The organism is Acinetobacter sp. CIP 101966, from assembly GCF_000369725.1.
GTDB lineage: Bacteria > Pseudomonadota > Gammaproteobacteria > Pseudomonadales > Moraxellaceae > Acinetobacter > Acinetobacter lwoffii_Q.
Genome location: NZ_KB850159.1, coordinates 329,935 through 387,605, shown reverse-complemented (window position 1 = coordinate 387,605; position 57,671 = coordinate 329,935). Strand labels below are relative to the sequence as shown.

Here is a 57,671-nt window from a genome sequence, read left to right as displayed (position 1 = left end):
AAAGGCGAACTCAGTTCACGCCGTTTTGGCCGCGCCGTGCGTCTGGAAGTGACAGAAAATTGTCCGCAGCATATTTATGAATATCTACTGAATGAATTTGATCTGGACGACGAGCAGCTTTATAAAGTCGCGGGCCCGGTCAATCTGGCACGTTTGCTATCTAACTTTAAACGTCCGCATTTACGTTATGACTCGCATACTCCCATCATTCCTAAAGTACTGAAAAAATCTGAAAATATTTTTAGTGCAATGCAGAAGCAGGATATTCTGCTGCATCATCCCTTTGAATCTTTTGCGCCGGTGATTTCATTATTACGTGAAGCGGCACGCGATCCGCAAGTGCTGGCGATCAAGCAGACCTTGTACCGCAGTGGACCAGATTCTGAAATTGTCCAGGTGCTGGCTGAAGCTGCCCGCAATGGCAAGGAAGTGACCGCAGTGATTGAATTGCGTGCGCGTTTCGATGAAGAATCCAATATTGCGGTGGCCAATGTCCTGCAAGAAGCGGGAGCAGTCGTGGTCTACGGCATTGTTGGTTACAAGACTCACGCCAAGATGATTCTGGTGGTGCGCCGGGAAAATAACAAACTGGTGCGCTATGTGCATCTGGGTACCGGTAATTATCATGCCGGCAATGCACGAATCTATACCGATTATGGTCTATTAACGACAGATAAAGATCTGTGTGAAGATGTGCATCGTATTTTCCAGGAATTGACCGGTATGGGGAAAATGGCCAAGCTGAAAAAGCTGCTACATGCGCCATTTACCTTGCATGCCCAGTTACTTAACTATATCGATAATGAAATTGCCTATGCTCAAGCAGGGAAACCGGCGCAGATTATTGTCAAAGTCAATGCACTGACCGAAATGCAATTGATTAACAAACTCTATGAGGCTTCTCAGGCCGGGGTACAGATTGACCTGATTATCCGCTCAATTTGCAGTTTGCGTCCGGGGTTGCTGGGTCTGTCGGAAAATATCCGGGTGCGTTCAATTGTCGGGCGTTTCCTGGAACATACCCGCGTGTATTATTTCAGCAATAATGGCAATTCACGTATTTACTGTTCAAGTGCAGACTGGATGGATCGTAACCTGTTTAATCGGGTCGAGGCCTGTTTCCCGGTCGAAGATGAAGCCTTGAAAAAACGCATCTATCAACAAGGTCTGTTGAATTACTTGAAAGACAATCAGCAATCCTGGTTATTGCAAGGTGATGGTACTTGGCTGCGGGCACAGCCCAAAGAAGGTGAAAAACCGCATAATGCACAACGTATTCTGTTAGAGCTGTTTAAATAAGTTTAAGTATTTAAAGAGGCTGAATATTCAGCCTCTTTTTTATTTCGAACATACAATTGAACTGTTCAAGCTGAGTCTGAACAGTTTTCGATAGATGTATTTGACCCGGCTATATATCTGATAGTTCTTCATCTGGAGCTGATCTTGTCGTTCGGTTTGCGATTGATGTTGACTCAATACTTTTAATAACTGCAATTCAGCGAAGTTGAGACAGGTTTTGGCAATGGGCTGGTGCAGGATATAGTCTGCCAATTCAGTATTGACGTAAGCTCCACCGCGCAAGACAGTTTTCAGACTTTCAGCAAACTCGGAAAATGAATTCTGATGCTGCATATAGCTATCTGCTCCGGACAATAAAGCAGAATAGATCAGTGCTGTGGAATGAGTATTGAATATGGCAATAACAGGTGTATCTGGGCTTTGCTGTTTCAGCTGATGAATCAAACTGATCTCTGAAGTTGTTGCTGCATGATAGAGAATCAGGTTGGGTAGATGTTCAGTAATCATGGATTGTGCAGACAGCATATTGTCCGCATACAGCAGCATATCTGGCTGATAGCCCAGTTGCAGCAGCACGGTCTGGATTTTTGACAGGTCGAGTCCAGTCGGTGAACGAATCACTAAAACTGGTGCAGGCAAGAGGCTAGCCAATAAAACACGATCCTGTAGATGCTGATAGAGAGCTATACTGTGAATCAGGCAAATGCAAATGCCTATCCCAAAGAATAGGGATTTAGCTGAAATGTAGAGATTTTAAGTTTCTAGGCGAACTGAATGTATTCAATTCAAGATATAAAAAAGGAGCAACATGTACTCCCTTTTTATTCGGTGAAAATCAAGCAGCGTTGTGCTGAGTGATTTTCTGGAAAATCTGTAATAGCACATCAAACTCGCTTTGCAGCGGTGTGCTTTTACGGGTTACCAATGCCAGGGTACGACTTGGGGCTGAATCGATCGCTTTTACCTGAATCTCAGGATTGCCTTTAATCATATTGGTATGGATCGCAATTTCAGGCAGCAGGGTAAAGCCCAGATTTGCAGACACCATTTCGATTAAAGTCGGCAGTGAGCTGGCTTTTAAACGGTGATCATTTTTACGCTCACCAATCGGGCAGGCACTCAAGGCATGATCACGCAGGCAATGACCTTCTTCAAGTAACATCAGGCGAGACAGATCCAGATCTTCTAAAGAGTTTGCTTGTGCAGCATGCTGATCAGATTTTTGGTAAACCAGATACAGATTCTCTTTGGCAATTTCAGCAACTTTCAGACCACGGGTGTCGAAAGGCAATGCCAAAGCCACCATATCCAGGTTGCCATGTTCCAGCTTTTCTACAATCTTTTCACTTTGCGCTTCATGCAGATGCAACTGGATTTTTGGTAATTGCTTATGCACTTCATCCAGCAGCTGGGACAACAGGAAAGGTGCAATTGTTGGAATGACGCCGAGATGTAGATCACCGGTTAAAGGTTCACTCATCTCACGACTTAAACGCATTAGGTCCTGAGCATCGGCCAGTAGAACACGTGCGCGTGCAACCACTTGTTCACCAAGAGGCGTTAAACGAACATTCTGGCGGTCGCGTTCAACAAGTACGCCACCGAGTAAACGCTCCAGCTCCATGATGCCGCCAGACAAGGTTGACTGGGTGACAAAGGAGCGGCGAGCAGCTTCTGTAAAGTGTAGCGTCTCTGACAGTGTTACGAGGTATGACAGCTGTCTTAGGGATGGTAATGCAGCCATAGTGTCCTAATGTTTATGATTTAAAATGATCAGCAAATAATTCGCTAAGATATGGAATAAAATGCGGTGGGATATCATGCCCCATTCCATCAATTAATTCAAATTTAGCCCCTGAAATTGCTTTCGCAACGGCCTTGCCATGGCTAGGAGGCAGCAATCGATCTCGAGAACCATGGACCACCAGGGTTTCTTGTTTGATTTGCTTGTCCAGTTGCAGCAATGAGCCTGTACATAATATTGCTAAAAACTGTTGAAGTACACCAGCAGGATAGTAACTTCGCTTATATAATTTACGGGCGGTCTGCACCGCTTCCAGATGATTGACATAACCTGGTGAGCCGATGATCTTAAACAGTTTCAAACTATGATCAACAATGCCATCTTCATCTGTTGAAGCCGGTTTGTCAATCAAACTAAAGAGTTGCTTAGGGAAGGGCGGTGGCAACATCGGCTGGTTATTACTGGTAAACAGTAAGCCCAGTTTTTTGACTTTGTCCGGATAACGCGCGGCCAGAATCTGGGCAATCATACCGCCCATCGAAGCGCCCAGTACATAGACCTGTTCCAGCTGCATTTTTTCAATCAGCAGACTGACATCTTCGGCCATATCATACAGATCATAAGGTGCACCCTGATTCCCCAGACCCAGCGCAAAACGGCTCATCATTTTCAGGGTATTCAGGCGTGGGCCTTTGTGATGGACTTTTGAAGACAGGCCAATATCACGATTATCAAAACGGATAATGTGATAACCATTGTCAATCAGTGACTTGCAGAAAAAGTCAGGCCAGTACAGCATTTGTCCACCTAGCCCCATAATCAGCAAAATGGTGGGATGTTGCGGATTTCCGCCAACCTCGACATGTAGCTGGATCCCATTGCCAAGATCGACCTTGGTTTCATGCATGAACGAGGTGTAGGGGGAAAGATTAAACTGTGCTGCGCTGTACATGATCGCTGTCCTAATTAAAGGATATTTCGTTTAAAAAATATCCTTTGTATTAAACCTCTAAACTGCTGCAGGAATCAAGTCAGGAACCTGCTTGGTCAAGGTCAGACGCTGTTTGGCTGCAGTGGCGCCCAAAAGCACAAATCCGCGTAAGGTGCCGTTCGTATCGAACGCTTTGGCCAGCATGCCATCGTCGAACTCTTCAGTTTCCCAAGTGACATCCACATCAACTGGAGCAGGCAGAACAGTTAAAGGGGCAGCAGGCGTTTTGACTGCCACCGGCATTGCCGGATAATGCACGGCAGTATGTTCGCCATTTAAGGTTTTTGCCAAAGCGCGGGCTTGTTGCATGATCGGCATGACATAAGGCAATAAGGTGCCATTGACCTCGGCACAGTCACCTACCGCATAGATATCGGCCTGGTTGGTTTCCAGTTGCGCGGTGGTTAACACTCCGCGACTGGTGTGTACGTCTGCCTGTTTCGCCAAAGAAATATTCGGCTGTAAGCCCACCGCAGATAACACCACATCCGCAACCAAAGACTGGCCATTGGCCAGCGTGACCAGATAATCACCATTGTCCGCACGAGAGACTTTTTCGACTGTTGTGCCCAGGACAAAATGAATGCCGGTTTCTTCAAGATTCTTCTGGAATGCAGTAGCAACATGTTCTGGCAATAAACGGCCAAGCGGCTGCGGCGCCAAATCAATGACTGTGACCTGATGATCGGTATTTTGCAGGTCATTGGCAAATTCACAGCCAATCAGGCCTGCACCTAAAATCACCACACGTTTGTCTTCACTTGCTGCCAGATTGTTACGGAAAGCTTTATAGTCACTTAAATTGTTGACGACATGAATGTCATCGCTGGCATCACCGGCGATCGCCAGACGTACCGGATTGGCACCAATGGCTAATACCAGTTTGCTATAATGTTGTGTACTTTCCTGGCCATCTTTTTCCAGAACCAGTTGATGATCTTCCGGATGAATGGCTTTGACCCAGGTATGCTGTTCAATACGCATATTCAGCTGTGCTGACATTTTAGTGGCATCGCCCAATGGAATTTGTTCAGGTGATTTATTGCCGGCCAGAGCGTTGGAAAGCGTCGGTTTGGCATAATTGACCGCATCATCCGCACAGATCATCAGCAATTCATGTTCTGGATTGAGTTTACGAAATTCACGTGCTACGGCATAACCCGCCATACCTGAACCAATAATGACGATAGGATGCATAGTTGTTTCCATATGGTAGAGCTCCATGCTGTATAAATGATTGAAAGGCATAAAAAAAGACCATATGGATATGGCCTTTAACTGGACGTGATTAGACTTCGATCATTTCGAAATCAATTTTAGACACGCCGCAATCTGGACAGGTCCAGTCATCTGGGATATCTTCCCATTTGGTGCCTGCCACGATCCCGTCTTGAGGCCAACCTTCTGCCTCGTCATAAATCCATCCACATACGATGCATTGAAACTTTCTCATGTAACTCTCCAAAACTGAGCAACTGTAGGCGTCAGCTTAAAATCCATAAAAGGCAAGACTCTAAAAGAATATGACTTTTTAACAGTGAACATATTTGGCTAAATTTTTACGCAGTTCTATTCAGAAAGTAAAGTGAATAAAAGCCTAATCAGCGAAATTAGCAGCAGAATAGACGACACATTCCTCATTTATCTAAAAATCACGCCAATCAGCTTTTCTGGCGTAGGCGGTTAAAGAATAAAAAGCTGACAATGGCAAAAATGAGCGTTTATCTTGTGGGATAGACCAAAGTCGAGCAATTAAAACTTGAGTTTTTAGGTAATTTAAAATTAGTGAAGTCTGGATTAAATTTTTTTAAAATAAATCAATATAATAAAATCAATATCTTATAATTAAATTCCGAGTTTTTATTAGGCAGCTTGGCTTGTCCGTTCTATTCAAATAGGTTTAAAATTCCCATATTCCTTTTCTTTTTTTAAGATCTCCCATGAGCAATTTGTCTACTTCTTTGTGGTCTCACATTCGTACGGTCCAAGATTTTCCAAAACCAGGAATTTGCTTCTTTGATTTGACCCCACTTTTCATGGGCAATATTGGTCCATTGACTGACGCTTTGATTGCCAGCATTCCTGCTGACAAACTGGCAGAAGTAGAAAGCTTTATTGCGGTTGAAGCGCGTGGTTTTGTGTTGGCAAGCTTGTTGGCACAACGTACAGGCAAAGGTTTATTGTTGGTGCGTAAAGCAGGTAAATTGCCGCCTCCAGTGGTCGGTGTGGGTTATAGCCTGGAATATGGTATAGATCGTTTAGAAATGTCTGCGGAAGTTCAGTCCCAGAAAGTAATTATTGTGGATGATGTTCTGGCAAGTGGCGGAACCTTAAAAGCAGTGAATGAACTGGCTCAAAAATGTCAACATGAAGTACTTGGTGCAAGTATCTTCCTTGATCTTCCTGACCTGCATGCTGAATTAGGCCTGGATATCTGGTCAGTGCTGGATGACAAATCTCAGCCTGAAGCGGCAGTTGCTTAAGTCATAATTTTTTGTAAAAAAAGCCCCGAAATTGTGGGGCTTTTTTATTGCCTGATAAAATGATCTTCGATTTCCTGAATCAGCGTATTAATTTGCTCAGGATGTTCCAGACGATGATGGCCGCCATCAACTGCCTGAATTTGCATATAGTCTTCAAGTTGTGTCTGAACCGCATGCATATCCAGAATTTCATCGCCCAGCTCCAGATAGGCAAACTGAGGAATATCATGCTGTAAATCGTGATGCCCAATCGGCGGATAATCATCGCGGAAGTTAGGCTGCAAAATGGGATTGGCCACTACACATGGAATTTGATACGCTTGTGACATTTTCAGTGCCCAATAACCGCCAAGACTGTGGCCGACCAGAATATCCGGTTTGATGGTTTCAATCATCTCATGATAAAACTCGGTGACCGAACTATAACTCAGATTTCGATAATCGACATCGATACAGTATTTATGTACCACATCAATGGCATGGAACTTGGTGGATTCTCTGGAGGAATCTAAGCCATGTAAAAACAAAATCTTAGACATAGTTCATTACTCATTTTTATGGGACATGCCATATTGGTTATTTGTTGATTGGCACATCATCTTCAATCTGAGCGTCATTGTAGAACGTCTGGGTGTACAAGGCAGTTAGCTATTGGTCTAAGCCACAATTTTGCAGTGCAATGATTTTGTATAACCCCTGTCTGATTTAAACTTTAATCCCAACTGAGAGCAGCGGGGTGCTGCAAAAGGTTGAAGAAAGGGAATTTAAAAGAGTGACAGAAGGGCTCAACCGAATGGTGTAAATAGCAGGATAGTGGATTTTTCCAAAGAAAAGCCGGTTCCTGAGAGTCTTTACGCTACGATTTGAGAAGGATTTCTGCTATTCTATGCAACTTCTATTTTTTAACTAATCTTATTCGAGGCAGAGATGACGCAAAATAACGCTCAATCGACTTCTGAACAAATCATTTCCGAAAACGATTTAATTGCACAGCGTCATGCCAAGTTAAAGCAAATCGAAGCTCAGGCACAAGAAACAGGTAAGAGCCCATGGCCGAATACCTTTAAGCGTGAGCATTATGCCCAGGATTTACAAGACCAGTTCGCTGATAAATCTAAAGAAGAAATTGAAGCAGGCGAAAAGGTCTACGTCAAAGTTGCCGGTCGTGTAATGTTGAACCGTGGTTCATTTATCGTGATCCAGGACATGACAGGTCGTATCCAGCTGTATGTGGCGCGTAAAGAACTCGCTGAAGATGTGCTGGCTACCATTAAAGGTCTGGACCTTGGCGATATCATCGCAGTCGAAGGTTATATCGGCCGTTCGGGTAAAGGCGATCTGTATGTACATATCGAGCATTTTGAATTATTGACCAAATCATTGCGTCCACTGCCAGATAAGTTCCATGGTTTGAACGATACTGAAGTAAAGTATCGTAAACGTTATCTTGACCTGATCGTTAACGAAGAAACGCGTAAAACTTTTGAGATTCGTGCCAAAGTTGTAGCGGGTATCCGTGCCTTCCTGACTGAAAAGCGCTATATGGAAGTTGAAACGCCAATGATGCATGTGATTCCAGGTGGCGCATCGGCACGTCCTTTCGAAACACATCACAATGCATTGGATATGTCATTGTTTTTGCGTATTGCGCCAGAGCTTTACTTAAAGCGTTTGGTAGTTGGCGGTTTTGAGCGTGTGTTTGAAATTAACCGTAACTTCCGTAACGAAGGTGTTTCTACCCGTCATAACCCTGAATTCACCATGATTGAATTCTACCAGGCGTATGCAGATTACAAAGATCTGATGGAATTGACCGAGCAAATGCTGGAGCGTCTGGCGATTGATATCTTGGGTACGACTGACGTACCTTATGGTGATGAAGTGTATAGCTTCAAAGGGCCATTCAAGAAAATTTCAATGTTCGATGCGATTTTGGAAAATAACCCGCAATTTACTCCTGAAAATGTCAATGACCGTGAGTTCCTGGCAAAATTCCTTCAGGAAGAATTGAAAGAGCAAGTGAAGCCAGGTTTTGGTCTGGGCAAACTGCAAACTATGGTATTTGAAGAAACCGTAGAAACCAAATTGCGTCAGCCGACGTTCATTACTGAATATCCAGCGGAAACTTCTCCATTGGCACGCCGTAATGATCACAATCCACACATTACCGACCGTTTTGAATTCTTCATCGGTGGCCGTGAGTTGGCAAATGGCTTCTCGGAATTAAATGATCCAATCGATCAGGCTGAACGATTCCAGGCACAGGTTGCTGAAAAAGATGCTGGTGATGATGAAGCTATGCATTACGATGCAGACTTTGTCGAAGCATTGGAATACGGTCTTCCTCCAACAGCAGGTGAGGGTATTGGTATTGACCGTCTGGTGATGATCTTTGCCAATGCAGCAAGTATCCGCGATGTGATCTTGTTCCCGCATATGCGTCATAAAAATGCTTAAATGCTGAATTCAAAATAACCCGCTCTGGCGGGTTTTTTTATACTTGAAATAAAATAGATTCAAAAATTAAAGACAAAAAAAACGCAATGATTGGGGTTGTCATTGCGTAGAAAAAGGAACGTCTTTCAAACTACTTCATTAACTGTGGAGAGAGTTAAATCTGATTCCTTACTGAATATGACCATAATAGGACGCATTCTCATATGACTCATCAGTATTCATGTTAATACATGTTAAATAAGGTTAAAACTATGAAGATTATGTGGGGATATTTGCATCATTTTTGCGCAATTATAGTTTAAATAAAAAAGCCCTTCATCAGAAGAGCTTTTCAAAGCAATTTTATATTTAGAAATGGAATACGCCGAGGCCAGATTTAACTTCATCCAGTGTCGCCTGGGTAATATCGCGACATTTATCCGTACCAGTTTTTAGAATATCCATGATGTAATCCGGATCTTTAGCCAGTTCAATACGACGCTCACGAATTGGACCGATCAATTCTTTTAAAATGCTTTCCAGACGTTTTTTCACTGTACCATCGCCTAAACCACCACGACGATAATGGGCTTTAAGTTCTTCCAGCTCTTCTTTATTTGGATCGAAGGCATCTAGATAGGTGAATACCACGTTGCCTTCGACCTGACCTGGATCTTCAATACGTAAGTGATTCGGATCGGTATACATGGCATTGACGGCTTTCTTAATATCTTTATCTGTTGCATCTAGCACAATGGTATTGCCCAAAGATTTCGACATTTTTGCTTTACCATCAAAACCAGGTAGGCGACCAACATTGGAAAGTAGTGCCTTACATTCTGGTAACAGGTCATGACCAATTTGACGGTTTAAACGACGCACGATTTCGTTGGTCTGTTCGATCATTGGAATCTGATCTTCACCCACAGGAACTACAGTGGCCTTGAATGCTGTAATGTCAGCAGCTTGAGCCACCGGGTAGCACAAGAAACCGGCTGGAATATCACGCTCAAAACCACGCATCTGGATTTCAGATTTAATGGTTGGGTTACGCTCAAGACGTGAAACAGTCACGAAATTGAGGTAAAGCATGGTTAGTTCATTTAGTGCTGGCAGGCATGACTGAACACAAATTGTGGTTTTAGTTGGATCAATACCGACAGCCAGATAATCCGTCGCCACTTCAATAATGTTACGACGTACTTTTTCAAAATTGTCCGCATTATCAGTTAAGGCTTGAGCATCCGCGAGTAACAAATGTTGATGGTGAGAATCTTGCAGACCTACACGAGAGCGTAATGAACCCACAAAGTGGCCGAGGTGGAGTTGTCCGGTAGGACGGTCGCCCGTCAAGATCACTGGACGATTATCTTGATTACTCATTATCTATTCCAAAGGGTAGTCAGTACTACAGCTGTATTTTAGCGAATGGGAACATTGTACGGCATTCTGTTTTTGATTGTCAGCCAGAAAAAAAGCTGTCGTAAAAAAATCTTATAAATTAAACAAGTGAATACAATATTTTTAACAATTTTGATTAAACTAGATGGAAAGAAGCTAAGGATAATAAGTATGGCGAGCAGTTTATTACTATTATTAGATGATATTGCTACAGTCCTGGATGATGTCGCTGTCATGAGCAAAATGGCAGCAAAAAAAACGGCAGGCGTTCTCGGTGATGATCTGGCTTTAAATGCGCAGCAAGTGACAGGTGTGCGGGCTGATCGTGAATTGCCGGTGGTCTGGAAAGTTGCCAAAGGTTCTTTTGTCAATAAACTGATTTTGGTACCGCTGGCATTATTAATCAGCTTTATTGCAGGCTGGCTGATTAATCCCTTGTTGGTACTGGGTGGTTTGTTTTTGTGTTATGAAGGCGTGGAAAAAATTATTCATACCTTGCATACACCGAAGGCCAAGGATGCTGAACAGGCGCGTGAGCAATTGATCCATACGGAAATGGATTTGCACCAGTTTGAGAATGAAAAAGTCAAAGGCGCCATCCGCACTGACTTTATCCTGTCTGCTGAAATTATTGTGATTACCTTGGGAACAGTCGCCGCAGCTTCGATGCTGACCAAAGTGACCGTTTTAAGCCTGATCGCGGTGGTCATGACCATTGGTGTTTATGGTTTTGTCGCGCTGATTGTCAAGCTGGATGATATCGGTCTGCATCTGACTGAACAGCAGTCCGATTTTAAACAAAAAATAGGACGTGGCTTGTTGGCATTTGCTCCGGTCCTGATGAAAATTCTCTCCATTGTTGGAACCGCTGCAATGTTTCTGGTGGGCGGTGGAATTATCAACCATGCTATTCCTTTTATTCATCACTTTACTGAAGACAGTGTGGCCTATGTACAGGATATTCCTAGCATCGGTAACATTGTTGGTGCCGTGACGCCGACCTTAATTAATTTCGCTGTAGGAATTTTAGCGGGTCTGCTGGTCATGCTGGTGATTAGCCTGATTAAGAAAATCTGGCCCAAATCATCAAAAGCTTAAGGTGTCGAAATATCTGGATATTAAGCAGATTAAGAAAAGGAAAAGACTATGCGTTGGAAAGGTCGTCGTGTCAGTAGCAATGTAGAAGACCGTCGTGGTGGTGGTGCCAAAGCTGGCGGAATCAGTATTGTTGGATTGATTGTGGCCTTTGTGGCCTGGAAGTTTTTCGGTGTCGATCCACAACAGGCTTATCAAACCACCAAGCAGGTCACTCAGGGGGTATCGGGTGCGGCAGAAACACGTGGCCTGGAAAATCCCACGCCAGAACAGCAGGAGTCGATTGATTTTGTTGGAACTGTATTGGCAGATACTGAAGATACCTGGAATCAGGTGTTTCAGCAGCAGTTAAATCAGCAGTATGTCCCACCGAAACTGGTGTTGTTTAACGGCATCGTGAATTCTGGTTGTGGTACGGCTCAGGCGGCGATGGGGCCTTTCTACTGCCCGATAGACCAGAAAGTGTATATCGATACGGCATTCTTTAAAGATATGCGCACTCAAATGGGCATTACTGGAGAACAGAATGCCACCGAACTTTCCCGTAATGATCAGGCGGGGGATTTTGCGCTGGCCTATGTCGTGGCCCATGAAGTGGGGCATCATATCCAGACGATTTTAGGTATTTCTTCTCAAGTACAGCAAGCACGTCAGCAAGCAAGTGAAGTGCAAAGTAATCAGCTTTCAGTGCGTCAGGAATTGCAGGCAGACTGTCTGGCCGGCGTCTGGGCTTACCATAATCATGAACGTACCCAATTTCTGGAACAGGGCGATGTTCAGGAAGCGATGGATGCCGCCCATAAAATTGGCGATGATTATTTACAGAAACGTGCTCGCGGGCAGGTGGTGCCGGACAGCTTTACCCATGGCAGCAGCGCGCAGCGGGTACAATGGTTTAACACCGGCTTGAAATCCGGTCAAGTTGCGAATTGTGATACCTTTAATCAAAATATTTAAATGACTTCGATAAAAAAAGGAGCAGATGCTCCACTGCTGTCCCATAGTTTGCTTTAAATAAAAAAACCTGAGTCCTAACAGTTAAAATATGAGTGCAAACAAACACTTTAACGACCAGGATTCAGGTTTTGTCACATCAGAATACCGTATTTCATGAGCTAATTAAACCTGTTGTGCGACAGGATTTTGAACAACTTGCTAAAGTACACCATGTTGGACAGAAATTTAGAGCGGCTTCCCGGTGGGATCAGTTTATTGCCATATTGATGTCTCAATTCTCTTGTAGACAAAGTCTGAGAGATATTCAATCCAATTTGGAGTGCCAACAGGAAAAGCTAAGTCATCTCGGAGCAAAGTCTATTCCCCGAAGCACGCTGGCACGAATCAATGAGCAGCAGCCTGCTGCCTTGTATCAACAGCTATTTCACAAGTTGCTTAAATACTATGAACACTCAAAAGTAGCTCATAAATTTCGCTTTAAGAATCCCTTGTATTCCTTGGATGCCAGTCATATTGACCTGTCGCTTTCCTTATGTGAATGGGCCAAAGTTCACGACTCAAAAGCCAGCATGAAACTCAGCATAGGATTGAATCACAGCAATGATATTCCTGAGTTTGTTGCAGTTGAAAATGGCAAAGAAAATGACATGGTACAAGGCCGCAAATTCCAGTTTCCTGCTGGCAGCATTGTAGTTTTTGATAAAGGCTATGTCGATTACCAATGGTATGCAAATCTGACTGCTCAAAACATTGGATTTGTCACACGTTTTAGGCCTAAATCTGTGTATCAGGTGATCCAGCAACATCCAGTGCTTGAATCCAAAGGTATTCTAAAAGATGAAACCATTCAGCTGAATAGCGCACATGCCCTAAAAAGAAAAGCCCCAGTGTTAAGAAGAATTGAATATAGAGATCAGCAAAGTGGCAAGCACTTTAGCTTTCTCAGCAATAACTTTCATTTAGCCGCCTCCACCATTGCGGCGATTTATAAAGATCGTTGGAAAGTTGAGCTGTTCTTTAAGGCGATTAAGCAGAATCTCAAATTAAAAGCGTTTCTAGGCCGCAGCAGGAACGCAATTCAGACACAAATCTGGATTGCGATGATCGCCTATTTATTGGTGAGTTTCGCTCAACATTTAGGGAAAACAGGTTGGACAGTTCAACGTTTACTCAGAATAATTCAAGTGAATTTGTTTGAAAGAAGAACTTTAAAAGCTTTATTTTCACCCGATAAAATACCCATAAAACAAGAGGAAGCTCAAATGAGCTTCCTCTTGTGAAAAATTGTGGGACAGCAATGGCAGATGCTCCTTTTTTTATTTATGCAGAAAACGCCGGAAGTTTCTTAATATCTTGATACTGACAAATAATGCAGCCAAAGCAAACAGTGCAATTGCAAAGACTGTATATTTGAGGTTGCTAATGTCATTTTGATAAAACTGCTGAATTTCTTGTTTGTTATATTCTAAAGCAGTTGCTTTGCCGGTTCGGCTATCTCTGAACTGGATTTTTTCAATATAGAACAGATTTCCCGCTTTGATTAAGTCAACAGTCTGGATTTGACGGGTATGCGATTGATTGTCTTCATCGCTACATAAAGCGCTGTAATGTTCACAGTTGATTTTGGCCACATAACCATTTCCTGCAATCAGAATAAAAATTGCATTGTCTGGTCGCTGGTTATTGGACACCAATACATACTGTTCGCCGGCTGTACTTTTTAAGGGAATGCTGGTGGCTTGCTGATAATGCTGTTCTGCTTGCAGAATTTCCTGAATTTTAGCAAAGCAGGTAAAACATAAGGACAACGTGATCAGAAAAATCACGCTGGCAAAACAGAGACGAAAAATGGTTTTGACAGTTTGATGCATGGGAGAAAAATTCAAAATAGAATGATGGGAAAGCAAAAGCCGAGTGCTGATCTGTATGTTAAATCATCATTCGAAAATACTGAAAAGAAACTTAACTCAATTCGATAAAAAAGCGGACTAAACTTGTTTTGCCAGAATACCTTGCTATTCAAATCTCTATTTTAACAACGCCTCTCGGCGCATAGTGCTCCATATCGCCCGATTTTAGGAAACCGAATGGGAAATTTCTTTTTTCTTCAGCTACTCACGGTGGTCTTTGCTCTGTCTATTGCCACGACCATGTTTAATAAGCGCGTTTTAGGCTTTCCGCAAGCGATCGGTGTCCCTATTGTCTCTGCAATCTTTGTTTTCATTTTGCAGTGGGGCGCCAGTTTACTGCATGGTAATCCATTCTTTAGCATCAATATTGACAATATCGAGCAGGCTGTTCGTCACGTCGATTTCTATGATTTTCTGATCAATGGTGTGATCTGTTTTATCCTGACTTCATCTGCGCTGAAGTTTAAGGTCTCAGATTTGCGTAACCACTGGCGGCCGATCAGTATTCTGGCCGGTCTGGCTTTAGTATTCTGTGCCGTGTTCTTTGGCGTGGTGTTATATGGTTATCAGTTCCTGATTGGTAAGCATGTTGACTTGCTGGTTTTGCTGTTACTTGGGGCGGCCTTGGGCGCCACAGATCCGATCGGCATCAAAGGTGTATTGAGTTCGGTTCGCGCACCGCATCATTTGATCGTCAAGCTTGAAGGCGAATCACTGTTTAATGATGCAATGTGTATTGCCTTATTTATGACCTTGCTCAATGTCCTGCAAGGTGAAAACTTTACGGTACTGGCAGTGCTGCAAACCTTGCTTTATGAAATTGTCGTGGCGGTGCTGATTGGTCTCGGATTCGGTTTTGCGATCTTGCGGATTTTGCGCGGCAAACATGAAATGGAATCTCTGATTCTGACCACGGCCTTGCTGGCTTGTGGTTCCTATCTGGTGGCTTTGCTGGCACATGCTTCCGCGCCAATTGCCTGTGTGATTGGTGGCTTGATTGTTGGCAATAAATGGAAAGAAATTCTGGCAGATGCCGAAATTGGTGACGTTAATCATTTCTGGCATACGGTTGAGGGAATTATCAATTCATTCCTGTTTACCCTAATCGGTCTGGAATTGTTTATTCTCGACTTGAGCACCAGTCTGGTTCTGGGCGGGATGGTGGCCTTTGTGATTCTGCATTTGGCTCGTTTTGCAGCCAACTATCTGGCCTTTGCCATGTTCCCAAAAGTCAGCAAGAAAAGCTATAACGGTAGTTTGACCATCCTGTCTTGGGGCGGAGTACGTGGCGGGATTTCTTTGGCCTTAATTCTGGCGGTCGCCAATATTCCTCAGCTGGAAGCCTATAGCAGTATTCTGGTGGGCTATACCTTTATTGTGGTGCTATTATCCGGTGTGGTATGTGGCTTGGGTCTGCCTGCGGTGATGAATGCATTTTATTATAATCCCAATGAAGAAACGCAGGGCTTTAAAGGCTGGTATCAACGTATGTGCCACAAGTTGAACCGTAAGGGCTTTCGCTATATTGTCGGGGAAGATGCCAAAGGAAATGAGACCATCACTATCTTTCAGCCAGAGATTCTGATTGATCAGAAAGATGCAGATGGCGTCGCCACGGTGCATCATCCAGATAAGGTTCAGGAAGTAAAACGCTTAGAAAATCCGGATAATTTCTAAAGTTAAAACTTAGAATCTCAATATGCTATGGATTTGTTGTTAGTGAGCTGAGATCGCTTGGGTTAGCGTATTTCATCAGGCTTGATTATTTTCATCTAGCTTTTTGTGGATAGGTTGAGGTGTGATCTTTTATTTAAATGAGCTATTAATGAGATGAAAATGACCCAGACAAGTTCAGCCAATCAGGAAATGACAGAAATGATTTTGGTTGTGGTCAATCAGATTCCATATGCCAAAGTCGCCACCTACGGACAGATTGCCAGACTGGCAGGTTTACCCAAACATGCGCGATTGGTCGGGCGAGTATTAAGTCATCTAGAATCGGACACTAATATTCCCTGGTATCGGGTGATCAATGCCCAAGCGAAAATCAGTCTGAAGCAACTGGACGAACATGGCCAGAATATTCAGCAGCAAAAACTCATGCAGGAAGGAATTTGTTTTAGAGGTGATCGAGTGGATTTAAAACGCTATCAATGGGATGGTCGAGTAGAGATATAAAAATCCCCACTTGGTGAAAAGTGGGGATTTTAAAGATGATTTAGTTGCGAATCACCATTACTGGAATATCCGCTTGGCCGAGAATGCTTTGCGCTACGCTGCCAAGGAACAGTTTTTTGAAGCCAGTACGGCCATGAGAACCAATCACGATCAGGTCAGAATTTAAATCTTTAGCTGCTTTGACAATCTCGCTATAAATTACCTGACCCTCAAGGAGCTGTGTATCCACTTCAACACCGGCACCAGAGAATTTTGCTTTGGCTTCATCCAGCGTTTTTAGGATGGAAGTGCGGGCACGTTCAATCAGGTCATTGGTTTGTGCCGCAGAGATATATTCCGCAGCGATATAAGGGTCCAGCGCCAGCACCTGAACCACTGTGACTTTACTGTTAAATGCTTTGGCAATTTCTACAGCTTTATCCACTGCAGCATACGATGTTTCTGAACCGTCAACAGGTACTAAAATATGTTCAAAAGGCATTAGAATTCTCCTAAGGGGAATTTAGAGTTATAAAATTATGACGCGTTAAACCGGGTACGAATAGTTGTTTATACTTTGATCATAGCCTGTATTGTATAAAAATAAAACCAAGTAAATACATAGGTATAATGTCTAATAGATTAAAGAATCAAGCACCTGTTTAGAGCTATTGAACTGGGTGATTTATTTAGCCTAAGTTAATAATTTATATGTAATTAATGTGATAGCCTAAGACAGTGATTAATCACATCGAATAGAGGTCGGGTCTAATTTTATTTGCGGTGACAGCTGTTCATAGCGATTTAAAATTGTTTGAGTTTCACCTGCATAAATTTTTTGCTGTAGCTGCTGGATTTTATGTTCTGTCACATGTAAACGCACACAATGTAATGCAATCTGATTTTCCCGGGTTACCGCCAGTCGTTGGGTCTGATCATATTCCGGATAGCGCTCGATTTTCTGCTGTGCTCTGCTGAGTTGTGCCAAGGACCGTTTTTGCTGCATGCTCATCAGTTGTTGCTGATTAATCCACTGTGCCACATCACGTCTGACACCATTATAATCTACGAAAATAGGCGAGATGATCTGGCAGGCACTCAGGCTTGAAAGGCTAATGAGTAAAATAAGTATTTTGATTTTATACATTTGGTGAATCCTCGAAGAATTAAAGGGTGCTAGGAATGCGTGAATTACATACTAAAAAAAGCTTTTTTGTTTAAACTTTAAAAGTTTATTCTGTATTTGCATAAAGACTGAACATTTGTGTTTTAAAATGCTTGACGATAGAGGCTGAAATTACGATAATGCGCACACAGTTTACGGCTATGTAGCTCAGTTGGTTAGAGCACCGCACTCATAATGCGGGGGTCACAAGTTCAAGTCTCGTCATAGCCACCATTTTAAAAGACCAAGCTCTCAGCTTGGTCTCTTTTTTTGTCTTTTAAAAAGTACTGAAAACCATAAAAAATATTTGAAGCATCCACTAATTTTTGCAGTTTCAGCAAAACATCATTTTTCCTTCTTAATGTTGGGGCTATTCTTCATTTTACTGCCGCATAAAAAAAAATCGCCCAAGCATTCACTTGGACGATTCTGATTTACATCACTGAAAACAGAATTCAGCTACCTGCTTTCCAGCCATTGACGATTGGATAACGACGCTCACGGCCATAAGAACGTGAACTGATACGTGGCCCAATGGCACCTTGGCGGCGCTTGTACTCATTGATATCAACCAGACGAATCACTTTCTTCACGACTTCAGCATCAAAGCCTTTGGTAATGATATCGTCTTGGCTCATGTCTTCTTCAATATAAGAGTACAAGATCGCATCCAGAATGTCATAGGCCGGCAAAGAGTCTTGATCGACCTGATCTGGACGCAGTTCTGCTGAAGGCGGACGGGTAATTACACGTTCCGGAATCACCGGAGTTTCTGAAATGCTGTTACGATATTTCGCCAGTTCAAACACAATGGTTTTATACACATCTTTCAGAACCGCATAACCACCAACCATGTCGCCATACAGGGTGCAATAACCAACAGCTAGTTCAGATTTATTACCGGTTGCCAGCACCAGATTACCGAATTTATTAGATAAGGCCATCAATAAGGTGCCACGTGAACGTGCTTGCAGGTTTTCCTCGGTGGCATCGACTGGAGCATTACCAAAGAATGGGAACAGCACCTGCATAAAGCCGCTTACTACTGGATTGATTTCGGCAATACCGAAAGTCACGCCCATATTTTTGGCTTGAGCCGCTGCATCTTCGACACTGATTTGTGCAGTATAAGTATACGGCATCATCACGGCTTGAACTTTATCTGCACCAAGCGCATCTACAGCAATCGCCAAGGTCAGGGCAGAGTCAATCCCGCCAGACAGGCCCAGAATCACACCTGGGAAGCCAGAGCGTTGTACATAATCACGTGTGGCCATGACCAGGCTTTGATAAATCTCAGCCATGGTGTCTAAAGCAGGTGCAATTGCGCCTTTGCTGAATTGCAGCTGTTCAGCATTAAACTCTGCAATTGCCAGATTTTCCTGGAAAGTTGGTGCCTGTAAAGCCACCTCGCCAGATTTGTTGAGCACAAAGCTGGTGCCGTCAAAGATCAGATCATCCTGGCCACCGACCTGGTTACAGTACACCAGATTGATATTTAGCTGTTTGACCAAGGCCGCCATGGTTTCAATGCGATGTTGTGGTTTACCCACTTCATATGGCGATGCATTCAGTACCAAAGCTGTGTCGATATTCAATTTTGCCAGTTGCTGAACAGTGGCTAAAGACCAGACATCTTCACAGATCAGTACGCCAAATTTATGTCCAAGATACTCAAAAACCAGATGCTGATGACCTTCGCCAAAATAACGCTTTTCATCAAATACGCCATAGTTTGGCAACACTTGCTTGTTATAAACACCCAGTACTTCGCCATCTTTCATGACAGCAGCCGAGTTATAACGCTGACCATCTTCAGTTTGATTAACAAAACCAAAGACCATGACAATATCTTTTACTTCAGTCAGTTTTTCAAAAGCCGCTTTGGTGCGTTTCACCAGGCTCGGGCGAATTAATAAGTCTTCTGCAGGGTAGCCCAGCGTTGAAAGTTCAGGAAAGATAATCAGATCCGCTTTATCTTTTTTAGCCTGATTGGCCAGATCAATCATTTTTTGCGTATTTGCATCCAGATTGCCCACATGTGGAGAGAATTGAGCAATCGCAATTTTAAAACTTTTCATTCCAAGTAAATCCTATTCCTATAGGTTGATACACTAAATTACTGATTTTTATAGTTCTAATTATTCAGTTGAGTGCACTTCGATATTCATAAAATGCCAAATGGCTTAAATAAAAAAACTTTTTATCGCATGATCATTGAATCTTAATGTGCGATGCAAAATAATCATACCGGCCTATTTTATCGAAATTTTATCGATAAGCTAGAGTTGATTTAGCAGAACAGGCATTGAGTGAAAAAAGTTATTATATAAAATTAGAAAATATGCTGATTTTTTATGCATCTAGGCTTATGTAGATTTAAAGACTGAAATCTAAATTTTGGCTTTTAAAATATGCCTTAGCTATATTGTTTGGAATTAAACTGATTAAATATCATCTGTTTATTTTTGGATTTAAAATAATATTCGGAATTTTTTTTAGAAAAATATCCCGGGCAATATCGCCTTGTTGTTCAATATTGTAGGTTGAAAATGATTTGTTGGGATTAAATTGATATTTGTACGGATTATATTTTCCCAAGCTGAGAAAATAAGCACTTTGTAAAAATGCCCCTTTTAAAAGCACATTGATCTGACATTGGTGTTGATAAATATGCGCCATCTCATGAATAAATAGTGCCTGATAAGATAAACTCTCGCGCGAATAATCTTCCCGATAATTTAAATTGCGTACATGGATGTAGCCACTGGGCGCCATAATGACATGTTTGGATTGCCAAGGCAGGTAGGGGTGATTCATGATTTTAACGCGAGAATAATCGATCAGGTTGCCAAATACTTGTTGGGAAATTTTGATTTCACCAGACGTTAAACTGCGGCACTTAAACTGTTCAAAATGAACCAATCTCAAAATAAAGGGCAGAAAATACAACAGCATTCAATATACGTCCTGTTTTTAGGTGACTTAATCCGTGAATATGATTTTGATATATTCATTTTAAAACGTTTCAGGTCAATTTTTTGTAGGCTTTTGTCAGTGCTAAAAAAACCACCCGGGTGGGTGGTTTTCTTGAGTCTTTCGACGCGGTTCGAATTAACGAACGATATCGCGTTGAACTTCGCCAGTATAAAGCTGACGAGGACGACCGATCTTGTAAGGACCGCTGTGCATTTCTAACCAGTGGCTGATCCAGCCAACAGTACGTGCAAGCGCGAAGATCACAGTAAACATTTCTGTCGGGATACCAATCGCTTTAAGGATGATACCTGAGTAGAAGTCTACGTTAGGGTATAGGTTACGCTTGATGAAGTATTCGTCAGAAAGCGCGATACGTTCAAGTTCCATAGCCAATGCAAGCTGTGGATCATTGATGCCAAGTGCACCAAGAACTTCGTCGCAAGTTTCTTTCATTACTTTCGCACGTGGATCGAAGTTTTTGTAAACTCGGTGACCGAAGCCCATCAGTTTAACTTCTTTAGTTTTCACTTTTTCCATGAAGCCAGCAACGTTTTCTACAGTGCCGATTTCGTCAAGCATCTTAAGAACAGCTTCGTTCGCGCCGCCATGAGCAGGACCCCAAAGTGCAGAGATACCAGCAGCGATACATGCATATGGATTCGCACCAGTAGAACCAGCTAAACGTACGGTAGACGTAGACGCATTTTGTTCGTGGTCAGCATGAAGCGTGAAGATACGGTCCATTGCTTTTGCAAGGATCGGATCAACTTTGTAATCACGATCTGCAGGCGTAGCAAACATCATGTGCAGGAAGTTTTCTGCATAACCAAGGTCGTTACGTGGGTAAACGAATGGTTGGCCGATGGTGTACTTGTAGCTCCAAGCCGCCAGCGTAGGAATCTTCGCGATTAAACGAATCGCAGTGATTTCACGGTGGTTCACATCTTCGATGTCAAGGTTGTTGTGATAGAACGCAGACAACGCACCAACCACACCTACCATGATCGCCATAGGATGCGCATCACGACGGAAACCATTGTAGAAACGGCTAACTTGATCGTGAACCATCGTGTGGTTACGTACTTTAGCGTCAAATTCTTCTTTTTGCTCAGCAGTTGGAAGTTCGCCATTTAACAATAAATAGCAAGTTTCCAGGTAATCAGCTTTAGTCGCCAATTGATCGATTGGGTAGCCGCGGTGTAAGAGTACACCTTTGTTACCATCGATGAACGTGATTTTAGACTCGCACGCAGCTGTCGCCATAAAACCAGGATCAAAAGTAAAGTGACCTGCAGCCAACACATCTTTAACGTCGATTACATCTGGGCCCAATGTGCCGCTGTAAATTGGTAGTTCAATTTCTTTGCCATCAAGCTGTAAAACGGCTTTCTTGCCAGTTGCTTCAGACATTCAATAGATCTCCTGTCCTGGTGAATGTATATCCGCTTTGTCTATCAATCTTTTAATGCACAAAACGGACGGATCAAAAATTTGCTATAAGATTAGTGAGTACTGAAATTTTGTCAATTATACTTATGGATGAAAAATGACGGCCGCACAGCAGTTTAGTCACATTCGCTCAGTATAAAAAGTTCAGTAAAATCACAGCATCAAACCTCTATAATAAGTCAAATTGATGCAGAGGTGCAGAAAAAAATAGACTGCTTGGGGCATTTGTAAGCGTTTTTTCCTAGCAAGAAATGCGGGCGAAAATAGTGAAAGATTAAGGTGAGCATGCTTAAAACTATATAAATCTCATAACTTACATCGTTTTTGCCAAGCTGAATTTAACAGGTAGAATTATAAATAAAAGCAATTAATTGAATTTTGAATATGGTTCAATTGATTAAAAAGTAGCTTAATAAATGGCCAGTTTTGCAGCAAAGGTAAGCAATATAAAAATAAATGAATGATTTTTTGAATCTAAATGCTTCAAATCGATTGAAAAACCCATCATGTGGTGTACTAAGTCGCTATTTAACATCAGGTTATCTGAATCACTGCGCTGCTGATGAATTGGGGCAATTGGTCTGTTAAATCTAGACACTTGATTTAAATCTGAATTAAAAAGAGATTTAAATAATATTTGTGATGGAACTGTGCATCTTTAGTCTAAAACTCAAACATGATCCTGTAGGCTGAAAACCGAGTAAATTAATCATCTTAATTATTTAAAAACAATCATATAGATAGGAATTGAAAGGGTGGAATAATATATAAAGTCTGACTTATTGTTGTTAATGAGTCTTATTTAATGGTTTTTTATCCAAAAAGCCAAATTCAGCCGTTTGTATTTTAATAGTTCACGTTTTATAATTCAGTGTCGTTTTGATTTTAGGCATGTATTTGCCTGAGAATGCCAGCTTTCCTTCGAATTAATTCCAACAAACTCCGGATGGAGTTTTTACTTACAGGATGCCCGCTGTGAAAAGCAACAGACCTGTCAATTTGTCCATGGGTCAAGTTTTAGAAGTAAACTTAAAATCCCCCGTGGCTATTGCATCAATTCTACACCGTCTTTCAGGTGTTATCGTATTCTTACTCGTACCGGTCCTTCTATGGATTTTAGACAAGTCATTGTCTTCGCCTGAAGGTTTTGCGCAAGTTCAAGAAATCTTTAACGGTTTCATTGTTCGCTTTATTGTATGGGTATTTGTCGCCGGCATGATTTTTCACTTTATTGCGGGTGTTAAGCATTTACTTGCTGACATTGGCGTTGCTGAAGAACTAGAAAGTGGCCGTGTTGCATCTACTATCGCATTAATCTTGTCTGCAATCGGTATTGTTGCAGCATTTGTATGGATCGTACTCTAATGAAAAGCGCTACTGGTTTAACAGGTTCAGGTTCTCGCGATTGGTTTCTCCAACGTGTCAGTGCTGTAGTTCTAGCTGTTTATACCGTTGTTGTACTGGGTTGGATTCTACTGAATGGTGGTTTCAACTTTGAACAGTGGTACGGCTTTATGATGACAGTTCCAATGAAGATTATGTCTTTATTGGCGGTCTTATCTCTTGTTGCACACGCATGGATCGGGATGTGGCAGGTATTCACGGATTATGTGACTACTCGTCAAATGGGTCCTTCAGCTTCAGGTTTACGCCTTGTACTGACTTCAGCAGTGATCATTGCTGTACTTGCATATGCAATCTGGGCGATCCAGATTTTTTGGGCGAATTGATAGGAAACAATCATGGGCGCTATAAACCCTAAAGAAGATTACACAAATATTCCGCACGAAACTTTCGATGCTGTCATCGTTGGTGGTGGTGGTTCAGGTATGCGTGCGTCTTACCAACTTGCTCAAGCTGGTTTGAAAGTTGCGGTTCTGACTAAAGTATTCCCAACTCGTTCGCACACTGTTGCAGCGCAGGGTGGTATTGGTGCATCTCTTGGTAACATGCAAGAAGATAACTGGCACTACCACTTCTACGACACAGTTAAAGGTTCGGACTGGTTAGGTGACCAAGACGCAATCGAGTTCATGACTCGTGAAGCGCCTCAAGTGGTTTATGAACTTGAACACCTGGGTATGCCATTTGACCGTAATGCTGACGGTACAATTTACCAACGTCCATTCGGTGGTCACTCAGCAAACTACGGTGAAAAAGCTGTGCCACGTGCATGTGCTGCTGCCGACCGTACCGGTCACGCACTTCTTCACACGCTTTATCAAAGCAACGTGAAAATGGGTACTCAGTTCTTCGTTGAATGGATTGCGCTTGACCTGATCCGTAACGAAAAAGGCGACGTTTTAGGTGTTACAGCAATTGATCAGGAAACTGGTAAAATTGCGGTATTCCAAGCAAAAGCGACTTTGTTTGCTACTGGTGGTGCTGGTCGTGTTTACCGTGCATCTACAAATGCTTATATCAACACTGGTGACGGTCTTGGTATGGCAGCTCGTGCAGGTATTCCATTACAAGATATGGAATTCTGGCAATTCCACCCAACGGGTGTTGCGGGCGCAGGCGTATTGTTAACTGAAGGTTGTCGTGGTGAAGGTGCAATCCTTCGTAACAAAGACGGCGAACCGTTCATGGAACGTTATGCACCAACTTTGAAAGACTTGGCGCCACGTGACTTCGTATCACGTTCTATGGATCAAGAGATCAAAGAAGGTCGTGGTTGTGGTCCTAAAGGCGATTACATCCTGCTTGATATGACGCACCTAGGTGCGGATACGATCATGAAACGTCTTCCATCTGTATTCGAGATTGGCAAGAAATTCGCGAACGTTGACATCACTAAAGAGCCAATTCCTGTAGTACCAACAATCCATTACCAAATGGGTGGTATTCCAACGAATATTCATGGTCAGGTGGTTGTTCCTGAGTCTCCTGAAACTGAAGCGCTTGTTGCTAACTACAACAAAGACACCGACGTTTACTCTACCAATGCTGAAGGTCGTGACTTTGCTAAGCCAGTAAAAGGCTTCTATGCAATCGGTGAATGTTCATGTGTATCTGTACACGGTGCAAACCGTCTAGGTACGAACTCATTGCTTGACTTGGTTGTATTTGGTAAGGCCGCTGGTCAACATATCATTGAATATGTTACTAAACAGCACGATGGTGAATATGAGCCACTTCCAACAACTGTGCTTCAAGAAACTGTTGAACGTATTCGTAAACTTGACGAATCGACTACAGGTGAGAATGCTCAAGACGTTGCTGATGCAATCCGTGACATCGTTCAAGACCACGCTGGTGTATTCCGTACATCTGCGCTTCTAGACGAAGGTGTGAAGCAGATTCTTGCAATTGAACCGCGCGTACGCAATATTCACTTGAAAGACAAATCTAAAGTATTCAACACTGCACGTATTGAAGCACTTGAAGTTGAAAACTTGTATGAAGTTGCGAAAGCAACGCTTATTTCAGCTGCTGCTCGTAAAGAATGCCGTGGTGCACATACGGTTGTAGACTTTGAAGAGTCTCCAGACCATGCTGAATACCCATATGGTCGTCGTGATGATGAGTGGATGAAGCACACTTTATGGTTCTCTGCGGATAACCGTCTAGAGTACAAGCCAGTTCGTTACCGTCCATTGTCGGTTGACGCGATTCCACCTAAACCACGTACATTCTAATCAGGAGAATTCAGATGAGTAGAGGTACTCGTACATTTCATATCTACCGCTACGATCCTGACAAGGATAAAGCACCGTACATGCAAACTTTCAAACTTGAACTGACTGACAAGCACCGTATGTTGCTTGATGCACTTCTTGCATTGAAAGTACAGGACGAAACTTTAACGTTCCGTCGTTCATGTCGTGAAGGTATTTGTGGTTCTGATGGCGTAAACATCAATGGTAAAAACGGTTTGGCGTGTCTTTGGAACCTGAACGACTTACCAAATGAAATTACTGTTCGTCCATTGCCTGGTCTTCCTGTAGTGAAAGACCTAGTGGTTGACATGAACCAGTTCTATGATCAGTACAACAAGATCCATCCATTCTTGATCAACAACCAGCCTGCGCCTCCTAAGGAACGTTTACAGTCTCCTGAAGAGCGTGAGCATCTTGATGGTCTGTATGAGTGTATTCTTTGTGCATGCTGTTCAACTTCATGCCCGTCATTCTGGTGGAACCCGGACAAGTTCTTGGGCCCTTCAGCATTGTTGAACGCTTACCGCTTCATCATTGACTCGCGTGATACTGGAACGCAAGAGCGTTTGGCTCGTCTAGACGACCCGTTCTCATTGTTCCGTTGTAAAGGCATCATGAACTGTGTATCTGTATGTCCTAAAGGCTTGAATCCAACTAAAGCAATCGGTCATATCCGTAATATGCTTTTAGATATGGCAGGCTAATAGGCTGCTCTTTGCAGTTTAGAAAAAAGCACACCTTCAGGTGTGCTTTTTTTATGCAAACTATTGGAAAAATTAGAAAATCATAAGATAAAAATAAAGATATTATACTTAAAATGTATAAAGTTGAGTGAAACAGTCAGGAAAAGGGTAAGGGCTTTGAGCGCCATATAAGAAGAACATGTGATTATTTTGGGTATTTATGATTTTTAGATGTAAAACTGACCTGAAAAATAGCAAGAACGATGTTATTATATAACGGAAATTTAAGGAGGGAGTGGATTGAAAGGTTTGCTCTCTTTTTATTTATCGGAAATGCTTAGGACTTAAGTCTACATTGAATCTATTTTTGAGATAAAGCACCATATATTAGAGTAAAATATCTGAACTGTATTTAGCCAATTTATGGGAGGTATGTGTCAAAAAAATCAATTGAAAAGTTGAGATCATGTTAGCATTTAGCCCATGACTATGTTTAAAAAATGCCACGCCAGGTACATTTTTTAAACACTGCATAATCAGGGACTGGTATATAAAGGTAGACCCGAGTCGCTTTAGAAAAAATCTTTGTTAATGCTTGGTTTTTTCTAAGTCGATTTGCAAAAAATTGCCCGGTTTCGATCGGGTATTCAATGAGTGATGATGCCGCTGAGGGGCGTTATTGTTCATTAAACATATCAAGATTTTCTTGGTGTGGTGATAACGCCTCATGGCTTATGCCTTATGGGGGACTAGTATCATATTACCAATTTGATGCTAATAATCCTGGGTTTTGCTTAAAAAGCATCCTGAAAATGTTTTTGCAATAGGAAATGGGTCCACAAATGCAAGAAGTTGCTGACGCTCTGCGTCTTGACACTGAACTTTCCGCTGATAGTGCAGCGTATATTGAAGAACTTTATGAGCAGTATCTGACTGCTCCAGACTCAGTGGGTGCTGACTGGAGAGCGTACTTCGATAAATTCCCAAAAGGTGATCAACCACACAGTAATGTACGTGAGCAATTCCTACTTTTAGGTCGCAATTCAAGCCGTATTCAGCCTATTGTTCAGTCGACAGTCAGCTCAGAGCATGAACGTCGTCAAATTGGCGTGCTACAGCTGATTGCTGCGTACCGTAACCGTGGCCACCAGAAAGCAAAACTGGATCCATTAGGTTTGGCGAAGCGTGAAGTTGTGCCTGATCTAGATCTTGCTGCGCATGGTTTGACTCAGTCTGACTTAGACACAGTATTCAATACTGGTAACCTGGCGATCGGTAAAGAAGAAGCGACTTTGGCTGAAATGGTTCAGTCAATGGAAGCCACTTACTGTGGTTCAATCGGTGCTGAATACATGCACATCGTGGACACCAAAGAAAAACGTTGGATTCAACAACGTCTAGAAAGTGCACGCGGTCAATATGGCTTCAATGCTGATCAAAAGAAACATGTCCTTGAGCGTTTAACTGCGGCTGAAGGCCTAGAAAAATATCTTGGTAATAAATTCGTTGGTGCCAAACGTTTCGGCGTTGAAGGTGGTGAAGCATTCATCCCGATGGTCAACGAAATTATTCAGCGTGCAGGTTCTGTAGGCTGTAAAGAAGTTGTGATCGGTATGCCTCACCGCGGCCGTTTAAACCTTCTTGTTAACATCATGGGTAAGAACCCGGCTGACCTGTTTGGTGAGTTCGAAGGTAAATCTATTCACAAGAAAGGTTCTGGTGACGTTAAGTATCACCAAGGCTTCTCTTCAAACGTGATGACTCCAGGTGGCGAAGTTCACTTGGCATTGGCGTTTAACCCGTCACACCTTGAAATCGTTGGCCCTGTGGTTGAAGGTTCAGTACGTGCACGTCAAGTACGTCGTAAAGACATTGGCGGCGATGACGTATTGCCACTAATCGTACACGGTGATGCTGCATTTGCAGGTCAGGGCGTTAACCAGGAAACTTTCCAGATGTCACAAACTCGCGGTTATACCGTGGGTGGTACAGTGCACATTGTAATTAACAACCAGGTTGGTTTCACGACGTCTGATCCACGTGACGCACGTTCTACAGAATACTGTACTGACATCGCAAAAATGATTCAGGCACCGATCTTCCATGTGAATGGTGATGATCCTGAAGCTGTGGTGTTCATTTCACAATTGGCACATGACTTCCGTCATACCTTCCGTAAAGACGTTGTGATTGACATGTTCTGCTACCGTCGTCGTGGTCATAACGAAGCGGATGAGCCAGCTGCAACTCAACCAATGATGTATCAAGTGATTAACAAGAAAGCGACTACGCGTACGCTTTATGCGGATCAACTGGTACAACAGGGTGTTCTTGATCGCGCAAGTGCAGATCAAATGGTTGAAAACTACCGTGCAGACCTGGAAGCGGGTAATCACGTTGCCAATGCACTGGTACTTGAACCGAACAAAAAAATGTTTGTGGACTGGACGCCTTACCTAGGTCATGAGTACACAGACGACTGGGATACAACTTTCCCAATCGAACGTTTGAAAGAGCTTGGCACGAAAATGCGTGAGCTTCCTGAAGGCTTCGTGATGCAGCGTCAAGTTGCAAAAGTGATCGACGATCGTCTGAAAATGCAAACGGGCGAAATGCCACTGAACTGGGGTGCTGCTGAAACTCTGGCGTATGCAACTGTACTAGATGATGGTTACTTGCTTCGTTTAACGGGTGAAGACGTAGGTCGTGGTACTTTCTCACACCGTCATGCAAAACTGCATAACCAGGTAGATGGCTCAACTTATCTTCCGCTGTGTAACCTGAAAGAAAACCAGCCGCGTACTGCAATCTATGACTCTTTATTGTCAGAGATGGCTGTATTGGCATTTGAATATGGTTATGCGACGACTCTTCCTAAGAGTTTGATCATCTGGGAAGCGCAATTCGGTGACTTCGCAAACTGTGCACAGGTTGTCATTGACCAGTTCATCTCATCTGGTGAAACCAAATGGGAGCGTGTATGTGGCTTAACTATGCTTCTTCCACACGGTTTTGAAGGTCAAGGTCCAGAGCATTCATCTGCACGTTTGGAACGTTTCTTGCAGCTATGTGCTGAAGACAACATGCAAGTCATCACACCGACCACGCCTGCGCAGATTTTCCACGCATTACGTCGTCAAGCGATTCGTCCAATCCGTAAGCCATTGATTGTTACTTCGCCGAAATCTTTACTTCGTCACAAGCTTGCTGTATCTAGCCTTGAAGAGCTTGCAAACGGTACATTCCAAACCGTGATTGATGAAGTAGACAACATCAACAAGTCAGATGTAACCCGTCTGGTACTGTGTGGTGGTAAGGTGTATTACGACCTAGTTGAAAAACGTCGTGAAAAAGAATTGAACAACACTGCAATTGTACGTATTGAACAATTATATCCATACCCAGAAAAACGCCTGGCAGAAGTGCTTGCGCAATATCCAAACGTTAAAGAACTTGTTTGGGCGCAAGAAGAACCGAAGAACCAAGGCGCTTGGTTGTTCATCGCACCGCGTCTATATGACGACGTGATGAAAGCGGGTAAACAAGTACGTATTAGCTATGCAGGCCGTGAAGCTTCTGCTGCACCGGCATGTGGTTCACCATATTTGCATGCAAAACAACAAGCTCAGCTCATCAACGACGCGCTTGCGATCGACGCTGAATAATCCAGGAGATTCTAAGTAATGGCAACCGAAATTAAAGCACCGGTATTCCCAGAGTCAGTTGCGGACGGTACGATCGCAACTTGGCACAAACAACCAGGTGAAGCAGTGTCACGTGATGAAGTGATCTGCGATATTGAGACTGATAAAGTTGTTTTAGAAGTTGTTGCTCCTGCAGACGGTACACTTGCATCTATTATTAAAGGTGAAGGCGATACTGTTCTTTCAGCTGAAGTCATTGCACAGTTTGAAGAAGGTGCTGTTTCTGGCGCTACGCAAACTCAAGCAGTTCAGTCTGAAGAGAAAGTTGAACAAGCTGCTGCGCAAACTGAAGCTGGTAATGCACCGATCGTTGAACGTCAACAAGTACAGGATCAGGCTCCAGCAGTGCGTAAAGCATTGACTGAATCTGGTGTTGCAGCTGCTGACGTTGCAGGTACAGGCCGTGGCGGTCGCATCACGAAAGAAGATGTGGCAAATCATCAGGCGAAACCGGCAGCACCTGCAGCGCAACCATTAAGCGTTGCAGTGGGCGAGCGTATCGAAAAACGTGTTCCTATGACTCGTCTTCGTAAGCGTGTTGCTGAACGTTTACTTGCAGCGACTCAAGAAACTGCAATGTTGACGACGTTCAACGAAGTGAACATGAAACCAATCATGGAAATGCGTGCTCAATACAAAGATGCATTCGAGAAGCGTCACGGTGCGCGTCTTGGCTTCATGTCATTCTTCGTTAAAGCAGCAACTGAAGCACTTAAACGCTATCCAGCGGTAAATGCTTCAATTGATGGCGATGACATCGTGTATCACGGTTACTACGACATTGGTGTTGCAGTTTCATCTGAACGTGGTCTAGTGGTTCCTGTACTTCGTGATACAGACCGCATGAACTATGCTGAAGTTGAAAATGGCATCCGTGCATATGCTGGCAAGGCACGTGACGGTAAGCTGGGCATCGAAGACATGACTGGCGGTACATTCACTATTACTAATGGTGGTACTTTTGGTTCATTGCTTTCTACACCAATTCTAAATACGCCACAAACTGCGATTCTGGGTATGCATAAAATCCAGGAACGTCCGATGGCGGTGAATGGTCAAGTAGAAATCTTGCCAATGATGTACCTTGCACTGTCTTATGACCACCGTTTAATCGATGGTAAAGAAGCAGTCGGTTTCCTTGTAACAATCAAAGAATTGTTAGAAGAGCCAGCGCGTCTGATCCTTGATCTGTAATTTATTCATTAAAAATCTCCCCTAACCCCTCTTTAAAAAGAGGGGAAGATCCCCCTTTGGAAAAGGGGGATTAATAAGGGGGATTAGTTGGAGATAAACATGTCTCAATTCGATTTAGTCGTAATTGGTGGTGGCCCGGGCGGCTACGAAGCAGCAATTCGTGCAGCTCAACTTGGTTTTAAAGTTGCGTGTATCGAAAAACGTATTCATAAAGGTAAACCATCTTTAGGTGGTACTTGCTTAAACGTCGGTTGTATCCCGTCTAAAGCTTTACTTGATTCTTCACATCGTTATGAAGATACAGTTCAACATCTAGATGACCATGGTATTACGACTGGTGAAGTTAAATTCGATCTTTCTAAAATGCTGGCTCGTAAAGACAAAGTTGTAGATCAATTGACTGGCGGTATCGATCAGTTACTTAAAGGTAATGGCATCGAGTGGTTAAAAGGTACGGGTAAACTGCTTGCAGGTAAAAAAGTAGAATTTGTTTCTCACGAAGGTGAAACTCAAGTTTTAGAGCCTAAATATGTGATTCTTGCGACGGGTTCTGTACCAGTAAATATTCCAGTGGCTCCTGTAGATCAAGACTTAATTGTTGATTCTACTGGCGCGCTTGAATTCCCAGAAGTACCTAAGCGTTTAGGTGTAATTGGTGCGGGCGTGATCGGTCTTGAGCTTGGTTCTGTATGGCGTCGTCTTGGTGCTGAAGTTGTTGTATTTGAAGCAATGGATGCATTCTTACCAATGGCTGATAAAGCATTGGCAAAAGACTTCCAAAAACTGTTGACTAAGCAAGGTATGGATATCCGTATCGGTGCAAAAGTTGCAGGTACTGAAATCAATGGTCGTGAAGTAACGGTTAAATATAACCAAGCTGGTGAAGACAAAACTGAAACTTTCGATAAATTGATCGTTTGTGTCGGTCGTCGCGCATATGCTGAAGGTTTATTGGCTGATGATTCAGGCATTAAATTGACTGAACGCGGTTTGGTTGAAGTCAACGATTGGTGTGCAACTTCAGTTGAAGGCGTATACGCAATTGGTGACTTGGTACGTGGTCCAATGCTTGCGCATAAAGCAATGGAAGAAGGCGTAATGGCGGTTGAGCGTATTCACGGTCATGCTGCACAAGTGAACTATGACACCATTGTTTCTGTAATTTACACACATCCGGAAGCGGCGTGGGTAGGTTTAACAGAACAGCAAGCGACTGAAAAAGGTCACGAAGTTAAAACGGGTCAATTCGGTTTTGCTGTGAACGGTCGTGCTTTAGCTGCGGGTGAAGGTGCCGGTTTCGTGAAGTTTGTTGCTGATGCAAAAACGGATCGTTTACTCGGTATGCACGTGATTGGACCTGCTGCGTCTGATATCGTTCACCAAGGTATGATCGCGCTTGAGTTTGTATCTTCAGTTGAAGATCTTCAGTTGATGACTTTCGGTCACCCGACATTCTCTGAAGTGGTACATGAAGCTGCACTTGCAGTTGATGGTCGTGCGATTCACGCGATCCAACGTAAGCGTAAGTAATTTGAAAAAAGAGCGACTTAGGTCGCTCTTTTTACATTTCATGGTTGTTTTTATTGGAACAATCATCTAAAAATAAAGATAACGATTTTAAGAAATGCTGGTACTGCTTTGACGGACGTCTGGGTGCTAGTGGGTTATAACAAGGCAAAGAAGTAATAAAAGGTTATTCAATGAATTTACATGAGTATCAAGCAAAAGCGCTATTAAAAAAATATGGTATGCCTGTGCAGGAAGGAATACTTGCCACCAATGCCGATGAAACGGTGCATGCTTTCGAGCAGCTGGGTGGAAAGTTCGCAGTATTGAAAGCACAGGTGCATGCGGGTGGCCGGGGTAAGGCTGGTGGGGTAAAAGTGGTGAAATCGGCTGCCGAGGCTGCTGAATATGCCAATCAGATTATTGGTTCACGCTTGGTGACTTATCAGACTGATGTCAATGGTCAGCCGGTCAATAGCATTTTAGTTTCTGAGGATGTTTATCCGGTTGAGCGCGAGTTGTACTTGGGCGCTGTGGTAGATCGCTCGACTCGCCGCATCACTTTTATGGCATCGACTGAAGGCGGTGTTGAAATTGAGAAAGTGGCCGAAGAAACCCCTGAAAAAATTATTAAAGTTGAGGTTGATCCTTTAGTTGGTCTAATGCCATTTCAGGCGCGTGAAGTTGCTTTTGCACTTAAACTCAAAGATGGACAAATCAATCAATTTGTTAAAGTCATGACGGCTGCCTATCAGGCATTTGTAGACAATGATTTTGCACTTTTCGAAATCAATCCGCTGTCTGTGCGTGAAAACGGCGACATTCTGTGTGTCGATGCCAAAATCGGAATTGATTCGAATGCACTGTACCGTTTGCCTGAAGTGGCTGCTTTGCGTGATAAGTCTCAAGAAAATGAACGTGAGTTAAAAGCCTCTGAGTTTGATCTAAACTATGTGGCACTTGAGGGTAACATTGGTTGTATGGTCAATGGTGCCGGTCTTGCCATGGCAACCATGGATATTATTAAGCTGTATGGCGGTCAACCAGCCAACTTCCTGGATGTGGGTGGTGGTGCGACCAAGGAGCGTGTGATTGAAGCCTTTAAAATTATCTTGGCAGATCACTCTGTCCAGGGTGTATTGATTAATATTTTTGGTGGAATTGTACGTTGTGACATGATTGCTGAAGCAATTATTGCATCGGTTCAGGAAGTAAATGTGACAGTTCCTGTGGTTGTTCGCCTCGAAGGCAACAATGCGGAACTGGGTGCAAAATTACTGGATGAATCAGGTTTGAAATTGATTTCTGCACATGGTCTTGCTGACGCTGCAGAAAAAATCGTTGCTGCTGTAAAAGCTTAAGGAGTATCTAACATGAGCGTATTAGTTAATAAAGACACTAAAGTATTGGTACAGGGCTTTACAGGCAAAAACGGCACATTCCATTCTGAACAGGCTTTAGCCTACGGCACTAAAGTCGTGGGTGGTGTAACCCCGGGTAAAGGTGGTCAAACCCATCTGGAATTGCCTGTATTTAATACCATGCGTGAAGCGGTGAAAGAAACTGATGCAGATGCTTCGGTGATTTATGTTCCGGCACCCTTTGTACTGGATTCTATTGTTGAGGCGGTTGATTCTGGCATTGAGTTAATTGTGGTGATTACTGAAGGTGTACCGACCATCGACATGCTCAAAGCCAAGCGTTATCTGGAAACCAATGGTAATGGCACACGTCTGATCGGACCAAACTGTCCGGGTATTATTACGCCGGGTGAATGTAAAATCGGGATCATGCCGGGACATATTCATCAGCCGGGTAAAATCGGGATCATTTCGCGCTCAGGCACACTGACTTATGAGGCTGTGGCGCAAACTACAAAACTCGGTTTAGGTCAGTCGACCTGTATTGGTATTGGTGGGGATCCAATTCCAGGCATGAACCAGATTGACTGCTTGAAACTGTTCCAGGAAGATCCGCAGACTGAAGCCATCATCATGATTGGTGAAATTGGTGGTACGGCGGAAGAAGAAGCCGCAGAATATATTCAATCGAATGTGACCAAGCCAGTTGTTGGTTATATTGCGGGCGTAACTGCACCTAAAGGTAAACGTATGGGCCATGCAGGTGCGATCATTTCAGGTGGTAAGGGCACAGCAGAAGAAAAGTTTGCTGCCTTTGAGCGTGCGGGTATGGCCTATACGCGCAGTCCTGCCGAACTCGGTTCAACTATGCTGCAAGTGTTAAAAGATAAAGGTTTGGCCTGATATCCAAAGTAAACCTGTAATAAAAAGCTCCCAGATGGGAGCTTTTTATATCGCATTCTATTTTTAAGTTTTAGCTTTAAGGCTCTGAGTCATGCCGTTGATATCACCACCTTGAATACCAAGCTCACTCATCAGACTGTCAATGAGCGGTGCTTGGCTACGATAACGTAGGGCGCTATTCACCACCTGATCTGACAGGGCAACATTACCATTCTCATGATGGGCATCTGCCTGACAGGCACCGGCATGACCGCCATGTAGGCCATTCACCTGGAGAATCTTGATATCATCAATATTTTCCATTGGTTTGACGCTTTCCCGGATAATTTCAGGCAAGTATTTCAGCATGGCCAGACGGATCTGCATTTCGACCTGTTCAGGTGACAGGACGTTATTGGCTTCATTGACCGCACGCGTACCTTCAGCATCCACCTGATACTGTTTCTCCATTGCCTGAGCCAATAGAATTTTCGCATCCGCTTCGCCCTTGGCTTTAAGGCGGACTTTTTCTGCTTCCGCCTCAGCCGCAATCCGCACTGCTTCTGCATCATCTGCTGCCGCTTGTTTGCCAGCTTCAGCGGCAACTGTAATGGCAATTGCATCTTTTTCAGCATGTTCTTTGGCTGCGACCAGCTCAACTGCCTTTTGACGCTCTGCTTGCTGGATTTGACGTACGGTGATGACTTCTTCTTCCGCTTTTACCGCTTGTGCACGCGCCTGATCGGCTTGGGCTTTAGCTTCAGATTCAGCACGTGATTTTTCCGCAATGGCAATGGCGCGGTCCTGTTCAGCGAGTTCAATGGTTTTCTTTTGCTCGACCTGTGCTTTTTGAATCAGCTGAGCCTTTTGAATATTTTCATTTTCGACATCACGGGCGGCCAAAATACGCTTGAGTTCGACTTCTCGTTCAGCGGCAATTTGTGCTTCTTCTGCTTCACGTTTTTTGCCGGCTTCCTGAGCGGCAATTTCAGCCAGCTGTTCAGCACGGCGAATGGCAATTTCACGTTCTTGTTGCAGCTTGGCATATTCTTCTTCACGAATAATTTGCAGGCGCGCCTGTTCAGCTTCCAGATTTTTGGTTTTGATCGCCAGATCGGTATCCTGTTCGATGTGGTTACGCTTGCGGCGACGATCTTCAATGGTTTCAGTGAGCTTGGTCAGACCTTCAGCATCAAATGCATTTTGCGGGTTGAAGTATTTAAATCCGGTCTGATCCAGTCCGGTTAGGGAAACCGTTTCAAGCTCCAGACCGTTTTTGTGCAAATCTTCTGAAACCACTTGTTGGACTTTTTGTACAAAATCGACCCGTTTTTCATGCAATTCTTCCATGGCCATTTCTGCAGCCACTGCACGCAGTGAATCAACAAATTTGCCTTCCACCAGATTTTTTAATTCATTGGGTGACATGGTTTTTTGACCAAGGGTTTGTGCTGCGGTGGCAATTGAATCTGCTGTAGGTTTGACTCGGACATAGAATTCGGCCATGACATCGACCCGCATCCGGTCACGGGTAATCAGTGCCTGATCATCAGCACGGCGGACTTCAAGGCGTAGGGTGTTCATATTTACTGGAATAATTTCATGTAACACCGGAAGCACGATTGCGCCTCCACCTAAAATCACTTTTTCTCCACCCCAACCGGTACGCACAAAGGAAATTTCTTTGCTTGAACGACGGTATAAGCGTGCAATGATGAGACCGAAAGTCACCAGTGCCACAAAAATAATTCCCGAAATAATTAAAATATTATATAAATCAAATGTTAACATTGTTATAAAGTCTCAATTGAGTGCTAGCTAAATAAAATTAAAGTGCAATGGCTTGAAAGCCGTTCTTGGTTTTGTGGGTTAGAACTACATTCTGACCTTGATTTAAAATTTGATTGTTTTCTGGTTCAACCAGAACATAATGAGTCTGGCCATGTTGATCTCGGACTTTGGCTTGTGCGGGAGAATTCACTTTGGCATCTCCCAGAATAATGGTCGCGGTACGTCCGATGAGTTCATCACTGTAAATCGCGGAAGTTTCATCTTGGGGCAGGAGCTTACTGGCGGCCATGGCAAGAAAGCGCACCACAGGCATACACAGAAACAGGCAGGCCGGAGAAATCAACCAAACATTAAACAGCTGGCTGGTCAGGCGCTCAAATATGCCCTGAATCAATAAACCGCTTAACCCATAACTGGTCAGAAAAATGATTAGCCAGATAAATAAAGGCAGACGCCCCAGATATAACCAGTCAAATACTTTGCTGAAAACACCCGGAGACTGATCCGGGCTTATTTCTGGTTGCAGGGGATCTTCAGGTAAAAACTGTTCGAAGATATGCTGAGAGCCGCCGCCGAGCAGCAATAGAATACATTCTAGTGCAGCAAACATCAGCATTAGGCTCAGGCTAATACTAAATACGATATTTGATGGATGCGTAAACAGTTCCCACATTTCTTTATCTCTATAATTATGTTTTTAGGAAAAGTGTCTGAAAGTTTTTATTGATATAACGATAACAGTAATTACTGATTTTGTATGCAAAAAAATAACAAAAAACCCGATAAACAAGGATTGAATATATTGATTATTTAATAATTATTGAACTATTAAAATTAATAATAAACTCTCTGTACACGACAAATTTCACAGAACCCTTATCCTATCAGGGTTCTGCCTTCTTAAAATTGCCAAAATTTCCTTAAACTCTTCTTTTTTCCCAAAACCAATTAAACGCTGAATCGCCATTTGAACATAGTCTAAACCATAGCGAAATAAACTCATTGAGAGTCGTCCATGCTTCTTTATTTTTATCGCTTTTTTTTGATCATGTTGCCATTCACCCGTTAAGTAACACCAACAGAAGCTTATAGCTAACACCGCAATCAATTTTTTCACTCGTCTAGGGTCTGTCAAGCGCGTATTTTCAAGATTAAACCCGCGTCCTTTGAGACAACTGAATAAGGTTTCAATTTCCCAGCGTAATGCATAATCCTGAATAGCATTGGCATTAAACTGAGGAGAAACGACGAGTAAAAGCTCTCCATTTTCTAACTGTAGTGCACTTATATATAGTTTCACCCGACCAACCAAAATCCGTCGTTTACGACATTCAATTTGACCAACTTTAAGATGGCGAAATAAATCACTAATTTTATGATTCTTTCCTAAATGATTGGTGACAATGAAGTTTTTTTAACACGAATGCAGAAGTTGATGTCTTGTTCAATTAACCATGTAAACCACTGCTCACCGATAAACTCTCTGTCTGCGAACACATTCACAATACGGTCTTTACCAAAAATGGCTATAAAGCGTTGAATCAAAGCAATACGCTCTTTCGTATCTGAATTTCCACGTTTATTAAGCAATGTCCAAAGGATAGGTATCGCTATTCCACGATAAACGATTGCGAGCATCAGGATATTAATATTTCGTTTTCCCCATTTCCAATTGGTTCTATCTAAAGTCAGTTGCACTTGGTCGAATGAAAACATATTGAAAATCAACTGAGAAATTTGACGATAATCAAAATACTGACCTGCAAAGAAGCGCTGCATACGTCGATAAAATGATTGTGGTAAGCACTTGATGGGCAAGGCTTTAGATGCAGAAGAAAGATTACATGTTTGCTTTAAAATAATCACAAGCATGATGAGCGCAAAGCACTTTAAATGTGACTTGTTCCATTTTAGATATTTGTTTAAGATAAGATATAACTCATTGAGATGTGTCATAGTATTCGTCGTTAGAAAACAATTATTATGACATTATTTCAATGAGTTATCTATTTTTGTCGTGTACAGAGTAATAAACTATAAGAAGCTAACTGGATGTTTGAGCAAGTGATGCCATAGTGGCAATAGGAATTCTGAATAGCATGGCATTCTGTGTGTGCTTGCCTGAGAAAGTATAGAGATACATCGACCTGAGTATCTCCAAATTTTTCTGTTCAAGTTTAAAGTAGGGCAGTCTGAATCCGGACTTTCATATCTAGAGTCTGTTGCAGAATATAGTGTTGCATCCATTTGACCTGTTCGCCCATAGGATTGACCTTGACTGCAGTATTCAGGAAGTCGAGATCAGGCTGCTTGAAAAGCTGTTGTTGCAAGGTTTGCTCCAAAATCTGACTGTTGGTTGTCAAAGGTAATGCCACTAGATAGAACGCTTTAGGATAATTATAAAAGGCATATAATAAATTAAAGGCTTTTTGATCACCTTTTAGGTTGCCAGCACCAATTTCGTAAGCTGCGTTCTGGTTGCTATAAGTAACGCCGATTAGGAATTCCCAATGACCTTCTTGCAAACGCAGACCAAACAGTAATCCGATTTGATCCGCGGTCAGCTCGTGTTGCAGATAGATATTTAAAGGCTTGCCATCATCACTGAAAGGTTCTTGCAAGACTAGAATATGTTGCTGATGCTGATAAATATAACCAGCAAGCTGGGCCTGTTCCAGACGGGTTTTTACAGTGGTGAGATCAAAAGCGCTATAGGGCATAAACGAAGTATATCAATAGGGAGAATTGGGTCTTACTCTAGTAATTTTTTAACTATTTGAGAACCACTACTTTAGATTATTTTCCTAGGATTTTATTGGTTTAGCGACAGGGTAATATATACCTATATCACACAATACCCTCGCTTGAATTGTGCAAATCATTGATTCATAAAAACTGATATTCATTATTGATGAATTTTTATATGAGCTTTTGATATATCAATATCATAAAACAAGCAATGGATAGGATAAGTAAATCACTATAATGAATATAAATTTTCAAAAGTGTCATAAGTACACGTTTTTCTAAGCTGGTGTTGTCCATGTCGTTAAATGAGGAAAGACTTACTCATCTCAAACAGCTTGAAGCTGAGAGTATTCATATCATCCGCGAAGTTGCTGCCGAGTTTGAAAATCCGGTCATGCTGTATTCGATTGGTAAAGATTCGGCGGTCATGCTGCATCTTGCGCTAAAAGCGTTCTACCCAGCAAAACTTCCATTTCCATTATTACATGTCGATACAGGCTGGAAGTTTAAAGACATGATCACTTTCCGGGACAATATGGCGAAAACCCATGGTTTCGATTTGATCGTGCATCAGAATAAAGAAGGGGTTGAGGCAGGTATTAACCCGTTCGACCACGGTAGTTCTAAATATACCGACATCATGAAAACTCAGGGCTTAAAACAGGCTCTGGATAAATACGGTTTTGATGCTGCTTTTGGTGGCGCGCGCCGTGATGAAGAAAAATCACGTGCGAAAGAACGTGTTTATTCATTCCGTGATTCGAAACATCGTTGGGATCCGAAAAACCAGCGCCCAGAACTTTGGAATCTTTATAACGGTAAAGTGAACAAGGGCGAAAGTATTCGTGTATTCCCGTTATCTAACTGGACTGAGCTGGATATCTGGCAATACATTTATTTGGAAAGTATTCCATTAGTACCACTTTATTTGGCTGCAGAACGTCCTGTGGTTGAACGTAGTGGCACACTTATTATGGTTGATGATGAACGTATGCCTTTAAAAGAAGGTGAAGTTCCACAAATGAAATCGGTACGTTTCCGTACTTTGGGTTGTTATCCATTAACAGGTGCTGTGGAATCTACAGCCAATACCTTGCCGGAAATTATTCAGGAAATGTTGCTGGCAACCAGTTCTGAGCGTCAAGGTCGTATGATTGACCATGATGAAGCAGGCTCGATGGAGAAGAAGAAGCAGGAAGGCTACTTCTAATTTAATCTCCCCCCTTGCGCAGCAATGCTGCTCACCTCTTTAAAAAGAGGGGGAACTCCTAAATCAGAACGGAGATAAAGTCCCTCTTTATTAAAGAGGGATTTAGGGAGATTAAAAAGAGATTCAAAACAACCGATTTCTAAAGAATATGTGGAGCTTTGAGCGATGTCTCATCAATCTGATTTAATCAGCCAAGATATCTTGGGCTATTTAAAACAACATGAAAATAAAGACCTGTTGCGTTTCCTGACTTGCGGTAATGTGGACGATGGTAAATCAACGTTAATTGGTCGTCTGCTGTACGATTCAAAATTGATTTATGAAGATCAATTACAGGCTGTGACCCGTGACTCGAAAAAAGTCGGTACGACAGGTGATGCACCTGACTTGGCACTTCTGGTCGATGGTTTACAAGCAGAGCGTGAGCAAGGCATTACCATTGATGTGGCATATCGTTATTTCTCGACAGAAAAACGTAAATTCATCATCGCGGACACGCCGGGACACGAACAGTACACCCGTAACATGGCAACCGGTGCGTCGACTTGTGACCTTGCGATCATTTTGATTGATGCGCGTTATGGCGTGCAAACCCAGACGCGTCGTCATACCTTTATTGCGAGTTTGCTCGGGATCAAGAACATCATTGTTGCAATCAATAAGATGGACTTGGTGGAATTCTCTGAAACGCGTTTCAATGAAATCCAGGCTGAATATGCGGCATTCGTTGCACAATTGGGCGACCGTAAACCAAGCAATATCATCTTTACGCCTATTTCTGCATTGAATGGCGATAACGTGGTGAACAAGTCAGCCAATACGCCATGGTACACTGGTGAAACGCTGATGGGTACACTTGAATCGGTGGAAATTAACCGTAGTTCAGCGAAGCAGGATTTCCGTTTCCCTGTGCAATACGTGAACCGTCCAAACCTCGACTTCCGTGGTTTCTGCGGTACGATCGCACTTGGCGATATCAATGTTGGCGATACCGTAACAGCATTACCTTCTGGTAAATCATCGACTGTCAAAGAAATTGTCACTTTTGATGGCAATCTTGAGCATGCAGTTGCAGGTCAGGCAGTGACTTTAACGCTTAACGATGAAATTGATATTTCACGTGGTAACGTGTTAATTCGTGCGGATCAAGCTGTTCCAAATATTTCCCGTTCAGTTCAAGCGACTGTTGTGTGGATGGCAGATCAACCACTTGTACTGGGTAAGCTGTACAACATCAAGATTGGTACGCAAACCGTTCCGGCAAAAGTAACGGCAATTCATTACCGTACCAACGTTAACACATTGGAAAAAGTTCAGGTGGATAAACTTGAGCTAAATGCAATCGCCAATGTGACTGTTGAATTTGATGCACCAGTGGTCTTTGACCGTTATCAAGACAGCCGTTTCACCGGTTCGTTTATCTTCATCGATCGTTTGAATAACGTGACGATTGGTGCTGGTATGGTGGAAGAATCAGTTGAATGGTCTGCACACGATGAGCCTGTCACTGCAGAAGCACGTGCGGCACGTTTGGGTCAAAAACCTGCTGCGGTGACTGTATCTGGTAAAGCTTTGGAAAATGCTCAGGCGCTAGAAAGCTTGCTGATTCAGCAAGGGATCGTTGCTATTGCTAAAGCATGTTTGAATGCGGAGCAGGTTGCACTGGTTCGTGAAACTGGTGTGGTTGTGATTACCGATGCTGCTGAAGGTACAGACACGACTTTAACCGTAGATACAGTTGAAGAACTTGCTGAGAAGATTGTGGAATTGGTTCGTCTTTAAGACTGGACTGATTTGAAGAAACCCGCTGAAAAGCGGGTTTTTTATTGCCTAAATTTTGATTGCATGAAAATCATTCGATTAGTCAAAATGTGATCTTTCAATTTACTAGTCAATTAATACAATACTCCCTAGATTTGGGGAATATATGAAAAAATTAATATTGCTGGCTGGCTTGTGTGTGGCTTTTGGAGCTGAAGCCAAACAGAGCAGCCAAAGCGTTGAAGCAATCAAGCAAAAAATAATCCAGCAGTCGATTCAGAATTATCCGGGAAATTGTCCGTGTCCTTACAATACTGCAAGTAATGGTAGTCGTTGTGGTAAGCGTAGTGCTTATAATCGTGCAGGCGGATATGCGCCGCTGTGTTATCCGGAAGATGTGAGTGATCGAATGGTAAAGGAATATAAAGGGCGTAGTTAATTAAAGGCTCCGTATTTAGATAGTGAGCTAAAAGAAATATTTTTGTTAGATTTGGCTTCACATGGGTAATTATTCATAAGAATCATTGAGGACTAAGGCCAGAATTGCTTTCATTTCGGTTAAACTTTTCACGCCTGCAATCCTTTTAATAATTTCTCCATTTCTAAAAATAAGCGTAGAAGGCAAACCATAGGCATTATAGCGCAAGGTTAAAATCGGAGACTGATCCACATTGATCTTGCCAAATTTAACTTCAGGATTTACCTCAGCATAGTATGTCGCCAGTTCGGCAAAGATCGGAAAATTCTGAACACAGGGCTTGCACCAGTCTGCATAAAAGCGAATCACGGCAAAACCTTCAAACCACTCAAAATCACTGTAATTGTTTTCGTTATATTCGATCACTTGGATCATGGTTGGCCTATTATCAATTTCCTGAATAGTCCCCCGATTATACATAAGTCCGATGTAGCTTCATTCCTCATGCTAACTATGTTCAAATAAGTCCAAGATATATGAAATGCATAGATTAGGGAAAGAAATCATGTCGCAACAAACCATGCAGCAAGTCATTATTACAGAACCAGGTGGTGTCGATAAACTCGCTTATGAAACGGTGACTGTACCTGAACCTAAAGCAGATGAAGTTCTGGTGAAAGTTCATGCCTTTGGTATTAACCGTCCAGATATCCTGCAGCGTCAAGGCTTATATCCGATGCCGAAAGGGGTAACGCCAGTTCCTGGCCTGGAAGTGGCAGGTGAGGTGGTTGCGATTGGTAGTGATGTAAGTCAGTTTAAAGTTGGTGACAAGGTTTGTGGTTTGACCAATGGTGGCGGTTATGCTGAATATTGCGTAGTGCCAGAAAGCCAGACCTTGAATATTCCTGAAGGCGTAAGTTTTGTCCAGGCAGCGGCCATTCCTGAAACTTTCTTTACCGTGTGGGCTAATGTGTTCCAGATGGGTCAGGCTAAAGCAGGGGAAACGGTACTGGTGCATGGTGGAACCAGTGGGATTGGTACGACTGCTTTGATGCTGTGTAAATCACTTGGTATTAAAACTTTTGCAACTGTGGGTTCAGATGAAAAAGTTGCAGCGATTTCTGATTTAACCACGGCTATTAATTATAAAACTCAGGACTTTGAGCAAGTTATTAATGAAGCTACCGACAATGGTGGTGTCGATGTTATTTTAGATATGGTCGGTGCACCTTATTTAGAGCGTAATTTAAATTTGTTGCGCCGTGATGGACGTCTGGTCTATATCGCCTTCTTGGGTGGTGCTAAGGCCAAAGAAGTTAAACTCGGACAAATCATGATGAAACGTCTGACCATTACCGGTTCGACCATGCGTGCACGCAGCACGGCTGAAAAAGCGGAAATTGCACAAGGCCTGAAAGAGCAGATTGCACCATTGTGGGCAAAAGGCGAATGTCTCCCGATGATCTATAAAACGTTTAAGTTCGATCAGATTCAGGATGCCCATGCCACAATGGATACTGGAGAGCATGTGGGTAAAGTTGTAGTTGAAATTATTTAATACGAGATAAGTGATTCAAAAAAAGCCAGTAATTTTACTGGCTTTTTTTAATTTTAAGTAAAATATTATTACAAATAAATATATAAAATCTTGAATAAAAATTAAAAAATGTTAACTGTTCGACACAACCTGTCAATTATGACACGTAAATTGCATGTATAGATAATTCCGACCAAATGGTTAAACATTCACATGAATGTGAGAGGGAAAATAAGATGAAAATTATTTCAACAGCATATAGTTCAAAACATAGTTTAAGCGCATTACGACGTATTCATAAAATGATTATTCGCGGAACCATCAGCTGGGTAGAGTTACATAAAATGTATCGGGCGATGCTGCATCTGGAGCGTTATATAGAAAGATTAACAATACAAAATCGTCATTCAAGCAAGAAAGCATCCAGAAAATCCAAATAAGATCTTGTATTTTTAGGGTGAATAAAGGGTCAAGATCTGATGCAAAAAAATATCTTAGACTTTGTCCTAATATTATTCATTGATCGGCATTCAGTATAATCATTCAACATCTAGCGATAAATAAGTACATGAGAATGTATTAAGTGGGGATTTATGAAGCGCCCAGCTTCAACACATGAGCGTCTTGCAGAGCGTTTAGCCAGAATTTTGACCAAATTAAACGTCGGATATCAACTCCGGGCTGCAGAGCTAGCTGCAGAATTTCAAGTCAGCACCCGTACCATTGAGCGTGATTTTGATCGTCTAGGCTCTTACTTACCCTTACTTCAAGATGAACAGAAACGATATTATCTGGAACTCTCTTATTTAGGGCGCTTTAAATTGCAGGATATCCAGACCTTTGCCCAGCTTTCGGGGATCAGTGAGCTGTATCCGGCGCTGGATATGTCTTTTATGCGTGAATTGCTGGATGAGCGGGCAAATCAGGTATTTTCGGCAAAAGGCTATTATTTTGAAGATGCCAAACAGTTTGCCGAGCATTTCAAGTTGCTTGCAAGCGCAATCTATAAACGTCAGCAGGTTGAGTTGCAATATTCAGATCAATTGCGAATCATTAAGCCTTATCGCTTGATTCACCATCATGGTATCTGGTATCTGGTAGGTGTAGATCAGGACAAGTTGCGCACCTATCGCTTAAGTCAGGTGCAACAACTCAAGCTGGTTTCTGAGGTGGAGAGCTTTGCGCATGATCCTGAAATACTGAAAATGCTGGTAGATGAAGACAGCATCTGGTTTGGGCAGCAAAAGCAGCAAGTCTTAATCAAGGTACAACCTGAAGTCGCGGTCTTTTTTAAAGAGCGCCGTTTATTTCCAGAACAGCAGATCGAGCAGGAAACTGGGACTGGAGAGTTAGTGATTAGTTGCCAGATTCGTCACGAAATGCAGTTATTGCCTTTGGTGCGTTACTGGTTACCTTATGTGAAAATTATTGAGCCGATTCATTTCCAGCAAAAACTGGAACAGGATTTGCAAGGATATTTACGTTCTGCTGGATGATATTGAGAAAGCAGAGCAGGAGGGCCTGATTAATGATGACACTTTAAATGGGAATTTAATTTACTTATTTTTTGACTAACTAAATTACAGACATAAAAAAACCAGCTTTCGCTGGGTTCTTTATTTGCACCATCTTTCTATAGTAGAAGAATGGTGCCCGAGGCCAGACTCGAACTGGCACGCTTTGTGGGCGGGGGATTTTAAATCCCCTGTGTCTACCGATTTCACCACTCGGGCTTTAACAAGATGGAGGCGGAGGTCGGAATCGAACCGGCGTCCACGGAGTTGCAGTCCGCTGCATGACCACTCTGCCACCCCGCCGCGTCTTGTTGATGCGTATATTAGCAAGCCCAGAAAAAAAAACAATAGTGTATTCATCTGTATGCGCATAAAAACATCATCTGGCGGAAAATATTTAAATTATTCATGTAGAATGTGCAAAATTGATTCATATCAACACTTGGGAGAAGTGCCGTGGCATTAGTTCTAGACGGTCGTGCATTGGCGAAGCAAATTGAAGCTGACTTGTTTACTCGCGTAGAAGCGCTGAAAGCAAAATCAGGTCGTACTCCAATTCTTGCGACGATTTTGGTAGGTGACGATGGTGCATCTGCAACTTATGTTCGCATGAAAGGCAATGCCTGCCGCCGTGTTGGTATGGATTCACTCAAAGTGGAACTTCCTAAAGAAACCACAACTGAAGAATTATTGGCTGAAATTGAAAAATTAAATGCAAATCCTGATGTGCACGGTATTCTGCTTCAGCACCCGGTTCCTGCGCAAATTGATGAGCGTGCCTGTTTCGATGCAATCTCGCTTGAAAAAGACGTAGATGGTGTCACTTGCCTGGGCTATGGTCGTATGGCAATGGGTGAGGCAGCCTATGGTTCAGCGACGCCTGCGGGTATTATGACTATCCTGAAAGAGAACAACATTGAAATCGCTGGTAAACATGCGGTAGTTGTAGGTCGTTCTGCAATTTTGGGTAAACCAATGGCTGCGATGCTGCTAGAAGCGAATGCAACCGTAACCATTTGCCATTCACGTACTCAAGATCTTGCAAGCTTTGTTAAGCAAGCAGATATCATTGTCGGTGCGGTAGGTAAAGCAGAATTAATTCAAAAAGACTGGATCAAACAAGGTGCAGTGGTTGTTGATGCTGGTTTCCATCCACGTGATGGCGGTGGTGTTGGTGATATCCAACTTGTTGGCATTGAAGAAATTGCTTCTGCTTATACCCCAGTTCCGGGTGGCGTAGGTCCAATGACGATTACCACTTTAATCCGTCAAACGGTTGAAGCTGCTGAAAAAGCTTTAGGTTAATCAAATCCTCCCTAACCCTCCTTTTTCAAAGGAGGGAACTCTGATCACTATTTTTGGATGGAGTTTCCCCCTCTTTTTTAAAGAGGGGCTAGGGGAGATTCTTCAAAGACATTAATACTAATTAAAAGAAATCTAATGAGCTGCACCTTCCGACTCCCTCAAGCCCCAGAACATCTACTAAAAGCCTTGCATGATGTGATTCCACACTGTGAGCTACATGCACAGCAATTGCCGGATACACCCATTTCCCTGTGGCTGATTCCGCCAGTATTCCCAACAGATAAGCTGGATGATGAGGTGATTCGTCGCATTTGGAATGATACACCATACTGGATCTTTTGCTGGGCCTCAGGCTTGGCGATGGCGCAGTGGCTATTGGCAGAGCCGCATCATGTTAAAGACAAAGTAGTTTTGGATTTTGGGGCGGGATCGGGCGTAGTTGCCATTGCGGCGAAAATGGCAGGTGCAAAACGTGTGATCTGCTGTGATATCGATCAAGTTAGTCTAGATGCCTGTCGTGCCAATGCAGAGCTAAATGATGTCGAGCTTGAATATCTGGATGACCTATATAAGGCAGAGAAAGTGGATATTTTATTAGCCGCAGATGTGCTTTATGATCAATGTAACCGTTTCTTCCTGGATGAGTTTTTAAGATTTGCACCTGAGGTCTGGGTTGCAGATAGTCGAGTAAAAAACTTTAGTCATCCTCAATATGAAAAACTGGATGAGCGCAGTGCAACGACTTGGCCAGATCTGGATGAATCACCAGAATTTCGTAATGTCAGTTTCTATAAAACACTTTAAAGTTGAAAAATCAAAAAGGGCAGTTAGCCCTTTTTGATTGTCTTGATTTCTATAAGTATCAGATATTAAGAACAAGTATAACGAATAACGCGCATGGTCGTTGGGCGGGCTTCTAAAGCTTCGCGTGCACCCGGGTTCTCGCTATTATGTAAATCGGGCGTGTTGCTTAAGCTGATTTGCGTGCGGCTATTACCCAGTTGGCGGCCATAGTTTTCCTGTTCCGCAGTTGGATTGGAAATTTCATTGGTGCTTAAAATCTGGATATTGTAAGTTTTGGAATTTCCTAACACGTGTCTGCAAGCGGCTTGCAAGCGATTTTCATCCTGGCTTGGTCGTCCTGAGAGGGTGTAGCTCAGGGTTGCTGTATTGCCTGAACGTTCCAGAATCTCATAGCCACTTTGTCCATTGAATTGATGGGGTGTGGTCTGACATGCACTCAGTACAAAACTGCTTGCAGCCACAGCCAAAATTACTGTTGTTCTTTTCATATTTATAGTTCCTGAAGTCTTGGTTTAAGTATGCCATATTTTGCTTAAGCAGCTGCTCTGGTCAATTGTGATCAATTGTTTAAACAGCCAATAAAAAAGGCCGCTTACGCGACCTTTTTTAAATTAAATCAGCAATTAAGCAGATTTAACCGCAGCAATAAGTTCTGCTTGACGAGTTTTTAACGCTTCCGGTAAACGCTCACCTAGCTTGTCGAACAATTCAGTATGGCTTTCAAGTTCTTTGATCCATTGATCTTTATCTTGAGAAGTTACTAGGTCAAACTGTTCTTTAGTGAAGTCAGAACCAGTCCAGTTCAACTGTTCATAAGTAGGAACTAGGCCAATTGGTGTTTCAACAGCCTCAGCACGACCTTCACAACGGTCAATGATCCACTCAAGAACACGCATGTTTTGACCGAAACCAGGCCATACGAAGTTGCCTTCAGCATCACGACGGAACCAGTTCACGTTGTAGATACCTGGAAGTTTGTTGCCAGCAGCGGCAGCTTTCGCGCCCACTTGCTCGCCCATTTCTAACCAGTGCGTGAAGTAATCCGCCATGTTGTAGCCAGCGAATGGCAGCATCGCGAACGGGTCACGACGAACGATACCTTGTTGGCCAACAGCAGCAGCAGTGGTTTCAGATCCCATAGTCGCAGCTTTGTAAACACCGTCAACCCAGTCAAATGCTTCTGAAATTAGAGGCACTGTGTCTGCACGACGACCACCGAAGATGAACGCAGAGATTGGAACACCTGCTGGATTTTCCCAGTCAGCATCAATAGAAGGGCACTGGCCAGCAGATACTGTGAAACGTGCGTTTGGATGCGCTGCTTTTTCTTCGCCAGTGTGTGGTTGACCTTTCCAGTTAGTCAAGTTAGCAGGCGCTTCTTTAGTCAGACCTTCCCACCAAACTTCACCGTTGTCAGTCACAGCAACGTTGGTATAAATCACGTCTTTGTGCATGGTTGCCATACAGTTCGGGTTGGTTTTGGTATTGGTACCAGGCGCTACACCGAAGAAGCCAGCTTCAGGGTTGATTGCATATAAGCGACCGTCTTCACCTGGTTTGATCCAGGCAATATCGTCACCTACAGTTTCAATCTTCCAGCCTTCATAGCCTGCTGGTGGAATCAGCATTGCGAAGTTTGTTTTACCACATGCAGATGGGAATGCAGCTGCGATGTAGTGTTTTTCGCCTTGTGGATTGGTCACGCCAAGGATCAGCATGTGTTCAGCTAACCAGCCTTGTTGACGACCCATAAATGATGCAATACGTAATGCCAGGCATTTTTTACCCAATAATGCGTTACCGCCATAACCAGAACCATAAGACCAGATCTCACGAGTTTCTGGGTAATGCACGATGTATTTTTCTTTGTTGCAAGGCCATGCAACATCTTTTTCGCCGTTCGCAAGCGGAGCACCTACAGTGTGTACGCAAGGAACGTATTCACCGTCAGTACCAAGAACGTCATAAACAGCTTTACCCATACGAGCCATTTTAGACATGCTTACTGCAACGTAAGGAGAGTCAGTTAACTCGATACCGATATGAGCGATATGAGAACCCAATGGACCCATAGAGAATGGAACCACATAAAGTGTACGACCTGCCATTGAACCGTCAAATAAACCGTTCAATTTTTCGCGCATGACAGCAGGTGCTTCCCAGTTGTTGGTCGCGCCAGCATCGTCTTTGTTTTCAGAGCAGATGTAAGTACGATCTTCAACACGTGCTACGTCAGAAGGATCAGAATTTGCAAGATAAGAACCAGGATGAGTTTCTTGATTCAGCGCTTGCATTGTGCCGTTAGCGATCATCAAGTCGATATAACGTTGATATTCTTCTGCGCTACCGTCACACCATTCAATTTTTGCTGGTTTTGTTAATTTAGCAATCTCTTCCACCCAAGCAATAAGCTTAGGGTGACGAACGAATTCTGGTGCGTTCACTTGGGTCATGGTGAGGCCTATCTCAAATGTGTACAAATTAGATGTACAAAGTACAATCCGAGCAATAAAAAATATCGCCCAGATGAAGTATGAAAAAAAGTGGCTGTATTAAAGCATAAAATGATAAAAAAAATAAGACCAAAGAAGTGCTAGATTTCTTTTGGAATATAATGCTATTTTATTTATAAATATAAGTAAAACAACAAGATAAAACTAAATGTTTGAATTATTAATATTATTTATTTAAATTATGGATAGTATTTATTTTAAAAATTAATATTAAAATCATTATCTTAATTTTATAAGACCTTTAATATTCATTATTGATTAAATAAATGGTTGCCATTTGAATTTTACATAAAGCCACTGTTAATTGTCTATGAATTGGACAAAATGCCAATAGGCTTCAATGAAATTGCGCGAAAAATGTCTAATCAATCTAAACCCTTATCGCTAATTTTTAATCATAAAGCTGGTTTTCGCATACAGGGGCCAGAAGGCATTTATGAGCAGCTGATCGATATATTTTCAGCCCAGGGTTATCAAACTAAAGCTTATGAAATCAATGATTCACAGCAATTTGATAAAATTATGGCTGAGGTGCTTGAACAGCATTTGGCATCTAGCGAGTCAGGAATTATCGTTGCGGCAGGCGGAGATGGAACTTTAAATACAGTCGCCAAACATGTGTTGAATACGCAAATTCCTGTCGGTATTTTGCCTTTAGGGACTTTTAACTATGTAGCCAGATTATTGGGGATTCCGCTAGATTTACTTGAAGCGGCAAAAGTGATTGCGACAGGACAGCCACAACGTATGAATGTTGCTCGGATCAATCAGGAAATTTATCTGAATAATGCCAGTTTGGGTCTATATCCTTTATTTATTAAAAAACGTGAAGACTATAATCGTATTTTTGGTCGCTTACCGCTACATGCCTATACTTCTGCACTGGATGTTTTAATTCGCGACCGTAAAGAATTAAAACTAAAAATCTGGGTGGATCAAAAGAAATATCCGGTAAAAACACCACTGATCTTTTTTGGCAATAATCCCTTGCAACTGGCGGATATGAAAATGCGCATTGCAGAAGCGGCTGAAAAAGGCAAAGTGGCGGGAGTGATAGTTTCTAAAAGTGATAAGCTTACTTTATTTAAGCTAGTGTATCAGCTGATTCGAGGCAAGATTGACCAAGCATCAGATGTCTATAGTTTTGCAGCCGATCAAGTCAGAATCGAATCCAGAGCCAAGAAATTGATGGTGGCGATTGACGGGGAAATTGTGGAAATGGCCCCGCCACTCAATATTTCTGTATTAAAAGATAGCCTAAGCGTAATGGTGCCACATGATCCTGCATCTGTCTGATCTGCATTTTGGAACAGAGAAGCCGGAGTGTTTAGACGCGATTCGACATTTCTGTCAGACCCATCCACTTGAAGCTGTCGTCATCAGTGGTGATCTGACTCAGCGCGCACGATTGGGCCAGTTTTTTGCCTGTAAAAAATTTTTAGATCAGCTCAATACGCCTTATATGGTGATCCCGGGGAATCATGATATTCCGCTCTATCATTTGTGGAATCGGCTTTTCAATCCATTTACCCGTTACCAGATTTTTTTTGGTGAATTGGAGCCAATATTTGAAACTGAAAATTTTTATCTGATTGGGGTGAATTCGATCCGACGTCGATATCATACCAAAGGGCATTTATCCCTTGAGCAGATTCAGCGTATTGACCTGACGCTGGCGCAGGCGCCTGCGTCCAAATTAAAAATCATTGTCAGCCATCAGCCTTTTTATGTACCCTTTCAAAATAAGCGCGGTTTCAAGGACAGTCCACTGATGGCCAAAATTGCTTTAGAGGCCTGGGCAGAGCATGGTCTGTTTGCGCTGTTACATGGGCATCTGCATCAACCCGCGATTTATGATTTGAATCAGATGTTCGGACTAGGGGTGGATCATCCTGTATATGATGTGCATGCGGGGACTTCTGCGTCAAATCGTCTACATAAAGATGAACCTAACAGTTTTAATCTGATTGATGCCACAGGAAAAATTTCTCAATATTTGTTCGACGAAGCGGCGCAAGCCTTTTTGTTGAAAGCCGATCTGCTGAATAAATAGACGAAAACCTATGATTCGTTAAAAAAAACCAATTTTTTTTCATTTTTGCCCTTGAAGCGTTTTATTCCATCTCCATAAAAGTGACATCAAAAATTTTTGATGATGACCCATGGAATAATTAAGTCGTCATCAGTGACCTAAAAAAGACTTAGTCTGATGGAGTTATTTATGAGCAACATTCGTCCATTACATGACCGCGTTGTTATTCGTCGTGTTGAAGAAGAAACTAAAACAGCTGGAGGCATTTTACTTCCAGGTTCGGCTGCTGAGAAACCTGCTCAAGGTGAAATCATTGCAGTTGGTAATGGTCAAATCACTGATAATGGCGTACGCGCGTTAGACGTAAAAGTTGGCGACAAAGTATTGTTCGGTACTTATGCAGGCACTACTGTAAAAGTAAACGGCGAAGAGCTTTTAATCATGAAAGAATCTGACATTTTAGCGGTATTAGAAGCTTAATCTGCGCTAAAAAAGTTTTATTCATTCCAAATCAGATTTTGTAAAGATACAACAATATTCGGAGTCAAATATGTCAGCTAAAGACGTAAAATTTGGTGATTCAGCTCGTTCAAAAATGATTGCTGGTGTAAACACCCTTGCAGATGCAGTAAAGGTTACTTTGGGTCCTAAGGGCCGTAACGTTGTTATCGACCGTTCTTTTGGTGCACCGCACATCACTAAAGATGGTGTCACTGTTGCCAAAGAAATTACGCTGAAAGACAAGTTCGAGAACATGGGTGCTCAACTGGTTCGTGAAGTTTCTTCAAAAACCAATGACATCGCAGGTGATGGTACAACGACTGCAACTGTATTGGCACAAGCAATTTTGAATGAAGGCATCAAGTCAGTAACAGCGGGTATGAACCCAATGGACTTGAAACGCGGTATCGATATTGCGGTACGTTCTGTAGTTGAAAACATCAAGGCCACTGCAAAACCAGCATCAGACTCTAAAGCGATTGAACAAGTAGGTTCGATCTCTGCTAACTCTGATACGACTGTAGGTCAGCTGATTGCGCAAGCAATGGAAAAAGTGGGCAAAGAAGGTGTGATCACGGTTGAAGAAGGTTCAGGCTTCGAAGATTCGCTTGACGTAGTTGAAGGCATGCAGTTCGACCGCGGTTATATTTCTCCGTACTTCGCGAACAAGCAAGATACTTTAACAGCTGAACTTGAAAATCCATTCATTCTTCTTGTTGATAAGAAAATCAGCAATATTCGTGAATTGATTACAGTACTTGAAGCTGTTGCTAAAACTGGCAAACCGCTTTTAATCATTTCTGAAGATGTTGAAGGCGAAGCGCTTGCGACGCTTGTTGTCAACAACATGCGCGGTATTATCAAAGTATGTGCGGTGAAAGCACCTGGTTTTGGTGATCGTCGTAAAGCTATGCTTCAAGACATCGCGATCTTGACTGGCGGTACTGTGATTTCTGAAGAAATCGGCATGCAGCTGGATCAAACGACGCTTGATCACTTGGGTACAGCACATAAAGTAACTGTATCTAAAGAAAATACTGTAATTGTAGATGGTGCTGGTAATGCTGGCCAAATCGCTGACCGTGTACAGCAAATCCGTGCACAGATCGAAGAATCTACTTCAGAATATGACAAAGAAAAACTTCAAGAGCGTGTAGCGAAACTTGCTGGCGGTGTTGCCGTCATCAAAATCGGTGCTGCAACTGAAGTTGCAATGAAAGAGAAAAAAGACCGTGTAGATGACGCGCTTCATGCGACTCGCGCTGCAGTTGAAGAAGGTGTCGTTGCGGGTGGTGGTGTTGCACTAGTACGTGCTGCATCTGCACTTGAAGGCGTAACAGGCGCGAATGATGACCAAAACGTAGGTATCAACATTCTTCGTCGTGCGATTGAAGCACCGCTTCGTCAAATCGTATCTAACGCAGGTGATGAGCCTTCTGTAGTGATCAACGCTGTGAAGAATGGCGAAGGTAACTTCGGTTATAACGCTGCAACTGGCGAATATGGCGATATGCTAGAAATGGGTATTCTTGACCCTGCTAAAGTAACGCGTTCTGCACTTGAGCACGCCGCTTCTGTTGCTGGCTTGATGCTGACCACTGAATGCATGATCACTGAAATCCCAGAAGACAAACCTGCAATGCCTGATATGGGTGGCATGGGTGGTATGGGCGGCATGATGTAATTCATCATCCGAGCATTTCATAAAAAAATCCCCGCCATAGCGGGGATTTTTTTATGCGTTTACAGAATTATGATGCGGACTTTTTAACTAATTTATAATTTAAATTACTGTCAATTTTTTTACCTGATTTCATCTCGCGTGCTTCAATAAAATTTTCACCGACAAAGAATTTACGGTTTTCAGCTTTGTTATCTAATGTGATGATTGAAGGATCTTGAGGGTCAAAACTGAAACTGCCTTTAGTTTCGGTCTCATTATTTCCAGCTTTACCTAAATATTCCTCATTTAGCTCATAGGTTTTATCCGGATTGAGATCTAGCTCGACCTTAATCCCTTCACAGTCAGCACAAGGAAAAACACCTTCATATTCACCTGCCCAATCTAGTGAGGTTTCTGCGCTATCAGCACGGTTCATACTGGTATCCGCGTTATTTTGCTCCATCATGGCTGGGCTGGATTGAGCATTATTATTCATCGGCTCATTATCATTGGGCTTTGAACAGGCGGTTAAGGCTCCTGCAATAACGACTGCTAGCGCAGCAGTAAGCGTTAATTTTTTCATTGTTTTGACCCTATTAAATTATTTGTTATGAATTACATTAAAAGTAGTCAGTACAGATAAATAGGGCAATCTTGTTAAAGTTTGATTCATTAGGTGAATCAGACCGGAGTTATTGATAAGTGAGCAGGATTTAAGAATTTTTAGTCAAGTTTAAAGTCACTTTATGCTGTTTCGTTAACTAATTCTGAACGCTATGATTAGAAAATAATGATAATGCGGAGGGGATAATGAAATTAGAACAAGAAAATAATCTGATTGCAAAAATTGGTGGTGTTTCAAAAAGTATGCTGGCATTAAACGAATCCATTATTGATATAAAAGAACACTAAATCAAAGGCTTTGAAATGATTTTCAAGCTTTTTGGAGAAGTTGCAGCTTCTCCTAAAGCCTCGCCTGATTCGATGCCGTAATCGACAATTATTGCCTTCTATACCCACAGTGAAAAATTTACCAATCAACTGTTTGCATTCTTTAAAGGTCGTAACAAAGCTATCCCAATGGTCACTTGATATACATGTATAGCTTACACCTAACTGCTTCAATTTTAATTTAAGTCGTTTTGCAGTGGCTAAATCTCGGTTACCCCATACATAAGCAACAATTTCACCTGTTTCTCGATGATAGGCATAAATTAGCCATTGTTTATTTTGCTTATGACCAACAAAAGTCCAAAACTCATCTACTTCAAGGGTTTCATAATGACTTTGCTGTGCTCGAAGTTGATATTTTGATTGGCTAAGTGTCCGTAGAACTTTACCGATACTTACTCTTTCAATTTCTGCTATATCCCTGACACCACTGGCTCGCACCATGAGGTGTAATATTTTGGTTTTGATACCTGAGTGACAGCCTTGATAACTGAGAGCATGATCACCAATAAATTGACGTCTGCATATTTTACATTGGTAATTTTGCTTACCATCTACTTTTGTGCCATTTTTCTTTATACTGTCACTTAGGCAGGCTGGACACTTGATTTCTAGAGTTATTCGCATTTCTCTATTTTATCAAAATCCAACCTGCTTTTTTTCAGCATACTTTTTGAAACACCACCCAAAAATTTATGATGCTGCTGTATTGCCATCTTTGTGGCTGGACGTGATCAAAGATATCGTGAGCTATACTAAAAGTAAGAGTGCAATTTTTACCGGTCTGGATCAGCTTAATCCAGGCTATGATTTTGTCTATACGCACAATATCCCGAATGAAAGTCTGGCTGCTTATCAGGACGAACGTATCAGAGTGATTGATATGAAACTGCATATGCCCTTATGGAATGCGATCGAGATGGGCGATGCTTTAAGTCATAACTGTCAGCACTATGCAGAACAGCCGGGTACGGATCACTATGTGTTCTATGAGAAGTGTTTAAAGCCTGGCGGTGTATCTTATCTGGCGGGAGTATTGCTGGATCGGGGGAATTATCGTTGGGCGGTACTGGGTATTCATCGTGCACCTGAAGTACAGCCTTTTGAACAGCCTGAGCTGGATTTTCTAAGACGTATCAGTATTCATTTACGCCGGGCTTTGCAAATTCACCGGCAAATCAACTTGATTCAGCAAGATAATTTAAGCCTGTATACCGTATTGGATAGTTTAAAAACGGGGATTGTACTGCTCGATCAAAACCTGTGTTTAAGTTATTCCAATCCTGTTGCGCAAAAGATGCTTGATCAAAGTTCATGTCTGGATCTGGATATACATAACCGTCTAAAAACCAATTATGCTCAGCAGATACGTTTTGATCAGCTATTAGAAAGTGCTTTGCTGGAAGATACGACCATTCAGACTGAAGTGGGTGGAGTCCTGGCGTTGAGTGATGGGGCAGGCTCACAATTCATGCTGACGGTGGTGCCATTTAAAAAATTAAGAAATATGCAACATTTACAGTCTGCTCAGCATCAGATTGCCTTATTTATGACAGATAAAAACCAGCATTATTCCCTGTCAAGAGCTTACCTACAACAGTGTTACCAGCTTTCCAAACGAGAGTTTGATTTATGCGAGTTGTTAATTAATGGTTATAAAATAGAAGATATTGCAGAACAGTGTGGCATTACGTTGAGTTCGGTACGGACGTATTTTAAAAATATTTATGAAAAAACCCAATGTTGTTCGCAAATCGAACTGATGCATTTAGAGGTGGATCAGGAAATTTGAACAACACCTATAAGTGATATTTTGCTCCCCAAATGATGTTATAAACATCAATATATGGAGTATTTTATGACAC

Annotated in this window: 52 protein-coding genes and 3 tRNA genes (1 of these 55 running past the window's edge); 31 read left to right on the top strand and 24 right to left on the bottom strand. The window is 42.5% G+C overall.

The genetic code is table 11. The annotated features are described in order from the left end of the window. Positions 1–1,299 carry the 3' portion of a polyphosphate kinase 1 gene (ppk1, locus tag F891_RS04775; protein WP_005262368.1) on the top strand. The gene continues 783 nt to the left of window position 1, outside the view, so the window shows 1,299 of its 2,082 coding nt (coding positions 784–2,082); its start codon lies off the left edge, out of view; it ends in the stop codon at positions 1,297–1,299. A gap of 39 nt (positions 1,300–1,338) precedes the next feature. On the opposite strand, the gene F891_RS04770 is transcribed toward ppk1, so the two are convergent. The 5 genes from F891_RS04770 to rubA all read right to left on the bottom strand — a co-directional run bounded on the left by F891_RS04770 (position 1,339) and on the right by rubA (position 5,487). Continuing rightward, positions 1,339–1,950 carry a response regulator transcription factor gene (locus F891_RS04770; RefSeq protein ID WP_005262366.1) on the bottom strand — a complete coding sequence of 204 codons (612 nt, stop codon included), beginning with the start codon at positions 1,948–1,950 and terminating at the stop codon, positions 1,339–1,341. A 184-nt stretch (positions 1,951–2,134) separates the two neighbouring features. Further along, positions 2,135–3,043: a LysR family transcriptional regulator OxyR gene (gene oxyR / locus F891_RS04765; RefSeq protein WP_005262365.1), complete on the bottom strand. Its 909-nt coding sequence runs from the start codon at positions 3,041–3,043 to the stop codon at positions 2,135–2,137. Between the two features lie 13 nt (positions 3,044–3,056). Further along, a complete protein-coding gene (gene estB, locus F891_RS04760; RefSeq protein ID WP_005262363.1) occupies positions 3,057–3,995 on the bottom strand; it encodes an esterase EstB in 939 nt (312 codons plus the stop codon). Positions 3,996–4,052: 57 nt separating this feature from the next. Beyond that, positions 4,053–5,231 (bottom strand): rubredoxin reductase RubB, encoded by a 1,179-nt coding sequence (gene rubB, locus F891_RS04755; RefSeq protein WP_034439193.1) that lies wholly within the window; start codon positions 5,229–5,231, stop codon positions 4,053–4,055. Positions 5,232–5,322: 91 nt separating this feature from the next. Continuing rightward, positions 5,323–5,487 carry a rubredoxin RubA gene (gene rubA / locus F891_RS04750; protein WP_004646274.1) on the bottom strand — a complete coding sequence of 55 codons (165 nt, stop codon included), beginning with the start codon at positions 5,485–5,487 and terminating at the stop codon, positions 5,323–5,325. Between the two features lie 487 nt (positions 5,488–5,974). Between rubA and F891_RS04745 the strand changes: the two genes are divergently transcribed. Continuing rightward, positions 5,975–6,517: an adenine phosphoribosyltransferase gene (locus F891_RS04745; protein ID WP_005262359.1), complete on the top strand. Its 543-nt coding sequence runs from the start codon at positions 5,975–5,977 to the stop codon at positions 6,515–6,517. Positions 6,518–6,561: 44 nt separating this feature from the next. On the opposite strand, the gene F891_RS04740 is transcribed toward F891_RS04745, so the two are convergent. Next, entirely contained in the window at positions 6,562–7,056 is a 495-nt protein-coding gene (locus F891_RS04740) for a YqiA/YcfP family alpha/beta fold hydrolase (protein WP_004279417.1), read from the bottom strand. Between the two features lie 388 nt (positions 7,057–7,444). Between F891_RS04740 and lysS the strand changes: the two genes are divergently transcribed. Next, positions 7,445–8,974 carry a lysine--tRNA ligase gene (gene lysS, locus F891_RS04735; protein WP_004730285.1) on the top strand — a complete coding sequence of 510 codons (1,530 nt, stop codon included), beginning with the start codon at positions 7,445–7,447 and terminating at the stop codon, positions 8,972–8,974. Between the two features lie 348 nt (positions 8,975–9,322). On the opposite strand, the gene trpS is transcribed toward lysS, so the two are convergent. After that, entirely contained in the window at positions 9,323–10,336 is a 1,014-nt protein-coding gene (gene trpS / locus F891_RS04730) for a tryptophan--tRNA ligase (protein WP_004279419.1), read from the bottom strand. 189 nt (positions 10,337–10,525) lie between these two features. Between trpS and F891_RS04725 the strand changes: the two genes are divergently transcribed. The 3 genes from F891_RS04725 to F891_RS04715 all read left to right on the top strand — a co-directional run bounded on the left by F891_RS04725 (position 10,526) and on the right by F891_RS04715 (position 13,686). After that, positions 10,526–11,452 carry a DUF808 domain-containing protein gene (locus F891_RS04725; protein ID WP_004279420.1) on the top strand — a complete coding sequence of 309 codons (927 nt, stop codon included), beginning with the start codon at positions 10,526–10,528 and terminating at the stop codon, positions 11,450–11,452. A 48-nt stretch (positions 11,453–11,500) separates the two neighbouring features. After that, positions 11,501–12,406, top strand: coding sequence for a KPN_02809 family neutral zinc metallopeptidase (locus tag F891_RS04720; protein WP_005262358.1), 906 nt, complete (start codon positions 11,501–11,503; stop codon positions 12,404–12,406). 128 nt (positions 12,407–12,534) lie between these two features. After that, complete coding sequence (locus F891_RS04715; protein ID WP_004645517.1) at positions 12,535–13,686, top strand: IS4-like element ISAbe18 family transposase; 1,152 nt, start codon at positions 12,535–12,537, stop codon at positions 13,684–13,686. A 36-nt stretch (positions 13,687–13,722) separates the two neighbouring features. On the opposite strand, the gene F891_RS04710 is transcribed toward F891_RS04715, so the two are convergent. Further along, positions 13,723–14,277: a hypothetical protein gene (locus tag F891_RS04710; protein WP_005246964.1), complete on the bottom strand. Its 555-nt coding sequence runs from the start codon at positions 14,275–14,277 to the stop codon at positions 13,723–13,725. Positions 14,278–14,493: 216 nt separating this feature from the next. On the opposite strand from F891_RS04710, the gene F891_RS04705 reads away from it, so the two are divergent. Both F891_RS04705 and F891_RS04700 read left to right on the top strand, forming a co-directional pair. Further along, on the top strand, positions 14,494–15,993 hold the full coding sequence (locus F891_RS04705; protein ID WP_004279423.1) for a cation:proton antiporter: 1,500 nt from the start codon (positions 14,494–14,496) through the stop codon (positions 15,991–15,993). Between the two features lie 159 nt (positions 15,994–16,152). Then, positions 16,153–16,494, top strand: a complete 342-nt coding sequence (locus tag F891_RS04700; RefSeq protein WP_004279424.1) for an MGMT family protein — start codon at positions 16,153–16,155, stop codon at positions 16,492–16,494. A 40-nt stretch (positions 16,495–16,534) separates the two neighbouring features. On the opposite strand, the gene F891_RS04695 is transcribed toward F891_RS04700, so the two are convergent. Both F891_RS04695 and F891_RS04690 read right to left on the bottom strand, forming a co-directional pair. After that, entirely contained in the window at positions 16,535–16,975 is a 441-nt protein-coding gene (locus tag F891_RS04695) for a universal stress protein (protein ID WP_004279425.1), read from the bottom strand. Positions 16,976–17,215: 240 nt separating this feature from the next. Next, positions 17,216–17,620 carry a hypothetical protein gene (locus tag F891_RS04690; protein ID WP_004279426.1) on the bottom strand — a complete coding sequence of 135 codons (405 nt, stop codon included), beginning with the start codon at positions 17,618–17,620 and terminating at the stop codon, positions 17,216–17,218. A gap of 175 nt (positions 17,621–17,795) precedes the next feature. Between F891_RS04690 and F891_RS04685 the strand changes: the two genes are divergently transcribed. After that, a tRNA-Met gene (locus F891_RS04685) sits at positions 17,796–17,872 on the top strand. Positions 17,873–18,093: 221 nt separating this feature from the next. On the opposite strand, the gene F891_RS04680 is transcribed toward F891_RS04685, so the two are convergent. The 3 genes from F891_RS04680 to gltA all read right to left on the bottom strand — a co-directional run bounded on the left by F891_RS04680 (position 18,094) and on the right by gltA (position 22,027). Further along, positions 18,094–19,719: an NAD+ synthase gene (locus F891_RS04680; RefSeq protein ID WP_005262357.1), complete on the bottom strand. Its 1,626-nt coding sequence runs from the start codon at positions 19,717–19,719 to the stop codon at positions 18,094–18,096. Between the two features lie 373 nt (positions 19,720–20,092). Then, positions 20,093–20,596 (bottom strand): hypothetical protein, encoded by a 504-nt coding sequence (locus F891_RS04675; protein WP_005107522.1) that lies wholly within the window; start codon positions 20,594–20,596, stop codon positions 20,093–20,095. Between the two features lie 156 nt (positions 20,597–20,752). Continuing rightward, entirely contained in the window at positions 20,753–22,027 is a 1,275-nt protein-coding gene (gene gltA / locus F891_RS04670; RefSeq protein WP_004279429.1) for a citrate synthase, read from the bottom strand. A gap of 1,005 nt (positions 22,028–23,032) precedes the next feature. Between gltA and sdhC the strand changes: the two genes are divergently transcribed. The 9 genes from sdhC (at position 23,033) to sucD (ending at position 35,079) form a co-directional block, all read left to right on the top strand. After that, positions 23,033–23,431, top strand: coding sequence for a succinate dehydrogenase, cytochrome b556 subunit (sdhC, locus tag F891_RS04665; RefSeq protein ID WP_004279430.1), 399 nt, complete (start codon positions 23,033–23,035; stop codon positions 23,429–23,431). Then, positions 23,431–23,796 (top strand): succinate dehydrogenase, hydrophobic membrane anchor protein, encoded by a 366-nt coding sequence (sdhD, locus tag F891_RS04660; RefSeq protein ID WP_004279431.1) that lies wholly within the window; start codon positions 23,431–23,433, stop codon positions 23,794–23,796. Before sdhC ends, sdhD begins: the two co-directional genes overlap by 1 nt. Positions 23,797–23,808: 12 nt before the next feature. Continuing rightward, on the top strand, positions 23,809–25,707 hold the full coding sequence (locus tag F891_RS04655; protein ID WP_004279432.1) for an FAD-binding protein: 1,899 nt from the start codon (positions 23,809–23,811) through the stop codon (positions 25,705–25,707). Positions 25,708–25,721: 14 nt separating this feature from the next. Further along, positions 25,722–26,432, top strand: a complete 711-nt coding sequence (locus F891_RS04650) for a succinate dehydrogenase iron-sulfur subunit (RefSeq protein WP_004279433.1) — start codon at positions 25,722–25,724, stop codon at positions 26,430–26,432. Positions 26,433–27,253: 821 nt separating this feature from the next. Beyond that, a complete protein-coding gene (locus F891_RS04645) occupies positions 27,254–30,076 on the top strand; it encodes a 2-oxoglutarate dehydrogenase E1 component (protein ID WP_005262356.1) in 2,823 nt (940 codons plus the stop codon). An 18-nt stretch (positions 30,077–30,094) separates the two neighbouring features. Further along, the gene (gene odhB, locus F891_RS04640; protein ID WP_004279435.1) at positions 30,095–31,309 is read left to right on the top strand and encodes a 2-oxoglutarate dehydrogenase complex dihydrolipoyllysine-residue succinyltransferase; all 1,215 of its coding nucleotides are present in this window, start codon (positions 30,095–30,097) and stop codon (positions 31,307–31,309) included. A gap of 99 nt (positions 31,310–31,408) precedes the next feature. Then, on the top strand, positions 31,409–32,839 hold the full coding sequence (lpdA, locus tag F891_RS04635) for a dihydrolipoyl dehydrogenase (RefSeq protein ID WP_005262355.1): 1,431 nt from the start codon (positions 31,409–31,411) through the stop codon (positions 32,837–32,839). Between the two features lie 170 nt (positions 32,840–33,009). After that, positions 33,010–34,176, top strand: a complete 1,167-nt coding sequence (gene sucC, locus F891_RS04630; RefSeq protein WP_005262354.1) for an ADP-forming succinate--CoA ligase subunit beta — start codon at positions 33,010–33,012, stop codon at positions 34,174–34,176. Positions 34,177–34,188: 12 nt separating this feature from the next. Beyond that, positions 34,189–35,079 carry a succinate--CoA ligase subunit alpha gene (gene sucD, locus F891_RS04625; RefSeq protein ID WP_004730261.1) on the top strand — a complete coding sequence of 297 codons (891 nt, stop codon included), beginning with the start codon at positions 34,189–34,191 and terminating at the stop codon, positions 35,077–35,079. A gap of 63 nt (positions 35,080–35,142) precedes the next feature. Here sucD and F891_RS04620 read toward each other — a convergent pair whose 3' ends face one another. From F891_RS04620 to F891_RS04600, 4 genes are all read right to left on the bottom strand, one after another. Then, positions 35,143–36,849, bottom strand: coding sequence for a flotillin family protein (locus F891_RS04620; RefSeq protein ID WP_004730259.1), 1,707 nt, complete (start codon positions 36,847–36,849; stop codon positions 35,143–35,145). Positions 36,850–36,886: 37 nt separating this feature from the next. After that, a complete protein-coding gene (locus F891_RS04615) occupies positions 36,887–37,522 on the bottom strand; it encodes a YqiJ family protein (RefSeq protein WP_004730256.1) in 636 nt (211 codons plus the stop codon). Positions 37,523–37,714: 192 nt separating this feature from the next. Continuing rightward, positions 37,715–38,805, bottom strand: a protein-coding gene (locus F891_RS17280; RefSeq protein ID WP_085940413.1) for an IS4-like element ISAba1 family transposase whose coding sequence is annotated in 2 segments (ribosomal slippage) — positions 37,715–38,265 and positions 38,265–38,805 — 1,092 coding nt in all. Because the reading frame shifts where the segments join, the coding sequence is not laid out codon by codon here. Between the two features lie 221 nt (positions 38,806–39,026). After that, positions 39,027–39,569: a hypothetical protein gene (locus F891_RS04600; protein ID WP_005262352.1), complete on the bottom strand. Its 543-nt coding sequence runs from the start codon at positions 39,567–39,569 to the stop codon at positions 39,027–39,029. A gap of 323 nt (positions 39,570–39,892) precedes the next feature. Here F891_RS04600 and cysD point away from each other — a divergent pair, with 323 nt between their 5' ends. The 3 genes from cysD to F891_RS04585 all read left to right on the top strand — a co-directional run bounded on the left by cysD (position 39,893) and on the right by F891_RS04585 (position 43,007). Continuing rightward, entirely contained in the window at positions 39,893–40,807 is a 915-nt protein-coding gene (gene cysD, locus F891_RS04595) for a sulfate adenylyltransferase subunit CysD (protein WP_004730252.1), read from the top strand. Between the two features lie 165 nt (positions 40,808–40,972). Continuing rightward, entirely contained in the window at positions 40,973–42,589 is a 1,617-nt protein-coding gene (cysN, locus tag F891_RS04590; RefSeq protein WP_004730250.1) for a sulfate adenylyltransferase subunit CysN, read from the top strand. A gap of 145 nt (positions 42,590–42,734) precedes the next feature. Next, positions 42,735–43,007, top strand: a complete 273-nt coding sequence (locus F891_RS04585) for a hypothetical protein (RefSeq protein WP_004730248.1) — start codon at positions 42,735–42,737, stop codon at positions 43,005–43,007. A 69-nt stretch (positions 43,008–43,076) separates the two neighbouring features. On the opposite strand, the gene F891_RS04580 is transcribed toward F891_RS04585, so the two are convergent. Then, positions 43,077–43,421 carry a thioredoxin family protein gene (locus F891_RS04580; RefSeq protein WP_004730246.1) on the bottom strand — a complete coding sequence of 115 codons (345 nt, stop codon included), beginning with the start codon at positions 43,419–43,421 and terminating at the stop codon, positions 43,077–43,079. Positions 43,422–43,551: 130 nt separating this feature from the next. On the opposite strand from F891_RS04580, the gene F891_RS04575 reads away from it, so the two are divergent. The 3 genes from F891_RS04575 to F891_RS04570 all read left to right on the top strand — a co-directional run bounded on the left by F891_RS04575 (position 43,552) and on the right by F891_RS04570 (position 46,019). Next, positions 43,552–44,544, top strand: coding sequence for an NAD(P)H-quinone oxidoreductase (locus F891_RS04575; RefSeq protein ID WP_004730244.1), 993 nt, complete (start codon positions 43,552–43,554; stop codon positions 44,542–44,544). Between the two features lie 215 nt (positions 44,545–44,759). Beyond that, complete coding sequence (locus F891_RS17275) at positions 44,760–44,963, top strand: hypothetical protein (protein ID WP_004730241.1); 204 nt, start codon at positions 44,760–44,762, stop codon at positions 44,961–44,963. Positions 44,964–45,116: 153 nt separating this feature from the next. After that, positions 45,117–46,019, top strand: coding sequence for a helix-turn-helix transcriptional regulator (locus tag F891_RS04570; RefSeq protein WP_004730239.1), 903 nt, complete (start codon positions 45,117–45,119; stop codon positions 46,017–46,019). 151 nt (positions 46,020–46,170) lie between these two features. On the opposite strand, the gene F891_RS04565 is transcribed toward F891_RS04570, so the two are convergent. Both F891_RS04565 and F891_RS04560 read right to left on the bottom strand, forming a co-directional pair. Further along, positions 46,171–46,256 (bottom strand) — tRNA-Leu (locus tag F891_RS04565). Between the two features lie 10 nt (positions 46,257–46,266). Further along, positions 46,267–46,340, bottom strand: a tRNA-Cys gene (locus tag F891_RS04560). 153 nt (positions 46,341–46,493) lie between these two features. Here F891_RS04560 and folD point away from each other — a divergent pair. Then, positions 46,494–47,342, top strand: coding sequence for a bifunctional methylenetetrahydrofolate dehydrogenase/methenyltetrahydrofolate cyclohydrolase FolD (gene folD / locus F891_RS04555; protein WP_004646309.1), 849 nt, complete (start codon positions 46,494–46,496; stop codon positions 47,340–47,342). A 135-nt stretch (positions 47,343–47,477) separates the two neighbouring features. After that, the gene (locus tag F891_RS04550) at positions 47,478–48,146 is read left to right on the top strand and encodes a class I SAM-dependent methyltransferase (RefSeq protein ID WP_005262348.1); all 669 of its coding nucleotides are present in this window, start codon (positions 47,478–47,480) and stop codon (positions 48,144–48,146) included. Between the two features lie 65 nt (positions 48,147–48,211). Here the strand turns inward: F891_RS04550 and F891_RS04545 are convergent, their stop codons facing one another. Both F891_RS04545 and F891_RS04540 read right to left on the bottom strand, forming a co-directional pair. Then, complete coding sequence (locus F891_RS04545; RefSeq protein WP_005262346.1) at positions 48,212–48,634, bottom strand: hypothetical protein; 423 nt, start codon at positions 48,632–48,634, stop codon at positions 48,212–48,214. 135 nt (positions 48,635–48,769) lie between these two features. Further along, complete coding sequence (locus tag F891_RS04540; protein WP_005262344.1) at positions 48,770–50,599, bottom strand: phosphoenolpyruvate carboxykinase (GTP); 1,830 nt, start codon at positions 50,597–50,599, stop codon at positions 48,770–48,772. A gap of 417 nt (positions 50,600–51,016) precedes the next feature. Between F891_RS04540 and F891_RS04535 the strand changes: the two genes are divergently transcribed. The 4 genes from F891_RS04535 (at position 51,017) to groL (ending at position 54,876) form a co-directional block, all read left to right on the top strand. After that, the gene (locus tag F891_RS04535) at positions 51,017–51,955 is read left to right on the top strand and encodes a diacylglycerol/lipid kinase family protein (protein ID WP_034439262.1); all 939 of its coding nucleotides are present in this window, start codon (positions 51,017–51,019) and stop codon (positions 51,953–51,955) included. Further along, positions 51,936–52,712, top strand: coding sequence for a metallophosphoesterase family protein (locus F891_RS04530; RefSeq protein WP_005262340.1), 777 nt, complete (start codon positions 51,936–51,938; stop codon positions 52,710–52,712). The genes F891_RS04535 and F891_RS04530 overlap by 20 nt, the downstream gene beginning before the upstream one ends. 168 nt (positions 52,713–52,880) lie before the next feature. Further along, positions 52,881–53,171 (top strand): co-chaperone GroES, encoded by a 291-nt coding sequence (locus F891_RS04525; protein ID WP_004646315.1) that lies wholly within the window; start codon positions 52,881–52,883, stop codon positions 53,169–53,171. Between the two features lie 70 nt (positions 53,172–53,241). Next, on the top strand, positions 53,242–54,876 hold the full coding sequence (groL, locus tag F891_RS04520) for a chaperonin GroEL (protein ID WP_004279474.1): 1,635 nt from the start codon (positions 53,242–53,244) through the stop codon (positions 54,874–54,876). A 67-nt stretch (positions 54,877–54,943) separates the two neighbouring features. Here groL and F891_RS04515 read toward each other — a convergent pair whose 3' ends face one another. Both F891_RS04515 and F891_RS04510 read right to left on the bottom strand, forming a co-directional pair. Beyond that, positions 54,944–55,438, bottom strand: a complete 495-nt coding sequence (locus F891_RS04515; RefSeq protein WP_005262338.1) for a copper resistance protein NlpE — start codon at positions 55,436–55,438, stop codon at positions 54,944–54,946. 293 nt (positions 55,439–55,731) lie between these two features. Next, positions 55,732–56,433: an IS1 family transposase gene (locus tag F891_RS04510; protein ID WP_034439188.1), complete on the bottom strand. Its 702-nt coding sequence runs from the start codon at positions 56,431–56,433 to the stop codon at positions 55,732–55,734. 46 nt (positions 56,434–56,479) lie between these two features. On the opposite strand from F891_RS04510, the gene F891_RS04505 reads away from it, so the two are divergent. Then, on the top strand, positions 56,480–57,598 hold the full coding sequence (locus F891_RS04505) for a LuxR C-terminal-related transcriptional regulator (RefSeq protein ID WP_034439185.1): 1,119 nt from the start codon (positions 56,480–56,482) through the stop codon (positions 57,596–57,598). The last annotated feature ends 73 nt before the right edge of the window (positions 57,599–57,671 follow it).

Coding starts and splice junctions, on each gene's coding strand:
- oxyR (WP_005262365.1), bottom strand. CDS start 3,043: ATGGCTGCATTACCATCCCTAAGACAGCTGTCATACCTCGTAACACTG.
- estB (WP_005262363.1), bottom strand. CDS start 3,995: ATGTACAGCGCAGCACAGTTTAATCTTTCCCCCTACACCTCGTTCATG.
- rubB (WP_034439193.1), bottom strand. CDS start 5,231: ATGCATCCTATCGTCATTATTGGTTCAGGTATGGCGGGTTATGCCGTA.
- rubA (WP_004646274.1), bottom strand. CDS start 5,487: ATGAGAAAGTTTCAATGCATCGTATGTGGATGGATTTATGACGAGGCA.
- F891_RS04745 (WP_005262359.1), top strand. CDS start 5,975: ATGAGCAATTTGTCTACTTCTTTGTGGTCTCACATTCGTACGGTCCAA.
- F891_RS04740 (WP_004279417.1), bottom strand. CDS start 7,056: ATGTCTAAGATTTTGTTTTTACATGGCTTAGATTCCTCCAGAGAATCC.
- lysS (WP_004730285.1), top strand. CDS start 7,445: ATGACGCAAAATAACGCTCAATCGACTTCTGAACAAATCATTTCCGAA.
- trpS (WP_004279419.1), bottom strand. CDS start 10,336: ATGAGTAATCAAGATAATCGTCCAGTGATCTTGACGGGCGACCGTCCT.
- F891_RS04725 (WP_004279420.1), top strand. CDS start 10,526: ATGGCGAGCAGTTTATTACTATTATTAGATGATATTGCTACAGTCCTG.
- F891_RS04720 (WP_005262358.1), top strand. CDS start 11,501: ATGCGTTGGAAAGGTCGTCGTGTCAGTAGCAATGTAGAAGACCGTCGT.
- F891_RS04710 (WP_005246964.1), bottom strand. CDS start 14,277: ATGCATCAAACTGTCAAAACCATTTTTCGTCTCTGTTTTGCCAGCGTG.
- F891_RS04705 (WP_004279423.1), top strand. CDS start 14,494: ATGGGAAATTTCTTTTTTCTTCAGCTACTCACGGTGGTCTTTGCTCTG.
- F891_RS04700 (WP_004279424.1), top strand. CDS start 16,153: ATGACCCAGACAAGTTCAGCCAATCAGGAAATGACAGAAATGATTTTG.
- F891_RS04695 (WP_004279425.1), bottom strand. CDS start 16,975: ATGCCTTTTGAACATATTTTAGTACCTGTTGACGGTTCAGAAACATCG.
- F891_RS04690 (WP_004279426.1), bottom strand. CDS start 17,620: ATGTATAAAATCAAAATACTTATTTTACTCATTAGCCTTTCAAGCCTG.
- F891_RS04680 (WP_005262357.1), bottom strand. CDS start 19,719: ATGAAAAGTTTTAAAATTGCGATTGCTCAATTCTCTCCACATGTGGGC.
- F891_RS04675 (WP_005107522.1), bottom strand. CDS start 20,596: ATGCTGTTGTATTTTCTGCCCTTTATTTTGAGATTGGTTCATTTTGAA.
- gltA (WP_004279429.1), bottom strand. CDS start 22,027: ATGTCTGAAGCAACTGGCAAGAAAGCCGTTTTACAGCTTGATGGCAAA.
- sdhC (WP_004279430.1), top strand. CDS start 23,033: ATGCCCGCTGTGAAAAGCAACAGACCTGTCAATTTGTCCATGGGTCAA.
- sdhD (WP_004279431.1), top strand. CDS start 23,431: ATGAAAAGCGCTACTGGTTTAACAGGTTCAGGTTCTCGCGATTGGTTT.
- F891_RS04655 (WP_004279432.1), top strand. CDS start 23,809: ATGGGCGCTATAAACCCTAAAGAAGATTACACAAATATTCCGCACGAA.
- F891_RS04650 (WP_004279433.1), top strand. CDS start 25,722: ATGAGTAGAGGTACTCGTACATTTCATATCTACCGCTACGATCCTGAC.
- F891_RS04645 (WP_005262356.1), top strand. CDS start 27,254: ATGCAAGAAGTTGCTGACGCTCTGCGTCTTGACACTGAACTTTCCGCT.
- odhB (WP_004279435.1), top strand. CDS start 30,095: ATGGCAACCGAAATTAAAGCACCGGTATTCCCAGAGTCAGTTGCGGAC.
- lpdA (WP_005262355.1), top strand. CDS start 31,409: ATGTCTCAATTCGATTTAGTCGTAATTGGTGGTGGCCCGGGCGGCTAC.
- sucC (WP_005262354.1), top strand. CDS start 33,010: ATGAATTTACATGAGTATCAAGCAAAAGCGCTATTAAAAAAATATGGT.
- sucD (WP_004730261.1), top strand. CDS start 34,189: ATGAGCGTATTAGTTAATAAAGACACTAAAGTATTGGTACAGGGCTTT.
- F891_RS04620 (WP_004730259.1), bottom strand. CDS start 36,849: ATGTTAACATTTGATTTATATAATATTTTAATTATTTCGGGAATTATT.
- F891_RS04615 (WP_004730256.1), bottom strand. CDS start 37,522: ATGTGGGAACTGTTTACGCATCCATCAAATATCGTATTTAGTATTAGC.
- F891_RS04600 (WP_005262352.1), bottom strand. CDS start 39,569: ATGCCCTATAGCGCTTTTGATCTCACCACTGTAAAAACCCGTCTGGAA.
- cysD (WP_004730252.1), top strand. CDS start 39,893: ATGTCGTTAAATGAGGAAAGACTTACTCATCTCAAACAGCTTGAAGCT.
- cysN (WP_004730250.1), top strand. CDS start 40,973: ATGTCTCATCAATCTGATTTAATCAGCCAAGATATCTTGGGCTATTTA.
- F891_RS04585 (WP_004730248.1), top strand. CDS start 42,735: ATGAAAAAATTAATATTGCTGGCTGGCTTGTGTGTGGCTTTTGGAGCT.
- F891_RS04580 (WP_004730246.1), bottom strand. CDS start 43,421: ATGATCCAAGTGATCGAATATAACGAAAACAATTACAGTGATTTTGAG.
- F891_RS04575 (WP_004730244.1), top strand. CDS start 43,552: ATGTCGCAACAAACCATGCAGCAAGTCATTATTACAGAACCAGGTGGT.
- F891_RS17275 (WP_004730241.1), top strand. CDS start 44,760: ATGAAAATTATTTCAACAGCATATAGTTCAAAACATAGTTTAAGCGCA.
- F891_RS04570 (WP_004730239.1), top strand. CDS start 45,117: ATGAAGCGCCCAGCTTCAACACATGAGCGTCTTGCAGAGCGTTTAGCC.
- F891_RS04550 (WP_005262348.1), top strand. CDS start 47,478: ATGAGCTGCACCTTCCGACTCCCTCAAGCCCCAGAACATCTACTAAAA.
- F891_RS04545 (WP_005262346.1), bottom strand. CDS start 48,634: ATGAAAAGAACAACAGTAATTTTGGCTGTGGCTGCAAGCAGTTTTGTA.
- F891_RS04540 (WP_005262344.1), bottom strand. CDS start 50,599: ATGACCCAAGTGAACGCACCAGAATTCGTTCGTCACCCTAAGCTTATT.
- F891_RS04535 (WP_034439262.1), top strand. CDS start 51,017: ATGTCTAATCAATCTAAACCCTTATCGCTAATTTTTAATCATAAAGCT.
- F891_RS04530 (WP_005262340.1), top strand. CDS start 51,936: ATGATCCTGCATCTGTCTGATCTGCATTTTGGAACAGAGAAGCCGGAG.
- F891_RS04525 (WP_004646315.1), top strand. CDS start 52,881: ATGAGCAACATTCGTCCATTACATGACCGCGTTGTTATTCGTCGTGTT.
- groL (WP_004279474.1), top strand. CDS start 53,242: ATGTCAGCTAAAGACGTAAAATTTGGTGATTCAGCTCGTTCAAAAATG.
- F891_RS04515 (WP_005262338.1), bottom strand. CDS start 55,438: ATGAAAAAATTAACGCTTACTGCTGCGCTAGCAGTCGTTATTGCAGGA.
- F891_RS04510 (WP_034439188.1), bottom strand. CDS start 56,433: ATGCGAATAACTCTAGAAATCAAGTGTCCAGCCTGCCTAAGTGACAGT.